Source organism: Candidatus Hydrogenedentota bacterium, from assembly GCA_016791475.1.
In the GTDB taxonomy this organism is placed as follows: Bacteria; Hydrogenedentota; Hydrogenedentia; order Hydrogenedentales; family JAEUWI01; genus JAEUWI01.
On the sequence record JAEUWI010000024.1, the window covers coordinates 1 to 57671 of the forward strand.

Here is a 57671-nt window from a genome sequence, read left to right on the forward strand (position 1 = left end):
CCGTTTACATTCGCTTCAAGCCATGGCAGAATATCAACTGGACTGAGCATTGCTGGAATCTCCTCTTGAGGTTTTGGTGCTAGATCGAAACTGCTCAGTCCATTTTTGATCAAATTTGGCGCTACGTCAACAGCTAACTATCTGCCACGCAAACAATTGCAAAGAATCGAAAACTGGGGATCACTCAGGTTCATCCCGGTTTACGGCTACCTACGTTCAGGGGCAGCACAGCTTTCCAGGACGGAAACTACCAACCACGAATGGACACGAATTTACGAGCCGTGGCTAAGCCGGTAAGGCCGAAAAAGACGCTCGAACCGGATGAGCCGACGTGGGAACTCCGGTTACCAGGCTCCCCGTTCCCGCAGCACGCATTCTACCCGCCCGAGCAACTGTCCCGCCCGGGCCCGATTGGTGTGGTACTGGAGAAAGTGGCGACGGCCCACCTCCGCGATGGCCTGAACTTCTTCCGGCCGGTTCAGATAGTAGTCCACCTTTTCCACGAGTTCTTGCAGGTCTCCGAAGAAAGCGGCGTGAACGCCGTCTTCGAAATTATGGGGGATGTGAATGGGGAGCCGGTCGCTCAGGAGCATGCAGCCCTGCGCGGGCAACTCCCAGTAACGGACGGTGTCAAAACCCATGCCAAAGCAGTTGAGGCCGATACGGCTGTCGCGGATCCGGGCCTGGTAGGCTTCCTGCTCAAATTGGGTGCTCAGATTCCATCCATAGCGCTCCTCCAGTGTTTCCAGGTATAAACGCCGCTGGCCGAATCTGCGATGACCCGCCCAGAAGAAATCGTGGGAACGGCGGCCCACAGGCGCCCGCAGCCCGAGCGACTCCGAATAGGCGAAGGGCATGGGCCAGGTATTGGGCCCATAGGCTACGCATCGGTGCATCTCCCGCTTGAAGTAACCGGCAAACTCGGGCAGGCCGAGGCGCTGCTGGACCCGGTAGCGAAAGTTCCCCATTTCGTCCAGACCGTCCATGAGAAAGACCGGACAATCGCCCCGGGCGTCGAGGATGTCCCGCACCTCCTCCGGGGGCAGGCTGCCCTCCACATCGCCAAAGAGGATAAAGTCAAAGGCCCTTTGGCGCAGGGCGTCGCAGATGCTTTGCAGGGTTTCTCCGGTGCCAAGGCGGTTGAAGCGGCAGGGATAGTGGCGGTGTTCGGGTGTCTCTCCGCCGTGAAGCGTGGCCTTCCAGGGGTAGTCGATCACATTTTCGTCCCCCAGGCACGCACACAGCCCGTCATAGAGCACATCGAGACCGTAGTGCGGTCGGGGATGAAGCAGGTAGAGCACGCGGAAGGGGCGGGTTCCGTCCCAGGCCGGAACCGTTGCGAAAGGGTTGGCGGTTGAACCGGACATGGCGCCAGGACATTCACGGCGGCGGCTCACCACCTCCGATGGGGCCACATGCGCGGCGGTTCGGAGCATCCGCCCGGCCATTTCCGGGTCGCCGGCACGGTCCCAGCATTCCGCCATGGCGATGCCGGGCGCTGGATTTCGGGGATCCGCGTCGGAGAGCTGGTAGAACTCGCTCAGGGCGCGGGTGAGCAGGTTGGATTGGTCATGCCCCTGAACGACGCGGATCCATTCCGCCAGCACTTCGAGCCTGGCAAGCCCCACTGTGGTTCTGGACGCGGGATTGACCAGATAGGGCTGCGGGATCTGCTCCAACACGTGGTACGCCGCTTCGGGCCGGGCGGCCTCCAGCAGTTCTCTCGCATGCTGGACTGGATTGTAGGCGGCGGTAACGGCCGCAATCAGAAGACCTCGATGGGTTCCGTCCGGGGTCTGAGGGTCTTCGAGGGGCCAACGCTGATACACAAAAAAGCCGCGCCGCCCGAGCTCCGCCACAAGATCGCGTTCGAGCTCCTCGATGGACTGGGTGCCGGGTTCCGCGAAGGCGGGCTCTCCGAAGAGTGCGTATACCAGCCCCTGCACCCGAAGCTTCGGGGCCAGTTGCTCCAGCCAGTCCAGTGCTTCGGCCGACGACGATTCGATACTGGAAAGGAGCAGCGCATCGAGACCGCCTTCCGGCAGGGTCGATATCTCTTCGGGCGTGCGGACGACGGCATCCAGCAACTGTTCGGCTACCCGGGCGAGGCGCAATCGCCTGACGGCCCCGATCACCTGCGCCCCGGGGCGCTTCTTCAGGAGGTATCCCGTGGCGGCGCAACTCTCCCCCGCGACCGCAACACGAACCATATGGTCGGGTATATTGGCCAGCAAGCCGAGGTAGGCGGGGTGCAGGTGATTCGGAACATATTTCAAGAGGTCGTCAAGCATGGGCGATTCGCTGGGGCGGGTTAACCGCCACCGCCGTCTAGTTTGCCGCGCAGGGCCATCTTGTTCACTTTGCCGTTGGGCAGCAGGGGCAAGGCGCTTTCAATCGTGAATTTCTTGGGCACCTTGAAATTGGCCAGATGCAGTTTGCAGTGTTCGCGCAACGCGTTCGCATCCACGGTCTGGCCCGCCTTGAGCATGACGAAGCCGTGCCCCGCCTCCTGGTAGAGCGGATCGGGGACACCGAGTACGGCGGCGAAGAGCACGGCGGGGTGGGATTCGAGCACCTCCTCCACTTCTCGGGGAAACACGTTCTCACCGCCCGACTTGTACATTTCGCTGCTGCGCCCGGAAAGGAAAATGTAACCTTCTTCATCGACCCACCCGAGATCGCTGGTGTAGTACCAGCCCTCGCCATCCAGCACTTCGCGGGTGGCCTTGGGATTGTTCAAATAGCCCTTCATGACGCTGGGACCGCGCACGGCGAGTTCGCCGACGGTTCCCGCGGGTACGGGATTCCTGGCGGCATCGACGATCTTGAGTTCGAAGGGCGGCACGACTTTCCCAACGGACTTCGCCATCCGCTCGTTGTCTTCGTCGCCCGTGGTATACGTCACGAATCCGCACAGCTCGGTCGAGCCGTAGCCCGTGAGCAGTCGGGCGCCGGTTTTCGCGGCAATGCCCTTGAGCACATCGAGCACGAGCTGGGGCACGCCGGCCCCTCCCCATACGAAATGGGTCACGTGGCTCCAATCCATATCCTTGAACTTGGGCGCCTGGAACTGCATGAGAAACATGACCGGCACCTGGCCGACCATGGTGATGCGTTCCCGCTCGATGATCTCCAGGGAGGACTGGGGATCGAAGTGGTCCATGAATACGAGGGTGCTCCCGCCCATGGCCGCCGCGAACCCGATTTCCACATCGGCCGCTACGTGGTTGATGGGGAAATGGAGGAGCAGTCGGCCCTGACGGCCGATTCCGAAAAAGGCCATCTCGGCGCGTATGTTTTCAATGATGGCGCGGTGGGTCTGGAGGACGCCCTTGGGCTTGCCGGTGGATCCGGAGGTGTACATCAGAAGGACTTCGTCCGTCTCGCGAACTTCGGCCGCCCGTTCCGCGAGGGCCTCCGCGAACTCCGGACGCTCCCGGTTGGTCCACTCCTCGAAGGGCGTGAAATCGGGATGGGGCTCTCCGATGACGAGTATCTTGTGTATGCTGGGAAACTCCTCGGCAAAGGTCTGGCCCGCGGCGATGAGGTCGATGCCGAGGTACTCGTGGAGCGTAATCAGCAGGGAGGGCTGACAGTGGCCGACGATGTAGCGGAGTTCGTCCGTGGTGAATTTGGGCGACAGGCCGAGCCAGGTGGCACCCACCTTGGCGGCCGCCATGAAGGTGATCATAAACTCGGGACGGCCCATGGAAACCATGGCGATGCGGTCCCCCCGTTGCACGCCGGCCTCAAGAAAGGCCCGCGCGGTGCGGTCTATCCGCGCATCGAACTCCGCCCAGGTCATGCGCACATCGTTGAAGACGAGTGCCTCGCCATCGGGGATCCGTTGCGCCCAGTAACTTACATGCTGCCAGAGCAGCGTACCAGCCATTTCGGCCATGCCAGCCTCTTTTCCGATGAGATTGATTTATGATGTCAGGTTAAGCACGGCCCGTCCATCGCGAACAGCCAATTCGCCTGCTGCCGTCTTCACTTCAAAATAGACTGTTTTGCGCCCGGAATCCAGCCCGATCCCCAGGACGGACAGGGTCACCGTCGAGCCGGGCACGACCATGCCCCGAAAGGCGCCGTGCAGTTCGGCGAGCACTCGGGGGTCGGCTCCCCCCTCGCGGTTGAGAATTTCGCGCAGCGCCAGGCCAAGCGTGGCGGTGCCTTGATAGATCGTCGCGGGAAGCCCGACCTGCCGGGCGAACGCGGGAGAGGTGTGAATGGGAAAGGAAATGTTGCTGCAGGCGTCGTAGATGTGGGCCGCCAGCGGCTCGACCTCAATGAGCATCTCCCAGGCCCCGCGCAGATTGGCGGGCGCCGGCGCGGGCCGGGGCAGGTCGGCGTGGACGCGCTCCGTTCCGGTGAGGGTAACGCCACGAAGCAATCCGGTCACGTACTCGGTAAACAAGGCCTCGCCCCGGCGGTTTCGAGCGTCATAGCGGAGGGTGGCCAGGGTGCCCGCGCGGTGGTGTGCGAGTGCTTCGATGGCGCCTGTGATTTCCAGATGGGTTTCGGTATCCATCGGGCGGTGCCAGAGAATGGATTCGTTGTAGTGAACCTGCCGCGCCCGCACCTCCGGAGCGATTCCCCGCCCTTCCCATGCGCCTTCGAGGTCGGACGAAAGCGGCCATGTGAGTGCGACGGCAAGCATGGGGTGGGCGAGAATTCCCTCCGGTCGGGTGTCATCGAAATACCAGGGGTTGCCGTCCCCCAGGCCGGCGGCGAAGTTCATGCACTGACGCGGTGACAGGGATGTATGAAGCGGCCTGCAGGCGACGCCTTCGACGTCGGTGGAGATTTCCAGGCGCCCGCCACTCATGGACGACCGGTCCGAAGGCCCGACACTTCGGCGAAAGCGCGGCGCTCAATCCCGCTGGGGGAGCCCATGTTCCCTGCTTCGACCATGCTTTCCGAAATCCTCTCCCGTGGCCGCGCCGCGCTGTCGGTCCCGGCCCTCCGGGCTACCGGCCGACGCTGAAATAAGTGAACCCATGCTCGACCATGTCTTCCGGATTGAAGAGATTGCGACCGTCGAAGATAACGCGCTCGGCCATGAGCTCCGCCATGCGCCCAAAGGCGGGTCGGCGGTAGTTGCTCCATTCCGTGGCAATGACGAGTCCGTCGGCCCCCTGCAGGGCATCGTAGGACTTCGCCGCCACGACAATCCGCCCCTGGTAGCGCGCTTCCAGGGCGGGCCCCGCCACGGGATCGTGGGCCTGCACTTTCGCGCCCCGGGCCAGAAGACTATCGATGATGCGCAGGGCGATGGAGCCCCGTATGTCGTCCGTGCGGGGCTTGAAGGTGGCCCCCCAGAGGGCGATGGTCTTCCCGGCGATGTTGTCGCCGTAGTAGTTGAGAATCTGATGCTCGAAGCGCTCCTGGCAGCGCAAGTTAACGGATTTTACCGCCCGTATGAGGTCGGTGTTGACGCCCTGTTCCTCCGCGAAGCGAATGCAGGCGTCCACGTCGCCGGGCAGGTGGACGCCGCCGTAGCCGAGGCCGGGAAAGAGAAAGGTGCTCCCTATACGGCTGTCGGTGGCGACGCCTTCCCGGACTTCGCTTACGTTGGCCCCGACCGCCGAGCAGATTTCGGCGAGCTGATTCATCATGGAAATGCGGGAGGCGAGCATGACGGTGGTGGCGTACTTGGCCATTTCGGCGCTGGCCTTGCTCATGAAGAGTATGGGGCGACCGGTGCGCAGAAAGGGGCTGTATATCTCGCGAATAAGCTCTTGAACACGGACATCCTCGCAACCGACCACAACGCGGTCGGGCTGCATGAAGTCGTCTATGGCCTTGCCCGCCTTGAGAAAGTCGGGATTGACGATGATGTCGTAGGGCTGCTTTGTGTGCTGGTGAAACACCGCGTCCAGCGCGGCCGCGGTGCCGGGCGGGCAGGCTCCCTTGTTGATGAAAAGCCGGTAGCCGGGCATGAAGGAGGCCACCCGCGCCGCAAGCTCCAGGACGCCGGTGGTGTCCACTTCGCCAGATTCGGCGACGGGCGGGTTCACGCAAAACAATATGCAGAGACAGTCCTGGACGGCGGTCTTGAGGTTGGTGGTGAAGGCGAGGCGCTCTTCTTCGATGTTGCGTGAAAGGAGCTCTTCGAGGCCGGGCTCATGAAAGGGAACTTCGCCCGCCTGAAGGGACGCTGCGCGGGCCTCGTCCTGCTCCACACAAACGACCTGATGTCCGGATTCCGCCAGGCAGGTCCCCACGACCAGGCCCTGATAGCCCGTACCCACGATAGCAATTCTCATTTACACACTCCGCGCGCCCGTCACGAACCCATGTCGGCGGCAAAACTCTGATCTTGTTGAACGCGATTCGCCGCGGGCGGGGGAAGGAAAGACGCGTTTCCGTGCCCGAAAGCCCGGAAACTAAAGACCACCGCGCCGGATCGTACCAGCATCCACGGCGGACCTTCAACCCTCGGACGCGCCGCGAACCGCGCAATCACATCGGATCTTTCCATGCGGCTTCTTCGGCCGCCACCTCCAGAGAGCGCATGAAGCGCCGCACACCGCCGGTCACGTCGTCGTGGTAGATGGCGAACATCTTGTCCAGATTCGTGATCTGGAAGATTTCGAGGATTACTTTGGATACGCCGCAGAGGCGCAACTGGCCCTGGGCCTCCTGAATCGCCTTGTTGATACGCAACAATTCCGTCAGCACCGCGCTGGAGAGATAGTCCACGTTCTCAAAGCTCAGCAGCAGGTTGATTCCGGTGTTGCCTTCAATCTTTGCGACCACTTCGTTGCCGAATTCGGCGACGTTGATGGCGCTGAGCACGCTGGTCGTGCGGATGGTCCCCACGACGATCTTGCCCTGCACCTCGAATTCCACAATACGATCATGGGCTTCACTCATACCCTGCATTCCTCCTCAATGGGCGGTCCGTGCCCGCCAGGCCGAGGTTGTCAACACCACTGCTTCTAATGCGCACACGCCGCGCGCCCGTCCGTCAGCACGCCTTGCGCCGGAAGGACATCTCCAGACAATGGGCGGCGGTATCGAAGGTCACGTGTTCCATATAGTGCCGGATAAGGCAGATGCCGCGGCCACCCAACTGGTCGCTCTCGGGCAGGGCCACATCGTCCACGCGGAACCCGCCACCTTCGTCTCTGACTTGAATCACACATTGATCGTCGCGGGCGGACATGACGATCCGCACGCGACGGCTCGCGTCGCCGTGGTTGCCGTGGCGCACCGCATTGACCAGCGCCTCTTCGAGGCAAAGGCGGATGCAGGGCACCTGCTCGCCAAGAATCCAGTCCCCGTCGAGCAAGGCGTCCACCGCACGATCGAGGGTGGCTGTCATGGCCTCGAAGGTGCTCGGAAACTCCTCGCTGAAAAAGGACGTACTCACAACGATGAACGCACTCCATTAACCAAATCGGAACGGCTCGCCGCGCTCGGGGCCAATACCCCGGATGGCAGCGAAAAACGCCCCCACTCCTCGGACCTGAAGATTAGCACACAAGCCGGCGGAACGCCAACCGCCGCGCGGGACAACAACGCAGCCCGGCGGGTGGGTCCGCCGGGCTGAAATAACGTGTTGTTCTTGAACGGCGGCGACTACCGCGCCGCGGGGGCTTCACCTTCCGAGGGGGCCTCGGTCGGCGCGCCCTCCACCGTGGCGCCGTCGGCGCCGACGGCGGCTTCCGCGGCCGCTTGGGACGCCGCGATGGCCGCTTCGAGATCTTTGAGATAGATGGTCCAGCGAGCTGTAAGCCAGGTGTCTTCGAGGGCTCCAATGGCGCGGACTTCACGGATAACGTTGGTGATGCGCGCCAGACCGGGGTCCATCGCGGTCGGGCCCCCGGGCACCATGGTGGCCGCCGCCATGCCCTGCTCGATAATTCCCGAGTTGAGCACGATCGTCTGGTAGACGGGTTTCTCGATATCCATCGGGGGTTCCATCGCGGCAAAGAGCGGGGAAGCCTTCTGGGCCTTGTGGAGATCGATGACGGCCTTCGCCCCCTCCTCGCTGGTGGTCGCCAGCAGGATATTGTCCACGAAGCTCAGGTTGATATCCATGCCGATCGGTGTGGGCAGTTTGCCAATCGAATAGCCTTCGTGCTCGACGCCGGCCTCCATGGGAACAAACATCTGCAGGAGGCCCTGGGTGGCTTCGGGCTGGGCCAGGCCCACCATGGCATAGATGACGGGAAGACCGGCCTGGGCACCGGTGATGCCAATGGAGAGTTCATCGCCGATCTGGCTGATGACCTGCGTGGCCATACCGGCGCTGGCGGCCGCGTTGGCGTCGCTGGAGGCGCCGAGAACCGGAACGACTTCTTCCAGGAGCTGTTTCTTGTACTCTTCCGTAAAGCGCAGGCTGATCAGGGCGAGGGTGTTCTCGGGAAGATAGCGCGCAAGACGGAGCGGAGCGGGCTGTCCCGTTTTCTCCATCATCCCGGGATGGGTGGTGCTGTCCATCCGGGAGAGGAGCTCGATTTCGCCGTCCGTGATGGATGCGGTGAGCACCATGGGGTCGTCGCCGCCTTCGGTGAACATGGATTTGTACTTGATCATCTGCGCGGCCACGAGGGGCTCGGCGCCGCTGTCAAGGCCCAGGAGGGGTATCGCCGTCTCGAACATGGGCAGGAAGCGACCACCGTAAACCAGCGCCACGGCCTCATCCGCAACCTTGGGCGGGCACGCTACGGTGCCGTAGCGGAACGTGGCGGGGTCTTTCACACGCTTCGCGGCGCCTCGGAGCAAATCGAGACTGCCGAAGACGATTTGCTTGTCGGTGGTGAAGTAGCCCCAGATTTCCCGCGTGGTGATGCTGACGCCGTCCACGTCTTCGGTGCCCGCCGCGAGGGAAGCGAGTTCGCCGTCGGCCGCCGCGATGCGCTCGATCTCGGTGCGGGCCTTCTCCGGATCCGTCACGCCAAGCACCACGACCCAATCGGGTTCGTCGGCGTTTTCAAAGAAGTCGGGCTGAAATTCCGGTTCGTCCGCGGATTCTTCCGGGGTGGGTTCGGAGCCCTCCGGGGAAGCGCCGGGCTCGGCGGGCGCGGCGGCGTCTTTTGCCGCCTGCTCGGCCTCCATGGCATCGTATTTCGCCTTGGCCTCGGCAGCCGATTTAACGGTCTTGCTTACGTCCACAAAAGCCGCCACGGGCGCGGCGGGATCGACACCCAGCGCGGCCGCCAGGGCCTCGTAGGTATCGGCCTGAACGCCGACCTCGTCCGCGGCGTCGTACATGAGGTGCTTGAGCTCCGTGTCGATGTCCCGTTCGGGCTCCGACAGGGCCTTGACCAGGGGCACAATGCGATCGCGAAGTCCCGGCAGGGCGGGCAGCGCCACGGCAATCTGGGCTTCCGCCGGCATGAAGGCGAGGCCGGGAAGGGTCGACGGTACGGTCTCGGCCATGGGCGGGCCGGCGGGCTTGGCGGGCTCGGCCACCTCGGCGGGCCGATCGGACGGAACGGCCACGACTTCTTCCGCCGGCGGCGCCTCTTCCTCCTCTCCGCCGCAACCGGTGATTATCGCGGCTGCGCTGAAAAGCAACAGGGGGGCCAGCAGGAGCTGTAGCAGGTATTTCTTACGTAGCAGGTCTGACATGTAGTGGGTTCCCTCCCCATCGGGGATTGGCTTTTGTTAGGGCCTCGCGTCGTGTGCGGGCCCGGGTCCTTCGTTCTGCGCTTGGCGGAGATCGCATGCTCGACCCCACGTTGCCATGGAGGCGGGGCGGGGAAACCCGCTCCAATCATCCAATACTATCCTACCGTTCAGTATGAACGGCGTCACGCATTCAATCAAGTTATGCAATACTGAAGACCGCGCTACTTCGCGCCGAGGTAGGCGTCCAGGTTTTCCCGATAGTAGTCCCGCGTGCGGCCAAGGCCCTCCTCCAGTGTTGTTCGGGGCACCCAGGGAATCGCCGACTTAATACGCGTATTCGAGATCGACACGTCGCCCACGTCCATGGCCGCCCAGTCCTTTGGCCAGGGTACCTGATCGACATCGCCCTTGCCGACGACCGCCACGACTTTTCGCGCGAAATCGACGATGGAATATTCGCCGTCGCCCGCCGCGAAATAGACTTCCCCGAGGGTCGACTCCGTCAGGGCCGTGGTCAGGAGCGCCTCCACGCAGTCGTCCACATACAGCACGTTGCGCTTCTGGACGCCGTCGCCGTAAATCGTGAGATGGCGGCCTTGCAACGCGAGTCCGATGAAGAAGTTGAGCACGCCCGCGTCGCTGCTCTTGATATTGGCACGGGGCCCATAAATATTGGCGAGACGCACGACCGTAGTCCGGAGCCCGTGCACACCGTGGTAGATGAGGTGATATTTCTCGGCCACGCTCTTGTTGGCCGAGTAGATGTCCAGGGGAAATTCCGGGTGCATCTCGTCTATCGGGGCGTGGAGCATGGCGCCGCACTGGGTGCTGGTGCCGATATAGACCACCCGCGCGGTGGGATTGTCCTGGCGCACCGACTCCAACACGTTCATCGTGCCCTTGCAGTTGATGGCGATGTCGAGGAAGGGATCTTTGAGCGAATAACTGTGGGAAGTGTGCCCCGCGCAGTTGAAAATAAAATCCTGACCCCGCACTTCACGGTTGACGAGGTTGTAGTCGCGGATATCGTTGTGGACCACGCGGATCGTCCGCAGGTGCGCACCCAGATTGAGCGGATTGCCGCCGCCGTGCTCCAGCAGGGAGTCGTACACGGTGACTTCGGCCCCGAGAGAGAGACACGTCAGCGCAAGGTTGCTCCCGATGAAGCCGAGTCCGCCCAGCACCAGCACACGCTTGCCCGAGAGGCCCGCCCGCATCGTTTCATCCATGAAAATCGCCTCGTTCAGGCGGCGCGTCTCCGCGCACGCGCCGGATGTATCCCTCAGGACGGAATTTCTTCCAGAATCTCGATGCCCGCACTGGTGCCGATGCGCGATGCGCCGGCCTTCAGCATGGCAATTGCTTCGCCATAGGTCCGAATCCCGCCCGCCGCCTTCACGCCCAGTGCATCGCCCACGACGGACTTCATCAGCGCCACGTCTTCCGGCGTTGCCCCGCCGTGTCCGAAGCCCGTGGAGGTCTTTACGAAGGCCGCACCGGCGCGCTTGCTCATCTCGCAGACGGCGATCTTTTCGTCGCGCGTGAGGTAGCTGGTCTCCAGAATGACCTTGACGGGTACGCCCTTGATGGCCTTGACCACCGCGGCAATCTCCCGCTCGACAAAAGTAGGGTAGCCTGACTTCAGCGCACCGATATTGATGACCATGTCGATTTCGTTGGCGCCGTTGCGCACCGCGTCCTTCGCCTCCTCCACCTTCATCTGGGCGGTCGACGCCCCGAGGGGAAAAGCGATGCACGTGGAAACGCCAACCCGGCTGCCCGCCAGCTTCTTCGCGCAGAAGGAGGTCCAGGCCGGATTCACCGCCACCGTGGCAAAATTGCAGGCCAGGGCCTCGTCGCACAATTCGCGGATATCGACTTCCGTTGCAAAGGCCCGAAGCTGGGTATGATCGATCAGCCGGGCCATATTCGCTCGTTTCAAACCACTACTTCCTTTATTCCTCCGGCCGGGCCGGGCTGCACCGCGCAGTTTGGGTGCTATGGTATCACGGATGGCTCGCCAACGGAAAACAGTTGACAGTGGACCTGAAGCTGACGGGAGCCTGTGGGTCGTGTGGGTCTTATGGGTCGTATGTGGATACCTGAATTCAACTATCAACTATCAACTGTCAACTATCAACTGTCAACTATCAACTGTCAACTGTCAACTGTCAACTATCAACTTTCCCATGCTAGACTCTGTTCTAAAACGTTAACTCCAGCAGGCAGGAGCGTTGCGCGCTTTCGCGCGAACCTCGGAAGGACACCGTCTCATGAATGAAAACGAGTACTTAACCGATCTTGCGGGCAAGCCGCTCCTCTCGCGGGTAAAGGGTTACCTCAAGCTGAGCGGACCGGGGTACATGCAGAGCGCCATGACCCTGGGCGGGGGCACGATCGCCTCGTGCGTGCTCATGGGCTCGCTTATGGGTTATCAACTGCTCTGGGTGCAACCCCTGGCCATTTTTCTGGGACTGTGCGTCCTGGCCGCGGTGGCCAAGCAGACGTGCCAGACCGGTGAAAAGCCCTATGGCGTCTTCTGGGACCGGCTCCACCCGGCCATGGCCCTGGCCTGGGGCGTTGCGGCGCTGGTGGCGACGGTGCTGTGGCACATTCCCCAGTATTCTCTCACCGCCAATGGGGTGGTCGAACTGGCCAACGGTGTGGGCGTGGATCTTTCCAGCAACGTCGGCCGCGGCTTCATCGGCATCACCGTACTGGCGGCGGCCTGCTTCGTGGTGCGGCTCTATGACCAGGGAGCCAAGGGACTCAAGGTCTATGAGCTATTCGTAAAGGTGCTCGTGTGGGGTATCGTCATCGCCTTTGCGTTGGTGGCCTTCAGCACGCCCATCAACTGGAAAGAACTCTTCCTCGGGGTGACCGGCATCAGTTTCTTCAGTTCTTTGATGGCGGGCACAGTTCCGCCCGAAGCCGTCAAGCCCGTTGTGGGGGGTATCGCGGCCGCCGTGGGCATCAACATGGTCTTCCTCTACCCCTATTCCCTTCTGAAAAAGAACTGGGGCAAGGCCCACAAGGAGCTGGCCTACTTCGATCTCGTCAGCGGTATGATGATTCCGTTCCTTTTCGCCACCTCCTTCATGATTATCGCCGTGGCCAATACCATCGGCCCGGAACCCGGCGCCACCGGCACGCTCCTCCGGGACATTCGCGCCATTCTCCCCGTGCTTGAGGGCACCCTCGGCAAGCTGCTCTCCCTCCTGCTGATCGGCCTCGGCATGTTCGCCATCGGCTTCTCCACCATCATCACTCACATGCTCGCGAGCGGATTCATCGGGTGCGAACTCTTCGGCTATGAGTACAAGGGCAAACCCAAGATGTGGTTCACCCTGCTGCCCGCCGTCGGCGTCCTCGGCGTGCTCTATCCCTTCCCGTGGTACGCCGCCGTCACCGCGTCCACCCTGGCCGCCCCGCTCATGCCCGTGGCCATCGTGGGCTTCATCATTCTGCTCAATTCCCCGTCCTACATGGGCGAAGCCATGCCTCGGGGCGGCAAGCGCCTCTTCTGGAATGTCACCCTGACTACCGCCGTGGTGGTCATGTGCGGCGCGGCCTTCCTGGGCCTCAAGGACAACTGGGCCGACCTGAAGAAGAACCTCGCCCCGAAAGAGGAGGCCGCGGCCCTTCTATTCCCGCCCGCCCATGCCGCGGAAGAGAAGACAGAGATGCTGAAGCAGGTGGTCACCCGCAATCTCATGGCCACGCAATTCGAGATCACCCTCTATGCTCCGGCGGATAAATTCAGCGCCACGAGTCTGGCGGATATCGGCATGGCGGCCCTGGATCGCATCGACGAACTGGAGCGCCGCATCAGCGACTGGAAAGTGGACAGCTTCACGGCCAAAGTAAACAGGCTGGCCGCCACGGAGCCGGTGGAGGTCCATCCGGATCTGCTGGAGCTCCTGAGGATTTCGGAGGATGCGTATAAAGAGACGGGCGGCGTGTTCGACGTGACCGTCGGCCCGCTCTTGAAGCTCTGGGGCGTTTACCGGAAAGAGCAACATTTCCCGAGCCAGGAGGAAATCCAGGCCACCCTCCAGAATGTGGGTTTCGACAAGGTCAAGGTGGACTACGATAAACGGATGGTACAGTTCACCCAGCCGGGTGTGCGCCTCGACTTCGGCGGCATAGGCAAAGGCTATGCCCTCGACGTGGTGGCGCCCATGATCAAGGCGGCCGGCATCGAAAGCGCCCTGCTCAGTGGCGGTGACAGCTCCTACGTGGCCATCGGCGCTCCCCCCGGCACGGAGGGCTGGACCATTGTAATCGACAAGCCCTATCCGGATGGGGAGAACTTCATTGACAAAGTGACCATCCGGGATGAAGCCTTCACCACCTCTTCCGGCGAAGGGCGGGTGTTCGAAAAAGACGGCAAGCGCTTCAGCCACATCTTCGACCCGCGCACCGGCGATCCTGTGGCGGAGACCCTCGGCACGATGATCATCACGCCGAGCGGCGCCTGGGGCGAGGTGCTCAGCAAGACCCTCATGATCTTCAATGAAGACGAAGTGCGGGCCTGGTGCGAGAAGCACCCTGAAGTAAAGGCGATCAAAGTGGACCTTGTGGACGGGAAGCCGAAAGCGGCGAAGTTTAACTTTCCGGATTGAGTGGGAGCGTGGGCGATCAGACGGATCGGACCGATCTGACGTATCTGATCGATCGGTCTGATCGGTCAGATCGGTCAGATCGGTCAGATCGGTCAGATTCACTTTTACCTGCCAAAACTTCGCCCCAGCCGTTGTAAAGAGCAACCAGACTTTCGGCGCAACCACCGCACTCAGGGGAAGCACCCGTGGTGGCCTTTTTTTCACTTATGTGCGTCAGCCCCTGAAACTCTTTCCCTGTCGCAGGTATATATGCTCGTGTGCGTTGATGGAGCACAAGACCGGGGGTGATGGGCACGCGATACGGCCGCATTCAGGCGCCGAATTGGTCCAAGCGCGATCCCCCTCCGGACTCCCCGACGCCTGATCCCCAACCAAACAGAACCTGAAACAGGGAGAGTTTTACCCATGCAACAATCTATTAGCGTGTCTTTGTCCGCCCTGGCCCTGATCGCGCTGACGTTCGCGGCCTCCGGCTGTCACGGCGGCAAAGACAAAGGCAAGCCCGAGAAACTCGGCGACAACACGACACACCGGGACATGGAAGCGTTACCCAACGTGGACGTGTGCCAGTTCGGCACCGCCGAAGGACTGAAGCCCGTCTACTTCGATTTCGACAGCGCGGCGCTCACCGTGCCCACCACGATGACCCTCGACCACAATGCGGAGCTCATCCAGGAAGTGCCGAATGTGATTGTTCAGATTGCGGGCCACTGCGACGAGCGCGGCACGCAGGAGTACAACCTCGCGCTCGGCGAAAAACGCGCACAGAGCGTGCGCAATCACCTGCGCCAGCTCGGCGTGCCGGGGGATCGCCTCGTGACGATCAGTTACGGCGAGGAAGCTCCGGCGGTCCCCGGTCAGAGCGAGGCCGCCTGGGCCCAGAACCGACGCTGCGAATTCATGCGCGCGCCGCTGAACTGAAATCGCCTTTTCCTCCGTCGATAGGGGCGCCCGGCCAGCGAGGTCGGGCGCCCGTTTTTTTGCAACCGTTCATGGATCAAACAGGTCCAAACCGGTGCAAATTCGGTCGATCTGACAACATCGCCGCTGAATCGTTATAGAAGTGAGCATGCACAGACGCGGAGCGCCGCGCCCTGAAAAAGCGTTGTGTTTACATCGCGTTAGATTAACTGGACAGGGCCTTGCGCCGCCTCGTATAATAAGGTGTTGAAGTTTAAGGAACGACGTAAAGCTTGGGGAAAAACTATGACCCCGGGCTTCGCAAGAAACCGAAATATCGAAACAGGCCCCCCTCTCCTTCCCCAGGGGCCGGGTGCGGTTTCGCAAAAGACCACGTTAATGATCATCGGATAAGCGGCTGCGGCACATCGCCCCGGTCCGTCCGCCGGGAGCCTCCGCGAGAGCGGAAGCACCGCGGGCAAGCCCAAACCTTTGCGGATTCATATCCAGCATTAAAAAGGAGAAGTCATGAACGAAGTTACACGGCGTAATTTCATGAAAGCGGCGGGCGCGACGGCGGGATTTGCAGTCGCGGCGGGTTACAATCCGCTTTCCTATGCCAAGAACGCCGGCGCGGTTCGCGTGGGCTGCATCGGCACCGGCGGCCAGGGCAACTTCCACCTGAAGGACGGCATCTGGGGCACTGAAGACATCGAAGTAGTGGCCGTGGCCGATTGCTACCTTCCCCACCAGAAGGGCGGCGTGCTCAATGCCTGGATCGCCAACGCCCAGGTGACGGTACCCGATGGTTCCAAGCCGACGCCGGAGCAGATCGAAAAGCTGAAAGCCGTCACCAAGCCGACCGCCTACTACGACTACAAAGAGATGATCGACAAGGAACAGCTTGACGCGGTCATCATCGCCACCGGCCTGACGCAACACTACGAACCCACGATGTACGCCCTCGACAAGGGCCTCTATGTCTTCTGCGAAAAGACCATGTGCTACGAAATCGAGCACGCCCGCGACATCGTAAAGAAGGCCAACGAGAAGGGCCTCTTCGTTCAGGTGGGCCACCAGCGCCGCTACAACCCGAACTACAATCTGGCCATGAAGCGCTTCCGCGAAGAGGATTGGCTCGGCCGTATCAACCACATGGAAATGCAGTGGCACCGCAACAACGCCGGTCGCCGCGTGGTGAACAACGACTACGTGTTCAACGACCAGGAAAAGCTGTTCATCAAGACCGACATCGAACACCACCTGAACTGGCGCATCTACGATGAGCTTTCCGGCGGCCTGTGCACCGAGCTCCTCACCCACTCCGTCGACGTGGCCAACTGGTTCGCCGGCACCCTGCCCAAGAAAGTCTACGCCTCCGGCGGCATCGACTACTGGCGCGACGGCCGCACCTGCGCCGACAACATCTCCGTCATCTATGACTACGAAGTGGGCCGCAGCAACGGCAACTTCATCAGCATCGACGGTCGCAACGATTATCAGAATATCCGCGAGATCAACAAGCCCTACACCATCCGCTGCTTCTACTCCAGCATCCTGGCCAACGCCAAGAAGGGCGCTTCCGAAACCTTCATGGGCGACAAGGGCGCGGTCGAACTGACCGAAGCCTCCGGCTGCTACTTCACCCAGGAGCCCTGGGCCAAGAAGCTCACCGACGAAGAGAAGGCCAAGGCGCTCGAAGAAGCGGCCGCCATCGCGGAAGCCGTGAAGAACATGTCCAAGGAAGAAGCCGAAGCCTACAAGGTGACCCACTCCAAGAGCCGCCTCGAAGGCAACGACGCGCTCGTCGGCACCAAGTTCGCCGCCGAAGGCTCCGAGACCACGGCCGACGTGCACCAGTTCCGCGCCTTCGCCCAGTGCATCAAGAGCAAGACCCGTCCGCGCACGAACGAAATGGTCGGCCTCGGCGCCACCATCGTCTCCCTGGCCGCCCTCAAGGCGATCAAGGAAGGCGTGACCGTGGACATCGATCCCGCATGGTCCACCTTCGACTTCGAAGCCCCCTCCGCCATCGACTACGACACCGAAGTCAAGGCGATCGAAGTCGTCGAAGAACCCGCCAAAGCCTGAACACACTAAATCGAGCCCACCGGGCCGCCCACGCGCGCGGCCCGGCGGGCCATCAAGAAATTCTTGAGCCCGGCCCCCTGCGGGGGCAACCTCCTGCACGGCAGGGCCCATCCCCAACAAACCAGAGTCCCAAGGGCTCAACAACTGCGCCCGGGAACGGAGAAACGACCATGAAATCCATCAGTAGCATGCTCACCCTCGCCCTCATCGCGGCGGTCGCCGTACTCCCCGGCTGCGACAACGAGCCCAGCGCGGACATCCCCTCCGCCACGCAGGGCGGTGCCCCTGCGGCGACCCCGGCCCCCGCGCCTGAAGCCGCGCCAGCGCCCGAAGCCGCTCCAGCGCCCGAAGCCGCTCCAGCGCCCGAAGCCGCTCCGGCTCCCGAAGCCGCGCCAGCTCCCGAAGCCGCCCCCGCCCCCGAAGCCGCCCCCGCCCCCCAGGCCGCTGCCGGCGCCCCCGTCACCTTCACCATCGCCCCCAGCGATGACAACTACATCGGCTTCATCGGCTACAAAGTGACCGGCCACAAAGAGGGCGGCTGGGACGACTACGCCGGCACCGTCGAACTGACCGACGGCACCATCGAGTCCGCCAAGATCAACCTCACCATCAAGATGGAAAGCCTCTTCAGCGTCGCCAGCCTCCTCACCGAGACCCTCAAGAACGAAGTCTGGTTCAACATCGCCAAGTTCCCCGAAGCCACTTTCACTTCCAAGTCCATCGCCAAAACCGACAAAGGCTATGATGTCACCGGCGACCTCAACCTGCGCGGCGTCGCCTACCCCCTCACCTTCCCCGCCGAGATTACGCTGGAAGGCGACCAGATTAAGGCCAAGGCCGAGTTCAAAGTGCTCCGCAGCGCCTGGGGCATGACCGACACCGGCCTGCTTGACGACGTCATCAGCGACGACGTGGTCATCAACTTCGACGTCACCGGGAAAAAGTCCTGAACCGGTTGAATCGGGCCACGGCCCTTTGATACACTACGCATCGCTTTGAGCGGGCTCAACAGCCCCTGAAAGCCCCTGAAATGGGCGGTTAGCTCAGTTGGTTAGAGCGCCACGTTGACATCGTGGAGGTCGATGGTTCGATCCCATTACCGCCCACCATTTAAGTACCCGCACCGGGAAGCACATCGCTTCCCGGTGCTTTTTTTATTGTGCTCACTGAATTCGGGAGAAAGAGTTAAACCGCAATCTTACGCAGGCTTTATTCAGGCCGCGAAAAGTCGATAGTCGTTGCCGTGTCAAGGATTTGATCATGCGTTACATTTTGGCCGTCTGAAGTGATTTCAGCGTTGCAACGTGATCCTGACCCTGCAAAGTGATCGGGTACCGTTGGGAGCTCAGGCGTCTCGCATGCATCATACACCGTTGGTGCATGGGTTGATTCCAAAGACGGTTCATCAGGGTTGAGCGTACATTCTCCTTCGTGGCGAACTCCGCAACGATCTGAAAGTACTTGCTTGACGAATGCTTTGGCCCCGGAGGGGCTGCGGAACTTAGCCCAAGGTGGAGCGAGGTACGAGCGGAACCTTGGGATCTCGATTGGAATCCCACTCCAGCCCCGAAGGGGGCGGCGGAGACCACGCAAAAGGATTAATACTACATACGATGGGGACACGTTCAAAGAGCCGCACCCAGTAGCGAGAATACGTTACTTTGCAAAACTCTCCGTCACCCCCCTCCGGGGGGTTCAGGTGATGGATATTCCAGAACCCAGGGTTCCGCTCAGGCTCCATTCGCCGCGGCGAACTAAGTTCCGCTGCCCCTCCGGGCCAAAGATTGAAAATGAACACCAATCACGCGCGGTGACCTGATCTTGATGAAACTCCCTGACTCACATAGAAGCAAAGAATGCTCAGAGTATTTCCTGTCCGAACGAGAATGTACGCTCAAACCGGATGAACTCCAAAGACATAGTACTTCACGATGATCGTGATTAATATAGATAACCACACTGCGCATTAGACCCACCTTCGGTGCGTTGCAGGCGGGGACGCCTGCGCTCCCAGCCGTGCGCACTCTTGTTGCCGTATCAAGCCATGACGAGTAGTCGTAGTGACGCTTCTTTCCCGCTCTCTTCTTCGTGCCCTTCGTATCTTCGTGGTGAAAAACCTGGTTGCGGCTGTTGGCTGCGCCGTGGCGCCCTATAGTTTCTCTTGCGTTATTTCCGTACACAGTGTATGATTTGTTTGTGTACACTTGGAGCACATGCCATTTACCTCAAGATCGACCATAACGCGGGCATCCCCATTTCGGCCCAGATGCTGGAGCAGATCAAGTACCAGGTGATCAGCGGCACGCTGGAACCCGGCACGAAGATCCCCTCCGTGCGCGCCCTGGCGGCGGAGCTCAAGCTCAACCCCACCACGGTCGCGCGGGTGTACCAGCAACTGGAGATGGAGGGCGTGTTCCAGACCCAACGGGGCCGGGGCACCTTCATCGCCGCACGCCGCACGGCCTATACCAGCGAGGAGCAGCGGCGGCGTCTGGCCCCCCTCATCCGAAGCCTCGTGGTGGAGGCAGGCCGACTCGGGATGGGCTATGAGGAGCTGGTGGCCATGGTCGAGGCGGAAGTGGCGGCCATAGCGCCAGATTAGGGTCCGAAGAAATTGCAATCAATCACTGACAATAGAATCTCAAGAGTCAGAACGGAGCATGTGGCACAGGCGTCCCGCCTGTGATTCACAACCGGGACGGGCCGGAGGTACGCCAACGGCGGATGCCACATTCCTTGCCCGACTGGCTTGGAAGTGACTGCGGCGAACTACAAAAGAAAGGGCACTCACATGAACGTCATCGAAGCACGAAACCTTGTCCGCTACTACGGCGGCGCGCGGGGCGTGGAAGCTCCCCCATCAAATGGGCCATAATAGCGCCCGGAACCCACAAACAAGTCACGGCGGTAGCATTGCACGCGGAAGGGGAGATTCATGCCCAGGCTGACGGAACAGGAGCAACAGGAAGTCATCCGCTTTATTGAGGCGGACAAGCCCCTGCCGGAGAAGTACCGCTTCCTGCTCTTCGACGACAAGCGCGAGGTGGAGCTGGTGTGGAACGGCAAGACCAACGAGGTCTGCAACATCGTTCTCCCCTTCCAGGTCATCGAGCACGTGGACGAGCCCCGGGCGGAGAAACCGGAAGACACGGCCCCCCAGATGGACCTCTTCGACGCGCGGGGCCGCCAGATTACCGGCTGGACCAACAAGCTCATCTGGGGCGACAACAAGCTCATCCTCGCCAGCCTGAAAAACGGCCCCCTGCGCCAGCACATCGAAGACCATGGCGGCCTCAAGCTCATCTACATCGACCCGCCCTTCGACGTGGGGGCCGATTTCTCCATGGACATCGAGATCGGCGGCGACACCTTCACCAAGAAGCCCAGCATCCTCGAAGAAATCGCCTACCGCGACACGTGGGGCAAAGGCGCTGATTCGTTTATCGCGATGATTTACGAGCGGCTGGTGCTGATGAAGGATTTGATGGCGGACGATGGAAGTATCTACGTGCATTGTGAAACACGTGTAAATTCCCTAATTCGGCTTGCGATGGATGAAGTTTTTGGGCGAGGGAATTTCCGGAGTGAAGTTACTTGGTTGAGGACATCTTCGCATAATGATGCCACGGGCAGATACGGTAGGGTTAAGGACACGGTATACTTCTACTCTAGAAGCGAGCGAGCAGCTCTTAATACACTATATACTCCTTACACTGATGAGTATATTACGGCGGAATGGAGGCTTCTCCCGTCGGGCAGATATTACAAGGCCGAGAACATGCTTGATCCTCAGGGCAAGATGGCTGAGTATGATTTTCACGGCACAAAAGCCAGGTGGCGTTCTACACCGGAAAACATGGAAAAACTTTGGAATGCCCCACAAACAGAGGTGCCAGAAAGCCATGGCAGAGTAAAACTTGGAAAAGACGGCAATCCAATAAAGCGCTGTCGAATAATGTTTCTCGATGAAATGCCCGGTGTTCCCCTTAGTGATCTTTGGACCGATATAAAGTATTTGGCTGGTGGTTCGAAAGAATCTCATCGCTACCCCACTCAAAAACCCGAAGCTCTCCTCGAACGCATCATCAAAGCCTCATCCAACGAAGGCGATCTCGTCGCCGATTTCTTCTGCGGTTCCGGGACGACTGCGGCGGTGGCGGAGAAGCTGGGGCGTCGGTGGATAGCGAGTGATCTGGGAAAATTCGGCATCCACACAACGCGGAAGCGGATGATCGGCGTGCAGCGGGCCTTGAAGGCGGAGGGCAAGGGCTACCGCGCCTTCGAGATCTTGAACCTCGGCCGCTACGAGCGCCAGCACTACATCGGCGTGAACCCGAACCTGCGCGAGGCGGAGCAGCGGCGGCAACTGGAGGAGAAGGAGGCGGCTTTCCTGGAACTGATCCTGAAGGCCTACCGCGCACAGAAGGCGGAGGGCGGCGGCCCCTTCCACGGGAAGAAGGCCGGGCGCATGGTGGTGGTGGGGCCGGTGAATTTGCCGGTGGCGCGCAATTTCGTGGAGGAGGTCATCGTCGAGTGTCGGAAGCGCCACGTCACCAAGGTCGATATCCTCGGCTTTGAATTCGAGATGGGGCTCTTCCCCAACGTGCTGGACGAGGCGCGGAACAAGGGCATCGATATCGCGCCGAAGTACATCCCCGCGGAGGTCTTCGACAAGCGGGCGGTGGAGAAGAACCAGGTGGTGTTTCACGATGTGTCCTTCATCGAGGTGAAGCCCATCGTGAAGAAGAAGGCGGTGGCGGTGCAGCTCACCGATTTCTCCGTGTTCTACTCCCAGGGCTCCACGGACGAAGCGGCGACGGCCCTGAAGCCCAAGGGCAGCAAGGTGGTGGTGGAAAAGGGCCAGATCGTGAAGGTCAACAAGGACAAGGACGGCATCATCACGCGGGAGCAACTGACCCAGAGCTGGACCGACTGGATCGACTACTGGGCGGTGGACTTCAACTACGAGAGCAAGCGCGAGATCGTCCGCGTGGCCAACGAAGACACGGGCGAGTGGGAAGAGCGCTGGACGGGCGACTACATCTTCGAGAACGAGTGGCAGAGCTTCCGCACGAAGAAAGACCGCAGCCTGGAACTGACCAGCGTGGCCCACGAATGCCAGCCCGGCCGAAGGAAGATCGCGGTGAAGGTGGTGGATATCTTCGGGAATGACACGATGACGATAGTGGAGGTGCGGGTATGAGCAAGATGAAATTCGACTTCAACGGCCCGCGATTGGCCTCGGAGATAGCGGAGCAACTGGCCGAACTTGCTGAGATTCTGCGGGAGTTTGAATCGGCCCCAGATTTCGGCAACGCGGGCCAGATGCACCTCGAGTCTTTGAAAGCGCACGAGTTGGATCTACGGCGCGAGTTGTCGGCCGCGAAGGATAGAGAGAGAACCACGAATGGACACGAATGAACACGAATCTTGATAGTTTGCGGTTGTTCGTCCTGCCGAATAGTCCCAACGGGATAGCATATCGTAGCTCAGGCGCGAGCGAAGCGAACGCAAGCGAGCAAACCTCGTTAACTTTCATCGCTTATGGACGGAATGTCCGAGGCATTTACGAGGGCATGGTCGGCAATGCGAGATCGCTTGCGACGAAAGTTGCCGAAAGTGTTACGATATCAGGTAAGGAGGCTCGCGCATGACCGAACCTATCCCCCTTAATCCCGATGTGTTGCGATGGGCACGCGAGTGTCAGCATATGTCCCTGGAAGATGTGGCGGCGCGGATGAAGAAGGATGTCGCGCTAGTCGAGTCATGGGAACGCGGAGAGGCGTATCCGACCTATGTTCAGTTGGAGAAGCTGGCGTATGATATTTATAAGCGTCCACTTGCGCTTTTCTTTTTTCCAGAGCCCCCGGCGGAGGAGACGATTGAGCAAACCTTCCGCACGTTGCCAGAATTCGAATTGGACCGCATTCCCGCGCGAGTTCGATTCCTTCTCCGCAAGGCGCGCGTGCTCCAACTTAATCTTGGCGAGCTGTATGACGAGAACAATCCGGCGAACCGAAAGATAATTCGGGATCTTCGCTTTTCCCCGTCGATCAATGCAGTCGAGATGGCCTCCCGAGTACGCGACTATCTTGGCGTTTCGCTTGACCGGCAATTGGCATGGCGTAGTACCGACGATGCCATGAAATACTGGCGGGACATCTTGGAAGAGGTCGGAGTATTCGTCTTCAAGGACACTTTTAATTCCACCGGCAAGAAGAAGGGTCCAGCGGAAGATTGTCCTATATCCGGCTTCTGTCTTTATGACCCCGAATTTCCTATCATTTATGTAAACAACAACAAGCCAAAGACAAGGCAGATCTTTACCCTCTTCCACGAACTCGCCCACCTGCTGATGCATACGGGCGGAGTGGATACACGGCATGACGACTATATCCAACATCTCTCCGGAGACAATAAGCGAATTGAGGTGCTTTGCAATCGGTTTGCGGCTGAATTCCTGGTTCCGGCAGATGACTTTCGTGCACGTTCACGTGGGTTGGTTGTCGATGACAATACCCTCGAAACCTTGGCGGGACTTTACTGCGTAAGCCGTGAGACTATCTTGCGGCGGTTTCTCGATCAGGGTCGTATTGACGCGGCCTACTACGATTCAAAGGTCCAGCAATGGGCGAAGGAACTCAAGAAGCGCGGAACCAGCGGTGGATTGCACTTTCCTACCAGAGGAACTTATCTCGGTGTGCGGTATGTCGAGGCGGTTTTTAGAAATTACCATCAGGGGCGCATTTCGGTTGACCAAGCTGCCGACTATCTTGGGGACAGTACGAAGAACGTTCCTGGAATGGAGAATTGGCTCTTCAAGCGTGGGGCAACAACGTGACCGTCTATGTCTTCGACAGCAGCCCACTGATTCATCTTTTCCGCCACTACTATCGGAGACGCTTCCCTTCACTCTGGCAGCAGTTTGACGACTACGTGGCGAACGGCCAGATAACGTCCACGCGAGAAGCCCTCAAGGAACTGATAGGGCGCGACGATGAACTGTCGAATTGGTGCAAACTCAACGGAGAATTATTTGCAATGCCAACGTCCGCAGAACTCCAAGTCGTTGCGGAGATATTCAAGGTCCAGCACTTTCAAGCGATGATCCGAAGCAAGGAGCGCCTTCAAGGGAAGGCCGTGGCCGACCCGTTTGTAATTGCGCGTGCAAAATGCGTCGAGAATGGCTGTGTGGTGACGTTGGAAAGGCATACGCCCAATGCAGCTAAGATCCCCAACGTCTGTGAACACTTTGAGGTTGAATGTACCGATCTCGAAGGGTTCATGGAACGCGAAAACTGGCGCTTTTGAGGGCACGTATAAATGGCACTCCATCCCCTATTCCCCGAATCCCCCCACGTTATCCTGGACCCTTCTGTCCGCTGGTTTCCCGCCGATGAGGCACTGCGCGAATCCAGCATGGAAAAGCTCATGCCGCCGCTGGTGCCGCAATTGCGCCGGAAGGTGAAGGAGTGGCGTGATGGCGGCTACGCGGGCGCGGCGGAGACGAGCCGGAGCCTGCTGACGTGGTGGTTTGAGACGCCCCACTTGCTGGAGCGGGCCTATGGCGCCATGGAGGAATTCGAGTACTACTTTGCTCAGCGGGAAGCCTTGGAGACCGTCATCTATCTCCACGACGTGGTGGGCGCGCAGGACAAGCACGACCTCATGCGCTTCGACGGCAGCGGACTGGTTTCCGGCGGCATGTTCGACGAGACGTGGCGGCGCTTTGTGATCAAAATGGCCACGGGCAGCGGCAAGACGAAGGTGATGAGCCTGGCGCTGGCCTGGAGCTTCTTTCATAAACTATATGAGCCCGACTCGGACCTGGCGCGCAATTTTCTCGTCATCGCGCCGAATATCATCGTGCTGGACCGCATTTACAAGGATTTTCAGGGCCTGCGCATCTTCTGGGAGGATCCGGTCATCCCGGACAACGGCGTGGACGGTCGCGACTGGCGGAACGACTTCCAGTTGACCCTCCACGTGCAGGACGAGGTACGGGTCACCCAGCACACGGGCAATATCTTCCTGACGAACATCCACCGGGTCTATACGGGCGAGGACATCCCCCCTTCGCCCGATGACTACGACACGATGGACTATTTCCTCGGCAAGCGCCCCACGGGCGCGACGACGGACTCCAAAGTGGACCTGGGGATGATCGTGCGCGACATCGACGAGCTGATGGTGCTGAACGACGAGGCCCACCACATCCACGATCCGAAGATGGCGTGGTTCAAGTCGATTCAGGACATCCACAATCGGCTGTTACAGAAGGACGGCGCGCTCTCGCTCCAACTCGACGTGACGGCGACGCCCCGGCACAACAATGGCGCGATTTTCGTGCAGACTATTTCGGACTATCCGCTGGTGGAGGCGATCAAGCAGAACGTGGTGAAGCACCCGGTCGTTCCCGATGCGGCGAGCCGCGCGAAGCTGTCCGAGCGCCAGAGCGTGAAGTTTACCGAGCGCTACGCGGACTATCTGGATTTGGGCGTGGTGGAGTGGCGCAAGGCCAGCCTGGAGCACGCCAAAGTAAGCAAAAAGGCCGTGCTCTTCGTCATGACGGACGACACACGCAATTGTGATGACGTTGCGGAGTACTTGCGCAAGACTTGCCCGGAACTGGGCGAAGAGGGTGCGGTGCTGGTGATCCACACGAAGAACAACGGCGAGATCTCCGAGTCGTCCTCCGGCAAGGCGAAGGAAGAGCTGGAACTGCTGCGGAAACAGTCCAACGAGATTGATCGGGGCGACAGCCCCTGCAAGGCGATTGTCTCCGTCATGATGCTGAAAGAAGGCTGGGACGTGCGCAATGTAACCACCATCGTTGGGTTGCGGGCCTATTCCGCCAAGAGCAACATCCTGCCGGAGCAAACCCTGGGTCGGGGCCTGCGCAAGATGTACGCGGGCAATGTCACGGAGTACGTGAGCGTCATCGGCACCGACGCCTTCATCGACTTCGTGGAGTCCATCCAGGCGGAAGGCGTGGAGCTGGAGCGCAAGGCCATGGGCGAGGGCACGGCCGCCAAGACGCCGCTCATGGTGGAGGTGGAGCGGGAGAACGAAAAGAAAAATCTGGACGTCCTCGATATCGCCATCCCCGTGCTCTCCCCCCGTATGTATCGCGAATACAAGAACCTCAGTCACCTCGATATCGGACGGCTGGGGCATCAGACCGTTGCGTATCACGAGTTCACCGAAGAAGAGCAGCGCGAAATCGTCTTCAAGGACATCACCACGGGCGAGATCACCCACACAACCGTGTTGGACGCGGCGGGCATCGCCGATTACCGCAGCGTCATCGGCTACTTCGCCCGGGCCATCATGAAGGATTTGAAACTATTCAGCGGCTATGACGTGCTCTACGGCAAGATGAAAGGCTTCGTCCAGGATGAACTCTTTGGGAAGTCGGTCGATCTGGAGCATCCGAATACGCTGCGCAACCTCTCCGAACTCGCCGCGACCAAGACCATCTTCGATTCATTCAAGAAAGGCATCAACGAACTCACGGTCCAGGAGCGCGGCGATGCCGAAATCCGCGACTACATCAAGCTCCGTGAGACACGACCCTTCGTCGCGAAGGAACAGGGCTTCCTGATGCCGAAGAAGAGCCCCTTTAACCGCATCATTGGCGACAGCCATTTCGAACTCGAATTCGCCGCCTTTCTGGACGCCTGCGACGACGTGGTATCCTTCGCGAAGAACTATCTGGCTATCAACTTCAAACTTGACTATGTAAAAGCCGACGGCGACCTGTCCAACTACCACCCCGACTTTATCGTGAAGCTCAAGGACGGTCGGGTAATCATCGTCGAAACCAAGGGCTTGGTCGACGAAGACGTGCCGAACAAGATGGCCCGGCTCCGCCAGTGGTGCGAAGACATTAATCGCGCCCAACAGGACGTTGTGTATGGGTTCGTATTCGTAGATCAGGCGAGCTTCGAGAAGTACGGACCTGCGAGCTTTAAGGAACTGCTCGATGGCTTCCTGGACTTTCACAACGCATAGGATGCTTCTCCCCTGGGCCAAGGCATAGACATCGGGGCCTATGAGCATGCAGCGAAAAGCCCCTGAGACCTCTGGGCTACAAGATGGGCAGGGTCGGCAGCCAGGCGATGGTGGTGGCGTGGATGCGCTCGTAGACCGTGGGGATGACGCCAAGGGCGATGATGGCGATGGCGAGGAGGGCCAGGGTGGTGCCGATGATGGGCGAGCGGCGCGGCACGGGTACTTCGCCGTCGGCGGGCTCGATGTACATCTGGCGGACGACGCGCAGGTAGTAGTAGAGCGAGATGGTGGAGTTGACGGCGGCCAGGGCGACGAGCCAGTGGTAACCCGCTTTGGAGGCGATGCTGAAGAGGAAGAATTTCCCCACGAATCCGGAGAGGGGCGGAATCCCCGCGAGGCTGAAGAGGGCGACCATCATGCCAAGGGCCATGAGGGGATTGGTGAGGGAGAGTCCGCGATAGTCGTCGATGTTTTCTTTGCCGGTTTCGTTCTCAAACCAGACGATGCACGCGAAGACGGCGAGATTGCTCACGGCGTAGACGATGAGGTAGTAGAGCATGGCGGGCACGCCCTCGCTTCCCTGTCCGAGGAAGCCAAGCAGGAAGTAGCCTGCCTGGGAAATGGCGCTGAAGGCCATGAAGCGCTTGATGTCCTGCTGCACGATGGCGACGAGATTGCCGAGGGTCATGGTGAGCGCGGCCAGGAGGGCAATCATCGCGCCCCATTGGGACACCCAGGCGCCGAAAAGGCCGAAGAGTATCTGGAAGGCAAAGGCGAGGCCCGCCGCTTTCGACGCGACGGACAGCCAGGCCGTGACGATCGTGGGCGCGCCCTGGTAGACGTCGGCGGCCCAGAGGTGGAAGGGCACCACGGTCAGCTTGAAGCCCGTGCCCGCGAGCACGAGGCCCACGGCCAGCAGGAAGGCGGGCGTGTACTTCCCCGAGACGGCGGCGGCGATTACATCGAGGCGGGTGCTGCCCGCGAGACCGTAGAGGATGCCGAAGCCATAGACAATGAAAGCCGAGGCGAGGGAACCGAGGATGACATATTTCAGGCCCGCTTCTCCGGACTTCGGGTCGTCGCGACGCCACGCGGCCAGCACGAAGAGGGGCAGAGTGGCGATTTCGAGGCTGACGAAGAGGGTCGCCAGTTCGCGGGAGGACACGATGAGCATCATCCCGATAATGCTGGAAAGGAGAATCGCGTAGTACTCGCCCCGGAAGCCCATCCCCCGGTGCCGAACACGCGCACGGCCATCCAACGTGTCCATGGACAGGACCACGGCGATGAGGCCCGAAAGCATGAATAGAATCTTGAACCACCAGGCCACGGGATCCATCACGAAGCGCCCGCCCAGCAGTTCGCCCGACGCGGGCACAAAAAGCGCCGTCACCACCAGGCCCAGGGCGAGGCCGATGGCGGCCATCGGCGCGAGGGCGCGGCGGCTGTTCTCGGTCATGAACAGGTCACTGACCAGGATGGCGAAGGCGGTCGCAATCACAATCAGTTCTGGAGTGGCGATAATCATGGCGTAGCCGATCACCTTTACGATCCGCCCATCAGGCCCGCCGAGGCGACATCCTGAAGGCGATTGATGAAGGGGTAGAGAGAAGGTTCAATAAGGTCTATCATCAGCCACGGGAAAAGGCCCGCCACGAGGAGCGTGGCCACCAGAATTCCCGTCGCAAACTTTTCAGTTATTGTGGCGTCGGTAAGCTCTTCAAAGTGGGGATCTTTGATCGGGCCCTGGAAGGCCATGGCCAGGCCGCGCAGCACGTACACCGCCGTCACCACGATGGACAGGGTGGTGATGACCGTGAGCACCCGGGTGGCGATGGTGCTGGACCAGGGGTTGCCGAAGAAACCACCAAGGAACACGTGGGTCTCCGCCACGAATCCCGCCAGACCCGGCAAACCGAGGCTCGCCAGACCCGCGATGTAGAAGCAGGTCGCCAGCCAGGGCATTACTTTGGCCAGGCCGCCCATGTCCGGGATCACGCGGGTGTGGGTGCGCCCGTAAACCATGCCGATGAGGCCGAAGAAGAGACCCGTCATGATGCCGTGGCTGAACATCTGGAGCACGGCGCCCTTGAAGCCCATCAGGTTCAAGGTGGCCACGCCGAAGAGCACGAAACCGCAGTGACTCACGGAGGAGTAGGCCGTGAAATACTTCAGGTCCTTCTGCATCACCGCGCCGAAAGAGCCGTAGAGAATGTTGATCGTGGTGAGGCCCATGAAGAAGAGGCCCCAGTCCTTCGCGCCTTCCGGCAGGAGGTAGACGGCGATGCGCAGGGCGCCGTAGCCGCCCAGTTTCATCAGCACGCCCGCGTGGAGCATCGATACGGCCGTGGGCGCGGAACTGTGGCCGTCGGGCGACCACGTGTGGAAGGGAAACAGCGCGCCGAGCACGCCGAAGCCCACGAAAATCATGGGGAAGAACCACCACTGGAAGCGATCGGAATAATCCACCGTGGCGAGCCGCTGCAGGTCGAAGGTGTGGAGGCCCGACTCGTGGAAGAGGGCCAGCATCCCCACGAGCACAAAGGCGCTCCCCGCCAGCAGCATGATGGTGAGCTTCATGGCCGCGTACTCTTTGGGCCCCGTGCCCCAGATGCCAATCAGGAGGTACATGGGCAGCACGGCGAGCTCGTAGAACATGAAGAACAGGAAAAGATCGTAGGTGAGGAATACGCCGAAGACGCCCGCCACCAGCAGGAGGAGCAGGGCGAAGAATTCCTTCGTGCGCGTTTCCACATTCCAACTGGCCAGCACGCCGCAAAAGATGATGAGCGCGGTGAGAATGACCATGCTTACGGAAATCCCGTCGATGCCCAGGTAATACTGAATGCCGAGCGGTTCAAACCAGGTGAAGCGCTCCACCAGATAGAGCGTCGTCTGCGTGGCGGTGCGGAAGCCTTCCACGTCCGCCCGGGATTCCACCCAGTAGCGCCACGTCACGACCGCGGTCAGCACCAGGCCCAGCCCCGTGCCGGCGAGGGAGATCCACCGGATCGCGCGCCAGTGCCGATCCGGCACGAACAGTACCGCGACCATGGTCAGGAACGGCACGGCTATGAGCCAACTGAGAAGACCCATGTTAGTTCCTTACTCTCCTACGACAATTGGACACGCGCTAGGCCAGCGCGCACCACAGCATCAACATCAAAAAGGCCACGCCGCCGGTAAACCACAGGCCATAGGTCTGGACTTGACCCGTCTGCGTGCGACTCAGCAGCCAGCCACCCTGGCGCGTGAGCCAGCCGCTGGCATCCACCCCGCCATCCACCACGCGCTTGTCGAACCAGGCGATGGGGCGGGCGATATTGCGAAAAATTATCCGGTGCGTGACAAAGAGATAGAGTTCATCAAAGTAGAACTTCTGCTTCACCGTGCGGTAGACGACGCCCAGGCCATTGGCCGCTGCGCGGGCGCGAGCGCCATCGCCCAGGTAAAGGAAGGCCGCGACCGAGATACCCAGAAGCGCCGCCACCGTCGCGGGCACCGCAATCGCCAGGTTGATCCCGTGGTGGGCCTCATGGGCGCCCAGGCTCACATATTCACCCATGGGAATGAAACCCGTGACGCTGGAAAGCACCGCCAGGAAGGCCATGGGCATCCACATGAGCGCGGGCGCCTCATGGGCGTGTCCAGCGCCATCGCCACGCCCTTTGCCCCAGAAGGTGACAAAGTAGATACGAAACATGTAGAACGCGGTGAGCCCGGCCACGAGCATGGCCACGCCGAAAATTACATAGTGCCCCCCGGCCAGCGCCGAGGCGAGGATCTCATCTTTCGAGAAGAAGCCGGCAAAGGGCCAGATGCCGCTGATAGCGAGGGTGGCAATAAGGAAAGTGATGTGGGTAATCGGCATCTTCTTCGCCAGACCGCCCATCTCCCAGATCGAGTTCGTGTGGACCGCGTGAATCACCGAACCCGCGCCGAGGAAAAGCAGGGCCTTGAAGAAGGCATGGGTGAAAAGGTGAAACATGCTCGCGGTATAGCCCAGCGTGTGTTCCGACGAACTCACCCCGAGGGCGAGCATCATGTAGCCCAGTTGGCTCAAAGTCGAGAAGGCCAGTACCCGTTTGATGTCGTCCTGGGTCATGCCGATGACCGCCGCGAAAAGGCTGGTGAAGGCACCGACACAAGCCACCACCAGAAGGGCCGTGCCGCTGAAGGCGAAAGCCGGAAAAAGCCGCGCCACGAGATACACGCCCGCCACCACCATGGTTGCCGCGTGAATCAGCGCGGAGACGGGCGTGGGGCCCTCCATCGCGTCGGGCAGCCAGATGTGAAGGGGAAACATGGCGCTCTTGCCCGCCGCACCCATGTAGACCAGAATCATGGCCAGACTGAGGAGGTTCATGCCGATGAAGGTGAGCCCGAGCCCGGAAAACTTCTCCAGGAAGAGGGGATGATTCAGGTAAGCAAAATCCACCGGCTGCACGTTCGCGAGCCCATTCGCGACTGCGTCCGCGTCCACGCTCCACTCGGGGTATATCTGGAAGCCGAAGTAGCTCAGCAGGATCACCCCGATGAGGAAGCCCAGATCCGCGAAGCGCGTGACGATGAACGCCTTTTTCGACGCCGAAACGGCCGAGGGCTTGTTGTAGTAGTAGCCGATCAACAGAAAGCTGCTGACGCCCACGAGCTCCCAGCAAACGTACATCTGAATGATGTTGGGCGAGACCACCAGGCCCAGCATGCTGAAGGTAAAGAGATTCAGGTAGGTAAAGTAGCGGCCAAAACCATACTCCCCGTGCATGTAGGCGTTGCTGTAGGTATGCACGAGGAAGCTCACCGTGGTGACGACGCACATGAGCATGACGGAGATGGGATCCACCAGTACGCCCACATTCACCGTGAGTCCCGGCATGTAGCTGAGCCACGCAAAGGACCAGGGCACAAGAATGGGGTGTTCGTGTCCTGCCGGATAGGCGGTGAAATACTGGTAGCCCAGCGTATAGGCGCACAGGGCCGAAGCCAGAATGGAGAGCGTCGCCACCACGCCCGCCGCCCGCTTCGAAATCGGGCTGATGAAGAGTCCATTCAGCGCGAAGGAAACCAGCGGAAAGGCGGGGATCAGCCACGCGTGCTGTATCATCCAGCCTGAAGTGCCGTCCATCGCCCTACCCTTTCATCATATTCATTTGATTGACATCCACGGTGGCGCGCATCCGATAGAGCGCCACCACAATCGCCATCCCCACCACCACCTCGGCCGCCGCCATCACGATGACGAAAATCGCCATGATGTGCCCGTCCACCTGTTCGGGCGCGACATGGCGATTGAACGCCACAAAGTTCATCGCGGCCGAATTCAGCATGATTTCCACCGACATGAGAATGGCAATCGCGTTTCTCCGGGTCAGCAGCCCGTAGAGGCCAATGGCGTACAGGATCGCCGAGAGCGTCAACCATTCCCGAAGTCCGGGAGCATATCCCGCGAGCAACTCCGTCATCGTCCGTACTCCCCATTGCTGTCGTCATCCTGCTGGCGCACCTGCTCCGATATGGTTTCCCCGATTTGGTCCCCGCCCGTGGTGAAGGGCTGGTTCCTCGGTGGGGTCTTTCGCGCGATGACCGTGCCGCCAATAACGGCGACCAGCAGCAGCAGCGAGATCACCTCGAAGGGCAACAGGTAGCCCGCACCACTTCGGTCCAGCAGGCCGAGGCCGATCATGCGAATCTCCTCGGCGGGCCGTACGCCGTGGGTGGAGGTCGCAAAGTCGGTGGCCCGCAGGGCCGCGCCCGACATCAGCATAAACGCGATGGAGAAAACCGCGCCCATAAGCTTCGTGCGCGGTCCCGGCTGGTCTTCCCGCAATTCCGACGACCGCGTGAGCATGATGGCAAAAACAATAAGCACCACGATGCCGCCCACATAGACAAGAATCTGGACACCCGCCAGGAACTCGGCCGCAAGCATGACGTAGTAGCCCGCACTGAGCGCCAGCATTCCCATCAGGGCGAGGGCCGCGCGAAGCAGTTGACGCGCGCTGACCACGGCCACGGCCAGGGCGATCACGGCGATGGAAAGCCCGTAAAAGACGACGGTGTAGGTGGCTTCCGCGATCATGGGGCCACCGCCGTGCTTCCCGCGTGGGACACGGGGCATTCCTGGACCTTGGGGGCGCCGATGGCCGGGAGATTCGGTAGACCCGTGCCACCCAGCGGGATGGGCCCGCCGTAGCGTGATCGCCAGTCAATCATCCGCGCACGTACCGCCGGGTCCTGCTCATCCTGAATCAGGTTGATGCGCGGAGCCGCGAGTCGATTGAGGCTGTAGACGAGCAGACGGCGGTCAAACACGGCGTTCTCGAATCCGCCGGTCATCTCGATTGCGTCCCAGGGGCAGGCCAGCACGCAGGCGTTGCAAAACATGCACGAGTCCAGCCGCCAGACGAATCGGTCGATCTCGCGATCATCCAGGATTTCCCCGTGGCGCGTAAGAATTCGGATGGAAGCGTTGGGACAGGCCTCTTCGCATTTCGAGCAACCGGTGCAGTTGTGGTACCAGCGGGTGTCGTCTTCATCCCGGATCCAGTTCTCCGCCACCTCGGGGTGGGTCTGGGTCTCCTGGGCAATCTGTTCGAGCAACGCGCTGTGGGTCTGGTGGGCCACTTCATTTGGAAACTTGAACCGCAAATTCCCCCGAAAGCGTTCGGTAATCTTCAATGAATCGCGATTCTCGGGATATTCGCGCGTGACCACTTCCACCGGCGACCAGAAGTAGGTGAGGGTCAGCCACATGCCCTGCAGCAGGCCCTGCATTCCCAGCAGGGCCACCTGGAAGCGGGTCGGCGGGCGGAGTCGCTGGACGACCGACACGCTTACCGTCTTGCCGGCGATTGGCCGTTCCTCGTTCACGATCTGTGTGGCTTGGATCATTCCCATATGAAGCGCGGGCCTTTCATTGCGGGAGTTCCAGCGGAAAGGGATAAGCGTTAATCAGCACAATGATGGAAGCCAGCAGCAGATTCGCAAATCCGATGGGCAGAAGGATTTTCCATTCCAGGTGCATGAGCTGATCCACGCGGAGGCGCGGGAAAGTCCAGCGAAACCACATGATGATGAAGATAACGGCGGAAGTCTTCGCGCCAAACCAGATGATCGGCGGAATCAGGTCCATCTGGCTGTTGAGTGCGGCCCAGTCGCCAATGTGAAAGGGCATCCATCCGCCCAGGAAGAGCGTCGCGGTCAGCGCCGAGACCGTGAACATGTTGATAAACTCGGCCAGGAAGAAGAATGCGAAGCGCAGCCCGGAGTACTCGGTGTGAAAGCCCGCCGTGAGCTCAGACTCGCCCTCGGGAATATCGAAGGGCGTGCGGTTGAGTTCGGCTGTCGAAGCGATCAGATACAGCATGAAGGCGCAGAAGCCCGCCGCGTGTCCGCGCCAGATCCACCAGCCATCCTGCTGGCTCTGCACGATGCCCGAGAGGGACATGGTGCCGGAGAACAGCACCACCACGAGGAGGGCCAGGGTGGCCGACAATTCATACGAGATAATCTGTGCGCCGGCGCGCATGGCGCCGATCATGGACCACTTGTTGTTGGAGGCCCAGCCGGCAATGAGAATGCCCATGACGCCGAAGCCGCCGATGGCGGTAACAAAAAGGATTCCGATGTTGAGATCGGCCACCTGCATCGAAGGCGAGTAGGGCAGGAGCGCCAGCAGGACCACCGGGACGAGCAGGGCCAGGAAAGGTGCGAGCATGTGCAGAAACTTATCCGCCATCTCGGGCACGAAGTCTTCCTTGAACACCAGCTTCAGCGTGTCCGCCAGGGTTTGCAGCAGGCCAAACGGCCCTACGCGCGTCGGCCCGAGGCGGCACTGGAAGCGCGCGGCGACCTTTCGCTCAACGTAGATCAGCACCATGCCCAGCAGCGAAAGCACGGCCACCACACCGATCATGGAGCCGATGAGGTACGCCGCGGTTACCCACAGGTTCTCCGTGGCCGCCGCCGCCGCGCGTTGGGCGATGGTGTTCGGCTCCCAGGTCCGGGCCACCGTCGCGGCCATCACAAGTTGCGGTTCCATGGCGCTCATCGGTCAATATCCGGTATCACGAGGTCGAGGCTCGATTGAATTGCAATGAAATCCGCGATGCGCCAGCCCGCCGCGATCCGGGTCACCACCCACATATTATTGAAGCTGGGCGAGCGGAAGTGCAGGCGCCTCGGGTGGGGGCGCTTGCCGTCGGAATCGATGAATACCCCGAAGGCGCCTCGGGCCGTCTCCGTCTGGCCGTAGTGCAGCCCCTCGGGCAGAATCAGTTCCTCGTTGTAGCGAAGCGTGGCGTAGTCGCCCTCCGGGACGTTGTCGATCAGTTGTTCAATGATCCGGAGCGACTCCCGCATTTCGTGGAGCCGCACATAGTAGCGGTCCCAACTATCCCCCACCGCGCCGACCACCACGTTGAAATTCACCTGATCGTATACGCCGTAGGCCTCCGTCGCGCGGAGGTCCAGGGGAACGCCGCTCGCCCGGAGGATGGGACCCGTGCAACCCAGCGCCAGCGCCTCGGCGCCGTCCATGACACCGATATTGCGCAGCCGCTCCTGAAAGATGGTGTTGCCGCTGAGCAGGGTCTCGTACTGGGCGATGCATCCGTGCAGGTAGGGAATGAGCTTCTTGACCTTCGCCGCAAAATCGGGCTGGATGTCGTACATGAGCCCCCCGGGCTGGATGTAGTTCATCGTCAGCCGCGCGCCGATGGTCTCTTCGAAGATCTCGCCGATGATTTCACGCTCGCGAAAACCATAGAGGAAGGCCGTGTAGGCCCCGAGGTCCATGCCGGTGACGCCCCACCAGAGTGCGTGGCTCTGAAGGCGCTGCAACTCGGACATGATCGTCCTGATCGTCTCGATCCGCGCATTCGTCTCGATACCGAGGGCCTTCTCCACCGTCTTCGCCACGGCCCAGTTGTTCATGATCGCGGAGAGATAGTCCAGTCGGTCCGTGTAGGGAATAATCTGGCGGTAGGTCAGGTGTTCGCACATCTTTTCCACGCCGCGGTGGACGTAGCCGGGCACGGGAATAACAAACTTCACATTCTCGCCGTCCAACCGGAGCACAACGCGCAGGGACCCGTGGGCAATGGGGTGCTGGGGCCCCATGTTGACCAGGTATTCCTGGGTCGTCAACTCGCTGTCCGCCTGGGGCGACGCGTGAAGGTGTTCCTCAAGGGTGCGAATCTGGACGCTCATTTCGGAAGCTCCAGCATGTGCTCGTCCTGGTAGTCCTTGCGAAGCGGAAAGCCGACCCAGTCGTCTTCAAGAAACATGCGGCGCAGGTCGGGATGTTCGTCATAGAGCACGCCCATCAGATCATAGACCTCCCGCTCCTGCCACTCCGCGATGGGCCAGAGCCCGCAGACGGAAGGGACCACGGGATTGTCCCGATCAACTCGGGTCGTCACGAAGAGCGAGTGACCGTGTTCACTGGCGTACAGGAGGTATACCAGCTCGAAGCATTTTTCGTCCGGAAGATCGATGGCCGTGTGGGTCACCAGAAAATCAAAGCGCAGGGCGGGATCGTCGCGAAGCACCGCCATCAGCGCCAGCAGTTCGTCGGCGGCGATGGACAGGGCGGCGCGGTCCGCATGGGCCCGATGCCGGACCGTGGGACAGATCGACTCGATCAGCGCGAGGAGCTTTTCTGGATCCATTCCCTCACCTTCCGCGCCCAGGGCTTCTCGTCCGCCGCCTTCGCCACGTCCACAACATTGTCTTCTATCAACGCCGAGCAGATCTCGCGGCGTATATCGTGCATGGAAACGTCTTCGGGGAGGGCCGCCATCACCGGTTTCCGTCGAATTCCGGGTTCGCGAATCGTCTCGCCTTCGCGAATCATCTTCTGGAGCGTCATCAACCCCCAGAAGAAGGCCTCCGGGCGCGGCGGGCAACCGGGCACGTAAACATCGACCGGGACAATTTCATCCGCGCCGCGCACGATGGTATAGGAGTTGTACATGAAGGGACCGCCGGAGATGGCGCAGGAGCCGGTGGCGATAACGTAGCGCGGCTCGGCCATCTGCTCATAGAGCAGGCGCATGCGCGGGGCCATTTTCTTCACGATCGCGCCGGCGATCACCATCAGGTCCGCCTGGCGGACCGAGGCCCGGGCCACTTCCGCGCCGAAGCGGGCCAGATCATGGTGCGCCGCGCCGGTCGCCATCAGCATCTCGATGGCGCAGCACTTCGTGCCAAACATGAGCGGCCAGAGGCTGTTGGAGCGGGCCAGATTGATGGCCTGATCCAGTTGGGTGACCGCCACGGATCCGCCGGGAAAGCGCTCCACGATGCCGGGCAGCTTTTCGAGTGCTACACCCATTCCAGAACGCCTTTCCGCCACGCATAGACCAGCCCCAGAATCAGGACGAGTACGAAAATGCCCATCTCAATCAACCCGGCCAGACCAACGGCGCGAAACACGACCGCCCAGGGGTACATGAGCGAGGCTTCCACGTCGAATACCAGAAACAGGAGGCCAAAGAGGTAGTAGCCCACGTTGAACTGGATCCAGGCATCGCCGATGGGCTGTTCACCGCATTCGTAGGGCATATCCTTTAGTCCACCGGGACGGCGCGGCGCCACGAGGTAGGACAGGATCAGTCCGCCGGCCACCATGGCGGCGGCCAGAACGATCATCGCGAGAACAAATAGATATTCCACGGTCACTCCTGTAGCCACGTTCCAAGGCCCGTTAAGCTTGCCTGATGTCTGCCCGGAAACGCCTGCGGGCGACACGGACTCGTGCGCCCTGGGCAGGCATATCAATCACTACGAAACTGCTCAATTCTCTCTTGATAGAGCAATCGGTGTGCCAAAGGCGCAATCACGGGCGCGCGGCGAAGAAATATGACGGGCTGCGGAGGGGCAATTCACCCATCCCAGCTTGAACAGGCTTGTAGCGCGGGTGTGGCGGGACACGTCCGAAGGGGTTTCGGCGCCCTTCGACTGTGCAAGTGCGCAGCCCGAGCAGGACACTTCTCGATGGGCGCAGTACAGTATCGCTCAGTGCTGCGCAACCCTGCGCTGCGCAATGAACACCCCGGCCTGCGGGCTGACCGGAAGTCACCAGCCGGGCGAGCATCGTCTGGGAAAGCCCTCCCTGAATGGCGAAACCTGCCGCTGTCGCCAGGGCAGGTTTCGTTTGTACAGGGCCTGCGGCCGAGTGGGCACTCGGAAGGCTTATAACTTGATGATTATATTTCTGTCGTAGAAGTAGCGCGCGGTTCCGTAAATCACCCCGTAGAAAATGGCCCACCCCAGGAAAATGTACCACCAGGGTGCGCTGCTGTTGATAAATCGGGAGCCACTCTCGCAGATGCACCACTGGAGGACATAGATGGCCAACGGGTTGATCCCGAGCACGGTCAGGTTGGGGATCTCCCAGCCCCAGACATCGCAGATGTAGTAAAAGAGGAGCAGGTTCAGAAAGCACAGGCCCGTGGACCAGACGGAATACGAGGCGGAGACCCAGTTCTTGGCGAAGGGCCAGGCTTCTTTGATGCCGACCCATTCCGATTGGAGCACGAGCCCGACGAGGGCAAGTCCGAAGCCCCACGCGAGGAGGTTGAAGGTTATTTTCCGCCGATCGCGCGTTGCCAGAATGTCGTACGCGAGCGTACCGCCAATCATCATGAGCGCCCAGCTCCAGTGACCCAGCGGACCGCCGTTGATGGGCACATCCAGCAGCGTGGGGCCGAAGGGGATGAGTTTCCAGATCAGGGGCATGGTATCGCCCGTGTATTTCATCGTGCGATGGACGATCTCGCCGTAGCTCGTATAAATGCAAACAAGCTGATAGAGCGAAACCATGCCGACGCCAAAGGCGAAGCGCTGCCAGGGCTTTCTGTCCACCACCCAGAGCACCAGCATGCCCGCCAGGCCGATATTGAGGAGGGCGTCCCACAGGTAACCCGTGTAGATGGTGAATCCGAGCATGATGATCATGCCGTAGCGCTTGACCAGCCCCATCCGCGCGGCGTGCACATCCCCCTTCGCCATCCGCCTCGTCATGGATAGACGCATGCCCATGCCGACGACAAACATGAAAACGGGCGCAATCAGGTCGGCAAATGTAAAGCCCGCCCCGTGGGGGTGGTGGAGCTGGTGCCACACGTGGGCGAGAACCCACACCAGGCCGGTGCTGGTCTGGGGCTCGAGAAGGTTCGCTTCAAAGTTGCCGAAGTAATCGACCAGCAGCATGCCGAAAATGGCATATCCTCGGTACTGGTCCATGGAAAGAATGCGGGGAGCGGGTTTGGCGGCGGCGCCTGGGGCTGGCATGATACACCTCGTTAAAATAGAGAAACTGCGGACAGGACGTGCGCGCTGAATGCGCTCACGAATATTGAGCGGGCTGATACCGGATCGGACGGATACAGGAAACAGGTTTCCGACGTTGTCCTCGATGAGTCCCCCATCGCGGAAAATGTAGCAGGGCGAAGCCGCCCGAATCGAGAGAATCCTGAAGCCCATTCGCGTGGTCTCATATATTCCCTCTCGGAACGAGACGCGTCTTCGTCCGGCCCCCTCCCACCACAAATTTCGGTATACTATCCGCCGGACGCGTGGATGCGCCCTGAACAGAAAAGGTTCTCGATGAAAAAAACCGGTTGCTGGCTGCGCGTATTTCAGATCTCCTGCGCGCTCCTCTTGATTACCCTTGTCGTTGGCTGGGGCCTCTTTTTCTATCCGGGGTGGGGCATGCCCATGAACAGCCAGCGCCACGGCAACCCGCCGCTGACGCCGGCCTGGGCGCTGGAACCCTGGGTCTGGGAGGACGACACCAACACCGCCGCGTCCACCCTGGAAATGGTCAACGGTCACCTGGCCCACGACTTCCCCGTGCGCACCGTGCTCATCGACAGCCCCTGGTCCACGCGATACAACGACTTCATCGTGGATGAAGCCCGCTTCCCCAATCCGGAAGCCTTCTTCCGCAGCCTCGACGAGCGGGGGATCCGGGTCGTGCTCTGGATGACCAGCATGGTCAATAGCGAGAGTAAAGACACCGCCCTGACCACCTCGCCCGACTGGTTTCAGGAGGCCGCCAACCGGGGCTTTCTGACCAATGGGGACTTCCAGAAGAAATGGTGGAAGGGTAAAGGTGGGTTCATCGACTATACCAATCCCGAGGCCATGGCGTGGTGGCAGGGGCTCCAGAGTTCCGTGCTGGATTGGGGTGTCGATGGTTGGAAGCTGGATGGCTCCGCCACACTCAATTTCCGTACGAAGGGCGTCATTCCGTGGTTCTATGCGGACACCCACGCCGGGCGCATATCCACGCGCCAATACATGGACCACTACTATCGGGACGAATACGCGAACGGCCTGCGGAAAAATCCCGAGTTTGTGACCATGTCCCGCTCCCTCGATTCCGTCGCCCCCTGGGTACATCCCGAGGGCTTCGCCCCCATCGACGCCTCCCCCGTCAACTGGGTGGGCGACAACACCCACACCTGGGACGAGGGTACGCGGGGCCTCCAACGGGCCATCCGGCTGATCCTCAAGAGCGCGGAGATGGGTTACAGCGTGATCGGATCAGACATCGCCGGCTACCACGGCGAAGAGCCCATCGACCCGGAGCTCTACATCCGCTGGACCCAGTTCTCCACCTTCTGCGGGCTTTTCCTTAACGGCGGCCACGGCGAACGGCGCATGTGGATGCGCAGCCCGGAAGAACTGAAAATTATTCGAGACTTCTCCTGGCTGCACCACGAGCTCGTGCCCTACATGTACCACTACATCGTCACCGCAAGCCAGGGCGGGAAGCGTCTCATGACTCCCCTGGCGGACGGCGAATTCCACTACCTTTTCGGAGACGACTTGCTGATCGCGCCCATCCACCGGCCCGGAGGCGAGCGGGAGGTTCACCTGCCCGCGGGCACCTGGCGCTACTGGTTCGACGACGCCATCGCGATCGAAGGGCCGGTCGAATTCAATCGGAATTATCCGATGGACGAATACCCGGTGTACATCCGGGATGGCGCAATCATCCCCATGAATATCTCCCGGGACTATACCGGCGTCGGCTCCAAGGATTCGGCCGGGCTGCTCACCCTAAACATCTACCCCGCTGCGGATGGCGCGTTCACCTGCTACGCCCCTGACGATCAGGCGGCGCTGGAGGTCAGCGTTGCGCAACAGGACGGGCTGAGCATCCGTCTGGAGGGCGCGGGCCGCCCCTGTATCCTCCGGGTCTTTCGCGAATCACCGCCCACTGAAGTACGCTTCAATGACACGCCCGTGGATGCGGCCGCGTGGGAATTCTCGGAAACTGACCACCGCGTCATCCTGCGGGATACCATGGGCGCCACGGGCACATGGCACCTGCGCTGAGCGGACTTCAGGTTGTAATCCGAAGTGCATCCATGTTAGCGTGTGCTCCACTTTCACCCGAAAACACAACTTCGTTCTGCATAGGAGACTTACCATGACCTGGTTCGAGCAAATCGTCAACGGATTCCTTTTCACCCTCGGCGCCGTTCTGCTGTTTCTCTTCGGCGCCAGCGCAGGATTCCTGGACGGATTTTAATCCCCCGCCAATACGCTATACAGGTTCAGTGCACCCGGTCCTGATTCGTTGGGACCGGGTTTTTGCTTTCTCCCGCGAGCGCATAGGTCACCACGGACAACAATTCCGCAATCTGGAATGGCTTCGTCAGGGTGGCGCAGGCCCCGAAGCGACGCGCCAGATCAATGAAACCCTCTGGGGCCGTGAGGTCGCGGCTTCCCCCCGACATGGCGATCACCGGCAACTCGGGAAACTCCATGCACAACTCGCGGATGGTGCTCATGCCCTCTTTATGGGGCATAAAGATATCGGTTATCACCAGATCCGCCGGACTGCGGCGCTGGAGGTGTATTCCCGACTCGCCCTCCGGTGCCTCCAGGACTTCGTGCCCCTGATCCTCCAGGACTTCTCGAATTGTCTGCCGCATTGCATAGTGGTCATCGATGACTATAATACGGGCCATCCAGTTTCTCTCCCAGACGTTGCTAACCTTGCGGCTAAGCTTACACCATTGTCGCCAAAATTAATAGATATTATTGTATTCACCCCCGCAATCCGCCACATCGTGACGAAATTGTGTATCAAAATCGGAATTCTTCATGAAATGGGATATTTTTTGTCATACTTTCTACATATATTTTGATTATACTTTCGATTGTAGGCTCGTACAGTTGAATGACTCTTCGGAGTCAACAGCTCCCTCACTTTGGCAAGCCCCCTGCCAAAAATGAGCCTACCTGCCGCAGCCCGCCGAGGTGCCCCCCTCGGCGGGCGCTTCCTTTTTGGGCGCACCCCAAGGGCAAGCCCCACGACGGGTTGGCGCACGCGTGTGGCATACCAGTATAACACGCCTGCCGGGCCGGCTGGGGAGCAATTTTGATGTGCTTTTTCTTTCCCATGAGCCCGCACTCGCCCCAAAATGGGACAAGCGCATGCAATAAACCCAATAAAATCAATCAGATACAGAATTTCAAAATTTTTGTAATTTTCGCTTTACATTACCCTCCCGAATAGTGCATACTATGGACGTAGGCTCGTACAGTTGAATGACTCTTCGGAGTCAGCAGCTCCCTCAATTTGGCAAGCCCCCTGCCAAAAAGAGCCTACCTGCCGCAGCCCGTCGAGGTGCCCCCCTCGGCGGGCGCTTTATTTTTGGACGGTCCGGAGCTGGCCCGTTTGAACCATCCGGCGGGCCTTTGCTAGGGTACGCGGGCCCATCGCGGCGTCTTGCAGCAGCACCATCCAGGGATCTAGTGACGACCATGCAAATTCAAGTCATCGGTGGCGGAAGTTGGGGCCTCGCCCTGACCCGCGTCCTCGCATTGAACAATCAGAATGTCCAACTCTGGTGTCGGCCCGAAGATGATCCCGACACCCTGCGCGCCACCCGGGAAAGCAAGAAATTCCTTCCGGGGGTCTTGCTGCCGCCCGAAGTCGTCATTGCCCCCGAGGTGAACGCGGCCGCCGACATGGTGGTCTATGCGGTCCCCTCCCACGCCATGCGCAGCGTGGTTCCCCAGTTTCTCTTTACCCATAATCCCGTACGGGTCAGTGTGGCCAAGGGCATTGAGAACGACACGCTCCTGCGGATGAGCGAGATTATTGCCGCACTCGCGCCTGGAAGCCCCGTGGTGGCCCTTTCCGGCCCCAGCCATGCGGAGGAGGTGGGGCGCGGCCTTCCGGCGTCGCTCGTGGCCGCAAGCGCGGACGAAGACGCCTGCAAGATGGTTCAGGAGGCTTTTTTCTGCTCGAACTTCCGGGTCTATACGAGCCCGGATATCATCGGCGTGGAACTGGGCGGCTCCTTGAAGAACGTGGTCGCCATCGCGGCGGGCGTCTGCGACGGACTGGGGCTGGGCGACAACGCCAAGTCAGCCCTGATCACCCGGGGCCTCGCGGAGATCGCGCGGCTGGGAAGCGCCTGCGGCGCCAATCCCCTTACGTTTGCCGGGCTCAGCGGCATGGGCGATCTCATTACGACCTGTACCAGCCGTCATTCGCGGAATCGGGCCGTAGGCGAAGCGATCGCCCAGGGCAAGAAGCTCCAGGATATTCTCGACAGCAGCCCGATGGTGGCGGAAGGCGTTCGCACAACACGCTCGGCCCATGCGCTGGCCCTCAAGATGGGCGTCGAAATGCCGTTGACCGACGTGGCCCATCAGGTCTTGTTTGAGGATCTGCCCGCCCGCGAGGCGATTGAAACGCTCATGGCGCGGGAGGCGAAGGCGGAATAACGAATAGTGAATTTTAGGACGGAAAATATTAATTCACCATGCTCAATTCACTATTCTTAAATCTCAAAGCGCTCGGGGGCGATTGATCTTGGTGTGAGGCAGGGCGAAGAGTTGCTCCACGCGCAGCGCCAGCTCATCAATGTGGAAGGGTTTCTTCAGGAAATCATCGAAGCCGAAGGTCACCAGTTCCTGGATCTCCTCTTCCTCAATGAACCCGGAAATGCCCAGGATCCGCGTGTTGCGCGTCTCCATGCGGGATTTCACGCGCTCGCAGACCATCCGGCCATCCATGTCGGACAAGTGAATATCCAGAATCACCAGTTGAGGATTGTGTTCCACAACGATGGCGCCGGCGTCGAATCCGGTGGATGCGGTCAGCACGAGGTACTCTTCCCCTCGGGCGAGAACCGAAGGAATAATGTCGAGGTAATAGGGGTCGTCATCGACAACGAGGACGCGCCGCTCACCTTCTTCGAGGCGTTCCAGCGGGATGCCATGGCTGAGCATGAACTTCCGGAGGTTATCGTAGGGGATGCGGCGATCACCGCCGGGCCCGAGACGATACCCTTCGATCTGACCAAGATCGAACCAGCGAGAGACCGTGTCCGCGGATACTCCGCAGATGGCGGCGACTTCGCCCGTCGTGAATACTCTGTTTTTCATGAGCCCACCCTCGCTCTCCCCTCCAATGAAACGGCCATCCCGAGCTCGCAGCCACGCTGCGGGGGCGATCCGCAATACTGGGTCACCGCGCGCTTCGATGCCGGTGATCCGATGAAAGCTCCCCGCGTCAGCAGCCAGAAAGCAACGTCTCCGCCTGTCAGGCGGTGTGAATTCATTGCCGTTTCCTCCGCGAGGACCGCTCTATGGTATCGTTTCGAGGTACAAAAACGCAAACTTAGCGCCTGCGCGCTATTGCGGTGTCCGATTCTGATGCCGCGTGGAAAATCCCCCTTGATCTTTCGGGGGACACTACATATAATTAGACACCTAACAGTTTTGCGTCTATCTTAACCGTCTGCCTGCCAGGGCTCTACAGGGTATTGATCGCCATGGTGCCTTCCCGTCTTGAAGTTATGAAGCACGTCGAGCGTTTTGTCGCCGAGAAGCTCCCCGTATTCCTTCGCGGCGCCGAAATCAATTGGCAGCCCAGTGATTACACGCCCGATCTGACTTCCGATGCGGGCTTTGAGGCGGTGCGGGAATTGCGGGAGGAGGCCAGCCGCCTTCCCGAAGACGCCATGGTCATTCTTGTGGGCGATATGATTACCGAAGAGGCGCTGCCGAGCTACGCGTCCTGGATTAGCACGCTGGAAGGCGTCGGAGTTTCGGGCGAGCCCAGCACGGCCTGGGGCGCGTGGAACCGCGCCTGGTGCGGGGAGGAGAACCGGCACGGTGACCTGTTGAACCGCTGGCTCTATCTTTCCGGTCGGGTCAACATGCGGGAAATCGAGGTGACGATCCAGCACCTGATCTCGGATGGGGGCGACACACAGAATGAGAATGATCCCTACCGTACCTTCATCTACACCTCCTTCCAGGAAATTGCGACACGGATTTCCCACCTCAATGTGGGAAAAATTGCACGGTCCGTCGGCGCCGAAAAGCTATACGAGCTCTCCGCCAAGATCGCCGGAGACGAACAACGACATGCGCGGGCCTACAAGTATTTCATTTCCAGAATCATGGAGGTGGACCCCAATGAAGCACTCCTGGCCTTTCAGGACATGATGAAGAAGAAAATCACCATGCCGGCGATGTACATGCGCGAGCGCGGCGGCCAGATCGGCGACACGTTCAAGAAGTTCGAGCGTGTCGCGGGGCGGAGCGGGGTCTACACCGGGCGGGACTATGTGGAGATCATTGAGAACCTGCTGGCGGACTGGGATATCCAGCACCTGGGCGGTTTGTCGCCGGCGGCGGAGAAGGCCCAGGACTATCTGTGCGGGCTACCGGAACGTTACCGGACCCTGCTCCAGCGGATGCATGACCGCACGCCACGGAAGTCCGAACAGGAAGGCGAGCCGATGACCTTCACGTGGATGTTGCCGCGCCAGCCTTTGGAATCCGTGCTTTAGGCGTTCGGTCCTCATGCGCGGCCCCCCTCGGGATAGAGGCGCAGATTGCGCATGCGCACGACTTCCGGCGACCCCGCCGGGCCGCCCGTGACGAGCACCATGGCGCCGTTTGAACCGCTGACTTTCTTGATGCTTGCGAGGGTCTGGATCCGGACGCCCTGACCGAATTGGCCCGCACGTATCTCGTGCTCGCCCCCTTCGGCAACGGCCAGCGCGATGCTCTCTTCGAGGCCCTTGAGGCTCAGGGCGCATTCCTGATCGAGGGTGGCCAGATTCTCCCGCCAGGTCTTTCGATTGGCCGAATGCTGCTCCGCATGCTCGCGAAGCGCGCCCATCTCCCGGGCACTGAGCACCCGGGGCAGCTTTCCATTTTCCTCCGCGTTCTGGATCATCCGGGCCACCAGGGCGCCGAGGCGGTCGGTGTCCTGGACCTGCCACACGTTCGGCCCCATGAGTTGCGCCATCGTCTGCTCGTGGACGGCGAGGGCCTCCGCGGCCTGAGCGGCCTGGGCCCGCCACTCGTCCATGCGGAAATCAAAATCGTAGATCAGTTTGTCGGGCCCCTGTCCAAGCCGCAGGGTATCCTTGAGTTTCTTGGCAAAACTCGCAATGTGACGGCACGGGGCCTCCAGTGCTTCCTTGTCGCGCACAAAGCCCCGGCACATCATCTTGATTTCGCGGGCCAGGGTAGCGAGGCAAGCGGTGGACTCCTCAATCCCCACGGTCAGGAGCGCGCCCTCCATGCCCTGTCCGGTATTTTCTCCGAGCACCATGATCTCTTTGAGCCCTTCGCCGGTCTCCAGCAGCACGCCGAGTAGCGCCAGCTCCCCCTGGGTCTCGCGTATTGGGGCTATGGCGGCGAGGTCCGGGGCGCCGGATTGCACCGCAAAAATTCGGAGACGTTGCAGCGCGAGGAGTTCCCGTTCCAGATAGGCCAGTAATGCCGTCGCGATGCGCCGCCGGTAGCGAATTCGGGCAAAATTCCGCAACGCGGAGGAGACGCCCTCCTCAATGGGACGGCCGAAATCGTGACAGGTCTGGGCGACTCGAAACTGGATCCCGGCCGCGTCGTCGTGGGGATCCTGTTCAATCGCGGTCGCCCTTACCGAGCCGCGCACGTGAATACGGGCATTGCGAATTCCCGCTTCCGAGGTAAAGTTACGCGTGTAGTAGGTCCCCGAGCGGACGCCCTGCTCCGCGACGAAGTCCCGCCCGCAAAAGATGAGCCTCGGGGCTTCGGCGCCGCCTGTGGTGATGTCGCCTCGGGGGGCGATCAGCACGGAACCGGCGAGTACGCGGCCCGCCTGAATATTCCCACTTCTAGAGAAGATCCAGCCGCCCTGGACACTGCCGTCGATCACGATGTCCCCTTCCGCCACCACGAATCCGGAAAGTCCCCCCTGAATTTCGAGACCGCCCCCACGGATATCCAGAAGAAACTCTTCCGACAGTTCTCCGTTCAGGCGGAGACTTCCTTCGTGGAGCAGTACCCGGAGGCTGGCCACCAGGGGAATCCCCTCGATTACATGAATGGCTTCCCGCATACCCGCGTGGCTCAGGAACTCCCGCGCGTCCAGCGCAAGGGGGGGCGCGGTTTTCGCGGGATGCTCCACCGGGGCGGTCGGTGCGGGCGCCACAACTGCGGCGGTTGGTGCTTCGCCACCCGCGGGCTGCTTTGATTTCCAATCCTCGTAGGCGACGAGACAGTCCCCAATCAACTTGCTCAGCCGCACATGGTTCGGCGACGAGTCTGTGGCGACGAGGGCTTCAAGGCGGGATCGGGTGTCCCGGAGGAGGGCCAGGTCTTTCTGGATTATGGCCGCGTAGTCATGGGCCAGAAACAGATCGATCGCGGCGCGGAGGGCGAGGTTTGATCGCTGAAAGGGCGGGTCCTGATCGCTTCTCCGGGCACGGGCGGCCCGCTCCTGAAGCACGATCCGCACGTGGCGGCAGAGCAATTGATCCGCCTCGGACAAAGGACCCTCGGAACTCTTTTCACTCAGGAATGACGCGAGTTCTTGCGATTCGCCGTCGGTCAATGAGGTTACTTCAACACCTTCCCCGCCTCGAATCTTGTCGAGTGCTGATGACAATATGCTGCTGTCCAAACGCGATCTCCAAACGCTCCCACCAGGTCCGGCATCTACCGGCAAACCGGTGGTTCCCGCCTGCGCATTAGTGCCGGCGCGACTCCAAGCTTGCCCGCCCGTCTTCCCCGTGAGGGTGATTGTAGCCCATAGTCCCGCATTTGGCAATGACTTACGCACAGCGGGACGATTGCGCAGGCCCGTGGACCGTGGGGCTCACCCCGCGAAGAGCGGAGCCAGCACCAGGGCGATGACACACATGAATTTGATCAGGATATTGAGCGAAGGACCAACCGTGTCTTTGAGCGGATCGCCCACGGTGTCCGCCACGACGGCGGCGCGGTGGGCGTCCGAGTTCTTCCCGCCGTGTTGGCCCGCTTCGATGTATTTCTTCGCGTTGTCCATGGCGCCACCGCTGTTGGCCGTTTGGATGCCGAGCATGACGCCCGTGGCGAGGGCGCCGACCAGCAGGCCGGCCAGGGCTTCGGGGCCGAGGAACAGGCCGATGAACACAGGGACCGAGATACTGAGGGTACCGGGCAGCAGCATGCCCCGAATAGCGCCGCGGGTCGCAATGTCCACACACCGCTCACTATCGGGGCGGACGCTCTCCAGTCCCTCGCGCAATCCCGGAATTTCGGCAAACTGTCGGCGCACCTCGATAATCATCGTGTTGGCGCAGGTGCCCACGGCGTGGAAGAGCATGGAACTGAACCAGAAGGGAAGCATGGCCCCAATCAGCAGCCCGGCGAGGACCGCGGGATCGCTCAGGGTCAGGACCAACCCCGGGCCGCCCGACACGCGGAGTAACGCGGCATCCATGGACATGATGTAGGCGCTGAGGAGTCCGATGGCCGCGAAGGCCGCACTTCCGATGGCGAATCCCTTTCCGATGGCGGCGGTTGAGTTGCCTACGGCGTCGAGATTATCGGTGATTGCCCGCACGGACGGATCCAGGCCCGCCATTTCGGCGATACCGCCCGCGTTGTCGGCGATGGGGCCATAGGCGTCTACGGCGACGACCATGCCCGTGGTCGCGAGCATGCCGAGGGCCGCCACCGCGACGCCGTAGATCCCGCAGCACGCATAGGCCGCCATGATGGAACAGGCAAGTATCACCACGGGAATAGCCGTGCTCTGCATGCCGATGGCCAGGCCCTCGACCACCGCGGTGGCCGGTCCGGTTTCGCAGCGCAGTGCCATGCGACGCACGGGCCGGAAGCTCGCGGAGGTGTAGAAGTCGCTTACGAAGCCCACCACCCCGCCGGAGACTATACCCAGCACGCAGGCGCCCAGCGGCCCCCACCAGGCAAAGGAAGTACCGCCATAGGTGAAGGGGACCCCCGCCGTAACCGTGTAGCCCGCTACCCCGGCCACCGTCAGGAGCGCGCTGATGCCGGTGCCGGTCAGCAGAGCCTGCTCCGGGTGGGCGCTCGCGCCGATACGGAGATACAACACCCCGACTACCGAAGCGAGAATTCCCAGCGACGCCACCACGAAAGGAAAGGCCAGCAGATAGATGGGCCCGCCCCCCGCCACGATGATCGCGCCGATGGCCAGACAGGCGATAATGGATTCGACGTAGGATTCGAGCAAGTCGGCGCCCAGGCCCGCCACATCGCCCACATTGTCGCCCACGTTGTCGGCGATGACGGCCGGATTCCGGGGATCGTCTTCGGGAATTCCCCGCTCCAGCTTGCCAACGAGGTCGGCGGCCATATCGGCGCCCTTGGTAAAGATTCCACCACCCGAGCGACCGAAAAGCGCCACCAGGGAGGCGCCCATGGCGTAGCCGTTTACGATGGCGGTATCCCCTTCAAAGAGACGGTAGACCAGCACTAGACCGAGCAGGGCAATACCCACCACACCCAGGCCCATGACGGCCCCCCCACTGGCCGCGACGGCGAGTGCTCCGGCAACGCCTCGGGCGCGGGCCGCCTCGGTGGTCCTGGCGTTGGCGCGCGTGGCGATGAACATGCCCAGAAAGCCGGCGCACCCACTGGCCACGGCCCCGGCGGCAAAAGCGACGGAGGTCTTCCAATTCAGGCCCATGTCGGGGTTATACAGACCGACGACGGCGAGGAAGCCCATGACGAGCAGCGACAAGGCAAGAACCCAGGCGTATTCCCGCCGGAGAAAGGCCAGGGCGCCAACCTGCACCTGCCGGGATATGCGCGCCATCAGCTCAGTACCCGGACTCTGGGCTAGAACATAACGTGCGAGGTAGAAGACAACAAGGAGGGAAGCCACCGCGGCGGCGGCGGCGAGTTTCAAGAAGGGCAGGTCCCGCATGGTACGGCCTCCTCTCGCCTGGCTTGGGTCCGAACAAGCCCGAGGCACATTAAGTGTCCCACAAACGGGGAAAAAGCGCCACTATGGGGCGCATTTTTGGGGGAGAACTCGGGAAAGCGCCTTCAGGCGGGGAGTTCGTGCCCTTCCTGGAGCAGGGCTTCCCGCGCGGCCTGCTGCTCGGCCTCTTTGATGGTATTGCCGACGCCCCGGCCCCGAGGCTCGCCCCGGAGCTCCACTTCCACCTCAAATTCCTTCTGGTGATCGGGGCCTTCCGAACGCACGAGATTGAAGCGCGGCAGGGGCATGCGCTGCGCCTGACAGTAGTTTTGAAGGCGGGACTTGTAATCGCCGTAGAGGTTGCTGCGGCGGGCGAGTTCGACCTCGCTGGCGAAAACGCGGACCACGAAATCACGGGCGGCGTCGTAGCCGTGATCGAGGTAGATGGCGCCGATCAGGGCCTCCATGCAATCGGCAAGCAGGGCGATCCGTTCCCGGCCTCCGGAGAGTTCTTCGCCTTTGCCGAGGCGGACATGGGGGGCGATTTCGAGCGCGCCACCCACGCGGGCCACGGTTTTCCGGTTCACGAGCCCGGCGCGCATACGGCTGTAATCACCGGGGCGGAGATCGGGCAAGCGCTCAAAAAGACTATGGGCGATCGCCAGGCCAAGCACGGCGTCGCCCAGGAATTCCAAGGATTCATAGTCATAGCCCGCCTGCTCGCCTTCCGACTGGCTGGAGGAGTGGGTCAGGGCACGGTCATAGAGGGTCGCGTCGCGGATCTCAAAGCCCAGCCGTTTGGCCAGACCCATCAATTCCTCGACACGCTCCGCTCTATCACTCATACTTCGTCAAGATGATGGAGGCGTTGTGCCCGCCGAATCCCAGGGAGTTGGACATGACCGCGGACACCTTCTTCTCCATGGCGGTATTCGCCACGAGATTAAGCTGGCACTCGGGATCGGGCGTATCGTAGTTGATGTTGGGGGGCAGGATGCCATCGCGCATGGCGAGGATGCAGATCACCGCCTCCACGCCGCCCGCGGCACCGAGCAGGTGACCGATCATGGACTTGGTGGAGCTCGTGGGGGGCGTTTCTTCGCCGAAAACCACGTGGAGGGCCTTGCACTCGCCGGCATCGTTCAACTTGGTGCTGGTGCCGTGGGCGTTAAAATAGCCGATGTCTTCGGGATTCAATTTGGCTTCCCGGAGCGCCTCCCGCATGGCCGCGGCCACGCCGGAACCGTCGGGACGGGGCGCGGTAATGTGGTAGGCGTCGCAGGTGTCGCCCATGCCGGCGACGACGCCGAGGATTTCGGCGCCGCGGGCTTTGGCGTGCTCTTCGGATTCCAGCACCATAATGCCGGCGCCTTCGCCCATGACAAAGCCATTGCGATCCAGATCAAAGGGGCGGCTGGCCCGTTCGGGTTCGTCGTTGCGCGTGGAAAGGGCCTTCATGGCGCAGAAACCGGCGATCCCGAAGGGGATGACAGTCGCTTCCGCACCGCCGGCCACCATGACGTCGGCCTTGCCGGACTGAATCAGGCTGGCGGCGTCGCCGAGGGAGTGGGTGCCGCTGGCGCAGGCGGTCACGACGCACTTGTTCGGGCCGAGCAGTCCGAGGTGGATGGCGACGGCGCCGGCGGCCATGTTGGCGAGGCCCTTGGGGACCATGAGGGGAGACACGCGCCGCGCGCCGCCTTCGGCCATGCGGACGGAGTCAATATTGATCTCGTTGAGGCCGCCGATACCGGAGCCAACGCTGGTGCCGCAGCGGTAGGGATCTTCCTTGTTGATATCGAGGCCCGCCTGTTTCCAGGCCTGCTCGGCGGCGAAGATGGCAAACTGGGCGTAGCGGCTCATGCGCCGCATTTCCTTGTTGTCCAACCCGTCGATTTCCACGTCTTCCGCGATGCCGGCAATCTTGGCCGTCAGGTCGGACGTGTCAAACTGGTCGATTGCCCGGATACCGGATTTTCCGGCGCAGATGTTCTTCCAGAATGTATCAATATCATTCCCTACCGGCGAAACAACACCGAGTCCGGTTACAACGACCTTCGTGCTCATGGATACCCTTAATGTTTAAGACCCAGTCCGGGGGCATGTAAGAAACCCCGCGGACTGGGTGCTCGCGTTTAACAATCTATATTCAAAGCACCCGATGGGGTGGGGTTCACCCCGGGCTTAAAGCTTAGACTGTATATACTTAATCGCGTCCCCGACGGTTTCAATCTGGTTTGCATCATCATCGATATCGATGTTGAATTCTTCTTCCAGGGCCATCAAGAGCTCGGTAAGGTCGAGGGAATCGGCCCCAAGATCTTCCATAAACCCAGCACTTTCAACCACTTCGTCGGCACTTTTGTCAAGACGCTCGGCAATAATATCTTTAATTGTTGCTGCTACATCTGCTTCGCTTGCCATAGACTACACCTCCTTTCAAATACGGTTTCGCCACAGGATCCATTTTGAACTGTAAGTATATCCTTTACATATCCTTAAGTTCAACCTGAAGCGACGGAAAAATCCGTCGCGGCCCCCTGGGAAGGCGGGACGGCTTTCCCCTGGGAATCGGCAACCGTATCTGGTCTCGGAGATGTCAGCCCCGCGCTTTGAGGGCCATAATGGCGATCGCGAAGGGGATCATCGCGATAAACCACCACTTATAAACCACCACAAAATTGATTACATCATTCAGGGAAATCCCGAACATCCAATCACTCCTCCCAGGTTCCTTGGTTTAAATATCACAGCCACCGGGCCGCCCCGAGCAGTCCGGCAAATCCGAGGGCACTCAAACCGACCAACAAGGCCACCCGGCACCAGGTCCGGGCCGGAATCGCCTCTTTTGAGAACGCGCCGGGCGCGGTCCATACTACAGTCCCGAAGGAAATCAGCAGCGCGACGCCGTTGAGAATACCATCCTCCATGGCCGATTCCGACTGACCCCGAGCGGCGAAGCACAGGACCCAACTGACGACACCCATTCCCAGGCCGCCCAGCCAGGGTGGGGTGCGGGTCGATGCGCTACCGGTCAGTACCCGTGCATTCAACGCATCCGCGTCGGCCAGGGGACCCCGATTCACCACAATTGGGGAGCGTCCAGACTCTTGAGCCGGGTGCTCGGGCTCCTCGGGTCGGAAATCGGGAATGGGCGCGGCCAGGGGCCCCATGTCCCGGGCCAGGGCTTCAAAACTCAGGTTTTCGGTCTTGGGCGCGTGCCGGTGGTGCTTGCGGGTCTTGCCGCCCAAGGCGGCCTCTTCGGCCCGGCGCTCACGGAGTTCTTTGGATTGGCGCGCACGTTTGTCATAGTGAAGGACCACGCAGGACACGCATATATTGCGGCCGCTACTGGTGCGCTGGAGGTGGCTCCGGCAGGCGATTTTTCCGCATTGGGAGCACGTTCGGCCGCAGACCTCGCACAACAGGGTCTCGCATTCGCCGCAGTACCCCACCGCACTGCGCACGCCACATTCTGCACATTCCATCGTCATTCCTTTGTCGCGCAGACCAGGTCCGCATGCGACGCGCCGTTCTCGACTGGATTGGTGTCCTGATTATACAATTCAGCCCGGCACTCGGCAAGCGCCCGGTGAGGACCCACTCCGATATGGAAAGGCCCGATGTATCGGGTAGTCGGCTTACGCATCCCGGCATACGCGCGGCGCTGGAGGCGACGCACCGCGCACGCTTACTCAGACACGAACGTCTGAGTCCCTTGAGCCGCGCTTCCCTATCCGCTACGCTATTGCCGTTTCCACTGCAAACGCAACGAGAGAGCGAGCCTATGACCACACCCACCCTGTTCGACACCCGAATTCGCCTGGTCCAGCATCTGCTGAAGCAGCGCGGCTGGGATGGCATTTTGATCAACCGCGCGGACAACTTCGCCATGGCCACGGGGGGGAAGCGCAATTACGTGTCGACCCACTGCGATGTGGGAGCCTGCGGCATATTCGTACCCGCCGGAGCCCCCCCCCACTACGCGGGCAACGCGATCGAAATGACGCGGATCATGGATGAGGAGTTGAGCAGCCCGGCGTGTTATGCGTCGCCCTTTCGCTGGTTCGACGAGAGCGCGGCGGACTGGTGCCGGGAACGCTTTGCGGGCAATCTGGTTTCGGATGATGGCACGCTCGGTCCCAATGTTCACGGGGAATTGGCCCCCCTGCGGAGCATGCTGCTGCCGGAGGAGTGCGAGCAGTATCGCGAACTTGGCCGCCTGGCGGCGGACGCGATGGAGGCGACGCTGGCGAGTATCGAGGTGGGCACGTCGGAGAACGATATCAGCGCGCGCCTTATCTACGAGGGGCAGCGCCGGGGTTGTCAGGTGCCGGTGAGTCTGGTGGCGGCGGATGAGCGGATTACGCGTTATCGCCACCCCCTGCCCACGCTGCCGGGCACGGTGCATGAGCGAAACGTGAAGCGCTACGTCATGGTGGTGGCCGGCATGATCCGCGGGGGACTCTCTGTGTCGCTCACACGCTTCAAGCAGGTGGACACGCTGGACCCCGCGATAACGGATGCCTTCGCGCGAATTTGTGCGGTGGATGCGTGTATGCAGGAGGCGACCATGCCCGGCCGCACGCTCGGCGATGTATTTGTCGCGTGCCAGGATGCCTACCGGCGTTTCGGCTTCGTGGAGAACGAGTGGCATAACCATCACCAGGGCGGCAGCACGGGATTCGCGGGGCGAACCTGTAAGGCCACGCCGGGCGAGATATTTCCCTGCCTCGACGCCAACTGGGCCGAAGATTTTCGAAAGGGTGCGGACCTGGACGTACCCGTGGCCACGGCCTTCGCCTGGAACCCTTCCGCACCCGGCGTGAAATCGGAGGATACCTTCCTGTTGCATGAGGATGGGCGAAAGGAGATACTTTCCAGCACTCCGGGATTGCCGCGGGTTGACTTGGAAGGAATTCTCGGACGTCCGACGGCGGTGGTGAAATCGGGGATCGGTTGACCGTTGACCGTTGAGAATGATCAAAGAAAACGCCTGGGAGTTGAGCCGCCATGGAAACCGCACTTTCGCCGCGCGCGATCTATGATCGGGATGGATTTGTAATCTTCCGGGACGTTCTTGACGCGGACCTCATCGCCGAAGCGAACGCCCATGTGGACTGGCTGCTGGCGAAGCACCCCGATTTACGGCCCGAGCAGCTCCACCACTATTTGTGCCAGCACGATCCTTTCTGGATCCGGCTGGTGAGCGATGAGCGCCTGCTGGATCTTGCGGAGCAGTTCATCGGCCCGGACATTGCCTTGTATGGCACCCACTACATCTGCAAGCCGCCCTTTGACGGTCAGGCGGTGCTGTGGCATCAGGATGGAAGCTATTGGCCCTTGGAGCCGATGGAGGTGGTTACACTCTGGCTGGCCCTGACGGACACCACCCCGGAGAATGGCTGCATGCGGGTCATCCCCGGAACACAGGGCATGGACCTTCAGGCGCTCATGCAGCGGACCGATGTGCCCAATGTACTGAACTCGGGGATGGACGAGGCGATCGTGGACGAGAACGCTGCGGTGGACTGCGTCATGGGTCCGGGCGACGTCTCGGTCCACCACCCCAACGTGATCCATGGTTCGAACGCCAACACTTCGGCGCGGTGGCGGCGCGGGCTCACGATTCGCTATATTCCGACCTCAACGCGGATTTGTCTGGATACGCCGGAAATTCACCCGAGCGCCTTCCACCTGCGGGGAAGAGACCCGGGCGGCGTGAACCGTTACAATCCCCGCCCGGTCTACGTGGAGGGGGAATGGATGCCATTCCGGGGCTGCGAGGATTGGCGGGGCTGAGCGGTGGCGGCCCCACGGCCCCCGACTGCAAAAGATTGCCTGGGTAATGTCGCCCTGCTATCATAGGGCAGGTTACGCTGCCTGGATCGCGCCTGCAGCCGCAGCGGGCAAGGGTGGCACGGCATAGTAATGCACGGCGTAAGAGCAATTCATTTCATGGATAAGCAATTGACCGATCACGATACCCAAGACTCCATCGAAGCTGTCACGAATGTAGATTCCACCATGTACCTTCAGCCCGCCGTGGCGGCGGCAAGTCCGGCCCATCGTGTCCGGGCGAGCCTCATTGTGCTTGCGGGCTGGGAGATTGGGAAAGAAATCGAGGTTTCGGCCAGGTCCATGGTGCTGGGCCGTTCGGTGGACTGCGACACCTGTATCAATTCCCCCTCCGTCTCGCGGCAGCATGCCCAGATCGAGCTGGTGGAAGAAAATGACGAGCGTTATTTCCGGGTGACGGACCTGGGCAGCAGCAACGGCACCCACGTCAACAATACGCGCACCGCGACCACCCGTCTCCACGACGGGGACAAGGTCAAGATGGGCGATGTGCTCTTCAAGTTTGTGCTGCAGGACGAAATCGACTCTCAGTTCCATCAGCATGTCCACCGCCTGATTCACTACGATCAACTGACGGGGCTCCTGACCATGGAAGCCTTCCGCACGCGGCTGGTGGAAGAGTTGCGCCTGGCCCGCCCCGGAATGAACTTTTGCCTGGCGATGACCGATCTCGATGGCCTGAAGAAGGTCAACGATACCCACGGACACCTGGCGGGGCGCATGGTGGTGGGCGGAATGGGCCGCATCATCCGGGAATCGGTACGTCCGGAAGACCACGCGGGCCTCTATGGGGGCGACGAAGCCATTATTCTTTTCCCCAATGCAACGCTCGCGGAGGCCAAAGAAATTGCAGAGTCGCTCCGGGCCGGGATAGAGAATTACCCTTTCGAGCACCACGGACAGGCGGTTCGTGTGACGATCAGCCAGGGGCTGGCGGAATTCCCAGGCCACGGCACGACACCCGAGTTGCTGATCGCGGCGGCGGACCGGGCGCTTTACGCCGCGAAGGCCGCGGGTCGCAACTGCGTGCGCACGGCACCCTATCCGGAGGCTTAAGCTCTTGGACGGCACGGCGACGCCGGCGCTGATCACGCTCACCTCGGACTTTGGCTACCGGGATCCGTGGACGGCCTGCATGAAGGGGGTCATACTCTCTATCGCGCCGGAAAGCCGGATCCTGGACCTCAGCCACGGCATCGCGCCCCAGAATCTTCTTGAGGGCGCCCTCTTCCTGGCGGCGGCCCTCCCCACTTTTCCCGCCGGGACGATCCATGTCGGCGTTGTGGATCCCGGCGTGGGCACGGCGCGCAAACCCATTATCGCCCGTTGTGGCGGCCAGTACGTGATATGCCCGGACAACGGTCTGCTCACCCTCCTCGAAC

Annotated in this window: 46 protein-coding genes and 1 tRNA gene (1 of these 47 running past the window's edge); 18 read left to right on the top strand and 29 right to left on the bottom strand. The window is 60.9% G+C overall.

The features are described from left to right. Positions 1-344: 344 nt before the first annotated feature. The 9 genes from JNK74_14085 to deoC all read right to left on the bottom strand — a co-directional run bounded on the left by JNK74_14085 (position 345) and on the right by deoC (position 11512). Complete coding sequence (locus JNK74_14085) at positions 345-2291, bottom strand: glycosyltransferase family 1 protein (GenBank protein ID MBL7647312.1); 1947 nt, start codon at positions 2289-2291, stop codon at positions 345-347. 20 nt (positions 2292-2311) lie between these two features. Continuing rightward, positions 2312-3901: an acyl--CoA ligase gene (locus JNK74_14090; GenBank protein ID MBL7647313.1), complete on the bottom strand. Its 1590-nt coding sequence runs from the start codon at positions 3899-3901 to the stop codon at positions 2312-2314. A 27-nt stretch (positions 3902-3928) separates the two neighbouring features. After that, the gene (locus tag JNK74_14095) at positions 3929-4828 is read right to left on the bottom strand and encodes a hypothetical protein (protein ID MBL7647314.1); all 900 of its coding nucleotides are present in this window, start codon (positions 4826-4828) and stop codon (positions 3929-3931) included. Between the two features lie 142 nt (positions 4829-4970). Beyond that, positions 4971-6269: a UDP-glucose/GDP-mannose dehydrogenase family protein gene (locus tag JNK74_14100; GenBank protein ID MBL7647315.1), complete on the bottom strand. Its 1299-nt coding sequence runs from the start codon at positions 6267-6269 to the stop codon at positions 4971-4973. Positions 6270-6465: 196 nt separating this feature from the next. After that, positions 6466-6879, bottom strand: a complete 414-nt coding sequence (locus JNK74_14105; protein ID MBL7647316.1) for an STAS domain-containing protein — start codon at positions 6877-6879, stop codon at positions 6466-6468. Positions 6880-6973: 94 nt separating this feature from the next. Further along, entirely contained in the window at positions 6974-7378 is a 405-nt protein-coding gene (locus tag JNK74_14110) for an ATP-binding protein (protein ID MBL7647317.1), read from the bottom strand. Positions 7379-7587: 209 nt separating this feature from the next. Then, positions 7588-9585, bottom strand: coding sequence for a hypothetical protein (locus JNK74_14115; GenBank protein MBL7647318.1), 1998 nt, complete (start codon positions 9583-9585; stop codon positions 7588-7590). Positions 9586-9806: 221 nt separating this feature from the next. Then, complete coding sequence (locus JNK74_14120; protein ID MBL7647319.1) at positions 9807-10814, bottom strand: NAD-dependent epimerase/dehydratase family protein; 1008 nt, start codon at positions 10812-10814, stop codon at positions 9807-9809. Positions 10815-10867: 53 nt separating this feature from the next. Further along, positions 10868-11512: a deoxyribose-phosphate aldolase gene (gene deoC, locus JNK74_14125; protein MBL7647320.1), complete on the bottom strand. Its 645-nt coding sequence runs from the start codon at positions 11510-11512 to the stop codon at positions 10868-10870. A 346-nt stretch (positions 11513-11858) separates the two neighbouring features. Here deoC and JNK74_14130 point away from each other — a divergent pair, with 346 nt between their 5' ends. The 11 genes from JNK74_14130 (at position 11859) to JNK74_14180 (ending at position 27215) form a co-directional block, all read left to right on the top strand. Beyond that, a complete protein-coding gene (locus JNK74_14130; GenBank protein MBL7647321.1) occupies positions 11859-14210 on the top strand; it encodes an FAD:protein FMN transferase in 2352 nt (783 codons plus the stop codon). Positions 14211-14615: 405 nt separating this feature from the next. Further along, positions 14616-15131 (top strand): peptidoglycan-associated lipoprotein Pal, encoded by a 516-nt coding sequence (gene pal, locus JNK74_14135; GenBank protein ID MBL7647322.1) that lies wholly within the window; start codon positions 14616-14618, stop codon positions 15129-15131. A 507-nt stretch (positions 15132-15638) separates the two neighbouring features. Beyond that, complete coding sequence (locus JNK74_14140) at positions 15639-17201, top strand: Gfo/Idh/MocA family oxidoreductase (GenBank protein MBL7647323.1); 1563 nt, start codon at positions 15639-15641, stop codon at positions 17199-17201. Between the two features lie 170 nt (positions 17202-17371). After that, complete coding sequence (locus JNK74_14145; protein ID MBL7647324.1) at positions 17372-18151, top strand: YceI family protein; 780 nt, start codon at positions 17372-17374, stop codon at positions 18149-18151. 82 nt (positions 18152-18233) lie between these two features. After that, positions 18234-18310 (top strand) — tRNA-Val (locus JNK74_14150). Between the two features lie 1085 nt (positions 18311-19395). Beyond that, positions 19396-19803 (top strand): GntR family transcriptional regulator, encoded by a 408-nt coding sequence (locus JNK74_14155; protein ID MBL7647325.1) that lies wholly within the window; start codon positions 19396-19398, stop codon positions 19801-19803. A gap of 333 nt (positions 19804-20136) precedes the next feature. Further along, positions 20137-22404 carry a site-specific DNA-methyltransferase gene (locus JNK74_14160; protein MBL7647326.1) on the top strand — a complete coding sequence of 756 codons (2268 nt, stop codon included), beginning with the start codon at positions 20137-20139 and terminating at the stop codon, positions 22402-22404. Continuing rightward, positions 22401-22622, top strand: coding sequence for a hypothetical protein (locus tag JNK74_14165; GenBank protein ID MBL7647327.1), 222 nt, complete (start codon positions 22401-22403; stop codon positions 22620-22622). Before JNK74_14160 ends, JNK74_14165 begins: the two co-directional genes overlap by 4 nt. A 229-nt stretch (positions 22623-22851) precedes the next feature. Continuing rightward, positions 22852-24042 carry an ImmA/IrrE family metallo-endopeptidase gene (locus JNK74_14170; GenBank protein MBL7647328.1) on the top strand — a complete coding sequence of 397 codons (1191 nt, stop codon included), beginning with the start codon at positions 22852-22854 and terminating at the stop codon, positions 24040-24042. Next, positions 24039-24512 (top strand): DUF4411 family protein, encoded by a 474-nt coding sequence (locus tag JNK74_14175; GenBank protein ID MBL7647329.1) that lies wholly within the window; start codon positions 24039-24041, stop codon positions 24510-24512. The genes JNK74_14170 and JNK74_14175 overlap by 4 nt, the downstream gene beginning before the upstream one ends. A 12-nt stretch (positions 24513-24524) precedes the next feature. Continuing rightward, complete coding sequence (locus tag JNK74_14180) at positions 24525-27215, top strand: DEAD/DEAH box helicase family protein (protein ID MBL7647330.1); 2691 nt, start codon at positions 24525-24527, stop codon at positions 27213-27215. A 76-nt stretch (positions 27216-27291) separates the two neighbouring features. Here the strand turns inward: JNK74_14180 and JNK74_14185 are convergent, their stop codons facing one another. From JNK74_14185 to JNK74_14240, 12 genes are all read right to left on the bottom strand, one after another. Further along, positions 27292-28743 carry an NADH-quinone oxidoreductase subunit N gene (locus JNK74_14185; GenBank protein ID MBL7647331.1) on the bottom strand — a complete coding sequence of 484 codons (1452 nt, stop codon included), beginning with the start codon at positions 28741-28743 and terminating at the stop codon, positions 27292-27294. Positions 28744-28760: 17 nt separating this feature from the next. Next, positions 28761-30311, bottom strand: a complete 1551-nt coding sequence (locus JNK74_14190) for an NADH-quinone oxidoreductase subunit M (GenBank protein ID MBL7647332.1) — start codon at positions 30309-30311, stop codon at positions 28761-28763. Positions 30312-30348: 37 nt separating this feature from the next. Beyond that, entirely contained in the window at positions 30349-32319 is a 1971-nt protein-coding gene (nuoL, locus tag JNK74_14195; GenBank protein ID MBL7647333.1) for an NADH-quinone oxidoreductase subunit L, read from the bottom strand. Between the two features lie 25 nt (positions 32320-32344). After that, positions 32345-32677 carry an NADH-quinone oxidoreductase subunit NuoK gene (nuoK, locus tag JNK74_14200; GenBank protein ID MBL7647334.1) on the bottom strand — a complete coding sequence of 111 codons (333 nt, stop codon included), beginning with the start codon at positions 32675-32677 and terminating at the stop codon, positions 32345-32347. Then, positions 32674-33294 carry an NADH-quinone oxidoreductase subunit J gene (locus tag JNK74_14205; protein MBL7647335.1) on the bottom strand — a complete coding sequence of 207 codons (621 nt, stop codon included), beginning with the start codon at positions 33292-33294 and terminating at the stop codon, positions 32674-32676. Before JNK74_14205 ends, nuoK begins: the two co-directional genes overlap by 4 nt. After that, positions 33291-34112 carry a 4Fe-4S binding protein gene (locus JNK74_14210; protein ID MBL7647336.1) on the bottom strand — a complete coding sequence of 274 codons (822 nt, stop codon included), beginning with the start codon at positions 34110-34112 and terminating at the stop codon, positions 33291-33293. The genes JNK74_14205 and JNK74_14210 overlap by 4 nt, the downstream gene beginning before the upstream one ends. Positions 34113-34128: 16 nt before the next feature. Continuing rightward, positions 34129-35238: an NADH-quinone oxidoreductase subunit NuoH gene (gene nuoH / locus JNK74_14215; GenBank protein ID MBL7647337.1), complete on the bottom strand. Its 1110-nt coding sequence runs from the start codon at positions 35236-35238 to the stop codon at positions 34129-34131. Positions 35239-35261: 23 nt separating this feature from the next. After that, the gene (locus JNK74_14220; protein ID MBL7647338.1) at positions 35262-36425 is read right to left on the bottom strand and encodes an NADH-quinone oxidoreductase subunit D; all 1164 of its coding nucleotides are present in this window, start codon (positions 36423-36425) and stop codon (positions 35262-35264) included. Continuing rightward, positions 36422-36886, bottom strand: coding sequence for an NADH-quinone oxidoreductase subunit C (locus tag JNK74_14225; GenBank protein MBL7647339.1), 465 nt, complete (start codon positions 36884-36886; stop codon positions 36422-36424). The genes JNK74_14220 and JNK74_14225 overlap by 4 nt, the downstream gene beginning before the upstream one ends. Beyond that, positions 36859-37551 (bottom strand): NADH-quinone oxidoreductase subunit NuoB, encoded by a 693-nt coding sequence (gene nuoB, locus JNK74_14230; GenBank protein MBL7647340.1) that lies wholly within the window; start codon positions 37549-37551, stop codon positions 36859-36861. The genes JNK74_14225 and nuoB overlap by 28 nt, the downstream gene beginning before the upstream one ends. Further along, positions 37542-37868, bottom strand: coding sequence for an NADH-quinone oxidoreductase subunit A (locus tag JNK74_14235; GenBank protein ID MBL7647341.1), 327 nt, complete (start codon positions 37866-37868; stop codon positions 37542-37544). The genes nuoB and JNK74_14235 overlap by 10 nt, the downstream gene beginning before the upstream one ends. 543 nt (positions 37869-38411) lie before the next feature. After that, positions 38412-39512: a hypothetical protein gene (locus tag JNK74_14240; protein MBL7647342.1), complete on the bottom strand. Its 1101-nt coding sequence runs from the start codon at positions 39510-39512 to the stop codon at positions 38412-38414. Positions 39513-39827: 315 nt separating this feature from the next. Between JNK74_14240 and JNK74_14245 the strand changes: the two genes are divergently transcribed. Then, positions 39828-41567, top strand: a complete 1740-nt coding sequence (locus JNK74_14245; protein ID MBL7647343.1) for a glycoside hydrolase family 31 protein — start codon at positions 39828-39830, stop codon at positions 41565-41567. A 221-nt stretch (positions 41568-41788) separates the two neighbouring features. On the opposite strand, the gene JNK74_14250 is transcribed toward JNK74_14245, so the two are convergent. Beyond that, a complete protein-coding gene (locus JNK74_14250) occupies positions 41789-42205 on the bottom strand; it encodes a response regulator (GenBank protein MBL7647344.1) in 417 nt (138 codons plus the stop codon). A 799-nt stretch (positions 42206-43004) separates the two neighbouring features. Between JNK74_14250 and JNK74_14255 the strand changes: the two genes are divergently transcribed. Beyond that, positions 43005-43976 (top strand): NAD(P)-dependent glycerol-3-phosphate dehydrogenase, encoded by a 972-nt coding sequence (locus JNK74_14255; GenBank protein MBL7647345.1) that lies wholly within the window; start codon positions 43005-43007, stop codon positions 43974-43976. Positions 43977-44039: 63 nt separating this feature from the next. On the opposite strand, the gene JNK74_14260 is transcribed toward JNK74_14255, so the two are convergent. Next, positions 44040-44639, bottom strand: a complete 600-nt coding sequence (locus tag JNK74_14260) for a response regulator (protein MBL7647346.1) — start codon at positions 44637-44639, stop codon at positions 44040-44042. 389 nt (positions 44640-45028) lie between these two features. Between JNK74_14260 and JNK74_14265 the strand changes: the two genes are divergently transcribed. Next, on the top strand, positions 45029-46054 hold the full coding sequence (locus JNK74_14265) for an acyl-ACP desaturase (GenBank protein MBL7647347.1): 1026 nt from the start codon (positions 45029-45031) through the stop codon (positions 46052-46054). Between the two features lie 11 nt (positions 46055-46065). On the opposite strand, the gene JNK74_14270 is transcribed toward JNK74_14265, so the two are convergent. The 6 genes from JNK74_14270 to JNK74_14295 all read right to left on the bottom strand — a co-directional run bounded on the left by JNK74_14270 (position 46066) and on the right by JNK74_14295 (position 53918). Then, positions 46066-48147 carry a hypothetical protein gene (locus tag JNK74_14270; protein MBL7647348.1) on the bottom strand — a complete coding sequence of 694 codons (2082 nt, stop codon included), beginning with the start codon at positions 48145-48147 and terminating at the stop codon, positions 46066-46068. 210 nt (positions 48148-48357) lie between these two features. After that, positions 48358-50433, bottom strand: a complete 2076-nt coding sequence (locus tag JNK74_14275) for a sodium-translocating pyrophosphatase (protein MBL7647349.1) — start codon at positions 50431-50433, stop codon at positions 48358-48360. Positions 50434-50555: 122 nt separating this feature from the next. Continuing rightward, positions 50556-51242, bottom strand: coding sequence for a ribonuclease III (gene rnc / locus JNK74_14280; protein MBL7647350.1), 687 nt, complete (start codon positions 51240-51242; stop codon positions 50556-50558). Between the two features lie 25 nt (positions 51243-51267). After that, a complete protein-coding gene (gene fabF, locus JNK74_14285) occupies positions 51268-52497 on the bottom strand; it encodes a beta-ketoacyl-ACP synthase II (GenBank protein MBL7647351.1) in 1230 nt (409 codons plus the stop codon). A 117-nt stretch (positions 52498-52614) separates the two neighbouring features. Then, a complete protein-coding gene (locus tag JNK74_14290) occupies positions 52615-52854 on the bottom strand; it encodes an acyl carrier protein (GenBank protein MBL7647352.1) in 240 nt (79 codons plus the stop codon). Positions 52855-53177: 323 nt separating this feature from the next. Continuing rightward, positions 53178-53918: a hypothetical protein gene (locus JNK74_14295; protein MBL7647353.1), complete on the bottom strand. Its 741-nt coding sequence runs from the start codon at positions 53916-53918 to the stop codon at positions 53178-53180. Positions 53919-54217: 299 nt separating this feature from the next. On the opposite strand from JNK74_14295, the gene JNK74_14300 reads away from it, so the two are divergent. The 4 genes from JNK74_14300 to JNK74_14315 form a co-directional block, all read left to right on the top strand. Further along, positions 54218-55393, top strand: a complete 1176-nt coding sequence (locus JNK74_14300; protein MBL7647354.1) for a M24 family metallopeptidase — start codon at positions 54218-54220, stop codon at positions 55391-55393. Between the two features lie 50 nt (positions 55394-55443). Then, positions 55444-56232, top strand: a complete 789-nt coding sequence (locus tag JNK74_14305) for a phytanoyl-CoA dioxygenase family protein (protein ID MBL7647355.1) — start codon at positions 55444-55446, stop codon at positions 56230-56232. 156 nt (positions 56233-56388) lie between these two features. Next, positions 56389-57345, top strand: a complete 957-nt coding sequence (locus JNK74_14310) for a GGDEF domain-containing protein (protein ID MBL7647356.1) — start codon at positions 56389-56391, stop codon at positions 57343-57345. Positions 57346-57349: 4 nt separating this feature from the next. Beyond that, positions 57350-57671, top strand: the start of a protein-coding gene (locus JNK74_14315; GenBank protein MBL7647357.1) for an SAM-dependent chlorinase/fluorinase. It continues 476 nt past the right edge of the window; only the first 322 of its 798 coding nucleotides appear in the window; it begins with the start codon at positions 57350-57352; its stop codon lies beyond the right edge, outside the window.

Coding starts and splice junctions, on each gene's coding strand:
- JNK74_14085 (MBL7647312.1), bottom strand. CDS start 2,291: ATGCTTGACGACCTCTTGAAATATGTTCCGAATCACCTGCACCCCGCC.
- JNK74_14090 (MBL7647313.1), bottom strand. CDS start 3,901: ATGGCCGAAATGGCTGGTACGCTGCTCTGGCAGCATGTAAGTTACTGG.
- JNK74_14095 (MBL7647314.1), bottom strand. CDS start 4,828: ATGAGTGGCGGGCGCCTGGAAATCTCCACCGACGTCGAAGGCGTCGCC.
- JNK74_14100 (MBL7647315.1), bottom strand. CDS start 6,269: ATGAGAATTGCTATCGTGGGTACGGGCTATCAGGGCCTGGTCGTGGGG.
- JNK74_14105 (MBL7647316.1), bottom strand. CDS start 6,879: ATGAGTGAAGCCCATGATCGTATTGTGGAATTCGAGGTGCAGGGCAAG.
- JNK74_14115 (MBL7647318.1), bottom strand. CDS start 9,585: ATGTCAGACCTGCTACGTAAGAAATACCTGCTACAGCTCCTGCTGGCC.
- JNK74_14120 (MBL7647319.1), bottom strand. CDS start 10,814: ATGGATGAAACGATGCGGGCGGGCCTCTCGGGCAAGCGTGTGCTGGTG.
- deoC (MBL7647320.1), bottom strand. CDS start 11,512: ATGGCCCGGCTGATCGATCATACCCAGCTTCGGGCCTTTGCAACGGAA.
- JNK74_14130 (MBL7647321.1), top strand. CDS start 11,859: ATGAATGAAAACGAGTACTTAACCGATCTTGCGGGCAAGCCGCTCCTC.
- pal (MBL7647322.1), top strand. CDS start 14,616: ATGCAACAATCTATTAGCGTGTCTTTGTCCGCCCTGGCCCTGATCGCG.
- JNK74_14140 (MBL7647323.1), top strand. CDS start 15,639: ATGAACGAAGTTACACGGCGTAATTTCATGAAAGCGGCGGGCGCGACG.
- JNK74_14145 (MBL7647324.1), top strand. CDS start 17,372: ATGAAATCCATCAGTAGCATGCTCACCCTCGCCCTCATCGCGGCGGTC.
- JNK74_14160 (MBL7647326.1), top strand. CDS start 20,137: ATGCCCAGGCTGACGGAACAGGAGCAACAGGAAGTCATCCGCTTTATT.
- JNK74_14165 (MBL7647327.1), top strand. CDS start 22,401: ATGAGCAAGATGAAATTCGACTTCAACGGCCCGCGATTGGCCTCGGAG.
- JNK74_14170 (MBL7647328.1), top strand. CDS start 22,852: ATGACCGAACCTATCCCCCTTAATCCCGATGTGTTGCGATGGGCACGC.
- JNK74_14180 (MBL7647330.1), top strand. CDS start 24,525: ATGGCACTCCATCCCCTATTCCCCGAATCCCCCCACGTTATCCTGGAC.
- JNK74_14185 (MBL7647331.1), bottom strand. CDS start 28,743: ATGATTATCGCCACTCCAGAACTGATTGTGATTGCGACCGCCTTCGCC.
- JNK74_14190 (MBL7647332.1), bottom strand. CDS start 30,311: ATGGGTCTTCTCAGTTGGCTCATAGCCGTGCCGTTCCTGACCATGGTC.
- nuoL (MBL7647333.1), bottom strand. CDS start 32,319: ATGATACAGCACGCGTGGCTGATCCCCGCCTTTCCGCTGGTTTCCTTC.
- nuoK (MBL7647334.1), bottom strand. CDS start 32,677: ATGACGGAGTTGCTCGCGGGATATGCTCCCGGACTTCGGGAATGGTTG.
- JNK74_14205 (MBL7647335.1), bottom strand. CDS start 33,294: ATGATCGCGGAAGCCACCTACACCGTCGTCTTTTACGGGCTTTCCATC.
- JNK74_14210 (MBL7647336.1), bottom strand. CDS start 34,112: ATGGGAATGATCCAAGCCACACAGATCGTGAACGAGGAACGGCCAATC.
- nuoH (MBL7647337.1), bottom strand. CDS start 35,238: ATGGCCGCGACGGTGGCCCGGACCTGGGAGCCGAACACCATCGCCCAA.
- JNK74_14220 (MBL7647338.1), bottom strand. CDS start 36,425: ATGAGCGTCCAGATTCGCACCCTTGAGGAACACCTTCACGCGTCGCCC.
- JNK74_14225 (MBL7647339.1), bottom strand. CDS start 36,886: ATGGATCCAGAAAAGCTCCTCGCGCTGATCGAGTCGATCTGTCCCACG.
- nuoB (MBL7647340.1), bottom strand. CDS start 37,551: ATGGGTGTAGCACTCGAAAAGCTGCCCGGCATCGTGGAGCGCTTTCCC.
- JNK74_14235 (MBL7647341.1), bottom strand. CDS start 37,868: ATGATCGTTCTGGCCGCCGCCATGGTGGCCGGCGGACTGATCCTGTCC.
- JNK74_14240 (MBL7647342.1), bottom strand. CDS start 39,512: ATGCCAGCCCCAGGCGCCGCCGCCAAACCCGCTCCCCGCATTCTTTCC.
- JNK74_14245 (MBL7647343.1), top strand. CDS start 39,828: ATGAAAAAAACCGGTTGCTGGCTGCGCGTATTTCAGATCTCCTGCGCG.
- JNK74_14250 (MBL7647344.1), bottom strand. CDS start 42,205: ATGGCCCGTATTATAGTCATCGATGACCACTATGCAATGCGGCAGACA.
- JNK74_14255 (MBL7647345.1), top strand. CDS start 43,005: ATGCAAATTCAAGTCATCGGTGGCGGAAGTTGGGGCCTCGCCCTGACC.
- JNK74_14260 (MBL7647346.1), bottom strand. CDS start 44,639: ATGAAAAACAGAGTATTCACGACGGGCGAAGTCGCCGCCATCTGCGGA.
- JNK74_14265 (MBL7647347.1), top strand. CDS start 45,029: ATGGTGCCTTCCCGTCTTGAAGTTATGAAGCACGTCGAGCGTTTTGTC.
- JNK74_14275 (MBL7647349.1), bottom strand. CDS start 50,433: ATGCGGGACCTGCCCTTCTTGAAACTCGCCGCCGCCGCCGCGGTGGCT.
- rnc (MBL7647350.1), bottom strand. CDS start 51,242: ATGGGTCTGGCCAAACGGCTGGGCTTTGAGATCCGCGACGCGACCCTC.
- fabF (MBL7647351.1), bottom strand. CDS start 52,497: ATGAGCACGAAGGTCGTTGTAACCGGACTCGGTGTTGTTTCGCCGGTA.
- JNK74_14290 (MBL7647352.1), bottom strand. CDS start 52,854: ATGGCAAGCGAAGCAGATGTAGCAGCAACAATTAAAGATATTATTGCC.
- JNK74_14295 (MBL7647353.1), bottom strand. CDS start 53,918: ATGGAATGTGCAGAATGTGGCGTGCGCAGTGCGGTGGGGTACTGCGGC.
- JNK74_14300 (MBL7647354.1), top strand. CDS start 54,218: ATGACCACACCCACCCTGTTCGACACCCGAATTCGCCTGGTCCAGCAT.
- JNK74_14305 (MBL7647355.1), top strand. CDS start 55,444: ATGGAAACCGCACTTTCGCCGCGCGCGATCTATGATCGGGATGGATTT.
- JNK74_14310 (MBL7647356.1), top strand. CDS start 56,389: ATGGATAAGCAATTGACCGATCACGATACCCAAGACTCCATCGAAGCT.